We start from the raw sequence: 56,101 nt of genomic DNA, 5'->3' as shown, positions 1-56,101 counted from the left end.
GAGCGCCGGCGTTTCGGTTACGGCCGTCCATGCGCAGCAGCGGGCAGCGCAGAGGCAGTTCGATTTCAACATCCCTGCCAAGCCCGTTACCCAGGCGGTCAACGACATCGGCCGCGTAGCAGGTCTTTCCGTGGTATTCAGGGAAAACCGGCCGATTGCGGCCATGGGCCGGGCTGTGCGCGGATCGCTGACCGCCGATCAGGCACTCGCCATGCTGCTCGCCGGTACCGGCCTGACATACCGGTTCAGCAATGCCGGCACGGTCCAGATATTCGACCCGTCGGCATCGTCGGAAAATGGCGCCGCCCTGGCCGACGACGGTTCCACCGTGCTCGACACCATAGAGGTGGCGGGCGTCCGGGGCGACGGCACGCGCGGTTATGTCGCCACGCGCAGCAGCGCCGGCACCAAGACCGACACACCGCTGATCGAAACGCCGCGCTCGATATCGGTCGTCACACGCCAGGAACTCGACAACCGCGGCGTGCAGAGCGTGCCGGAAGCGGTGCGCTATACGTCGGGCGTGACCACCGGCGCCTTCGGCTATGATCCGCGCTTCGACCAGATCTACATCCGCGGCTTCGCGACCACGACGCTGGGCGACTATCGCGACGGGTTGCGCCAGATTAGCGGCGGCTATGCGACTTTCCGGACCGAGCCTTACAGCCTCGATCGCATCGACATCGTCAAGGGGCCGGTCTCCGTGCTCTACGGTCAGGGCACGCCGGGCGGGCTGATCGATCGACAGTCCAAGCTGCCCACCGAGGAAGCCCATCACGAGATCGAGGCACAGGCCGGCAGCTATGGCCGCCTGCAGGGTGCTTTCGATATCGGCGGGCCTGTCGATCCGGACAGGAAGTTTCTCTATCGCATCGTGGCGCTGGGGCGCGCGGGCGAGACCAACTACGATATCGAGGACAGGCGGCTCCTGCTCGCGCCTTCCTTCACCTGGCGGCCGACGGACGGCAGTTCGCTGACCGTCTACAGCCTCGCCCAGCAGGACGAGACGGACTCCAACGTCGCGATGATCAACCGGAACAGCCGTACATCCAGTTTGCGCGCGAGCGACCCGAACTACGATTACCAGAAACAGAAACAGTTCCAGATCGGTTACAACCTCTCGCATCGCATCAATGACGTCTGGACGCTGCGCCAGAACTTGCGGTTCGGAGTCGTGGATCTCGACAGCCGCTATCTTACCGGAGGCGTCACGGGGGGCGGCTTCGCGAACGCCTCCTCGTCGGTCTACCGGCGCGGGACCGCGGCCGTCGTCGAGCGCTTGCGGACTTTCCAGGTCGACAATCAGGCACAGGCCGATTTCGCCACCGGATCGCTGCAGCACACGTTGCTCCTCGGCCTCGACTACGCCCACATGAACTCGCGGTTCGACACCGGCACGAGTGCGGCCAATCCGGCATTTGCGCTGGACGTGCTCAATCCTTACTACGGGCTCAGCGGTGCGACGCCGGCAATCACCAGCCGCACGAACACGGACTTCGATCAGGTCGGTCTCTATGCGCAGGACCAGATCAGGCTCGGCAACTGGCGTCTGTCGCTGGGCGGGAGGCAGGACTGGACGGACAGGACACAGACGAACCTGCTGACGGGCGGCGTCAACAGCAAGCGCAACGACGACGCCTTCAGTTACAACGCGGGCCTGCTCTACCTCTTCGACAACGGCATTGCCCCCTACGTCAGCTACAGCACCTCGTTCCAGCCGACGAGCAGTCTCGACCGCGACGGCAGGGTGCTGGAACCGTCCGAAGGCGAGCAGCTCGAAGCCGGCGTCAAGTACCAGCCGGCGGATGGCCGTCTGTCCCTGACGTTGTCGGCGTATCAGCTCATTGAAAAGAACGCGGCCAAATATGCCGGATTCAACGGGGCAACCGGGCAATACTATTATGAATCGATCGGCAGGATACGGACGCAGGGCATCGAGGTCGAGGGCAGGGGAAAGATAACGGACTCACTTGAGGCCATCGCCTCCTATACCTTCGTCGATGCCGAGATCACCCGCTCCAACACGGCGGCCGAGATTGGCAAGGTGCCGGCGGTGACGCCGCGCCATGCCGCTTCGCTCTGGCTGAGCTATACTGTGCAGTCGGGTGCCCTGGCCGGGCTCGGCGGCGGCATAGGCGTGCGCTATATAGGCGAAACCTGGGGCAACAATACCAATACCATGCGCAACGACGCCTACACGTTGCTTGACGCTTCCCTCCGCTACGATCTCGGCGGGCTCGACGATCGGCTCACCGGCTTCAGCGTTGCTGTCAATGCCACGAACCTGACCGACAAGCGGGCCGAGATTTGCAATGCCGGCACCTGCTATCTCGGCCAGGGCCGCACAGTGCTCGGCACGCTCAAGTACAAGTGGTGAGGTTTTCCGTGTTGCCGCTCCGCGCGGCAGGGCGCTTTTTCGCACGACGGCATTCGGAGGGATGGATGGGAATGGCAGCCAACATGGGGGAGCGCGCTGAATCGCTCCTGCCGGCAACAGTGAAATTTCTGCTCGCGGTGGCGGCATCCTTTCTCCTCGCGATAACGGTTGCGGAAGCCTCGCCGGCGGCGCAGGCAGTGCCGGTGCCCGATACGGTCTACTTCGACCTGCCGCCGCGCGCTGGCGGCGCGCCCTACCGGATATTCCTGCGCGTGCCGGCCAGCCCCGCGCCGGCACAGGGCTGGCCTGTGCTCTATGTGCTGGACGCGAATGCCGTGATCGGCACCGCGGCGGATATCCTGCGCGTTCAGGCATCCTATCCGCTCGGGACAGGTATCGGCGATGGCGTCGTCGTCGGCATAGGCTATCCGACGGAGGGCGCGTACGACAGCGTACGGCGCTCGTGGGATATGGGGCCGCCGCCGGGGCGCACCTATCCGCCGCATACGCCCGCCGGTCCGCCTGTGCGCACCGGCGGGGCCGACGCATTTCTGGCGTTCGTCGAGGACGACCTGAAACCCGAGATCGGCCGGCGCGTGACCATCGACCCGGCAAGGCAGGCGATCTTCGGTCATTCCTTCGGCGGTTTGTTCGTTCTCCACGCCTTGTTCCGCAAGCCCGAGGCGTTCTCCGTGTGGATTTCGGCAAGTCCCGCCATCTGGTGGGAAGGGGGTGGCATCGTCGGGGAGGCACGGCGCTTCGTCGCAGACGCGAACGCCGGTCGCGCAGGCCGCCTGCTCCTGATGGCCGGCGAATACGAACAGCAGCTTGCGCCGTTTCAACAGGGGGCGCCCGATGCGGACAAGCGCCTGAAAAGATTCGCGGAAAGCCGCATCGTCGACAACGCGCGTGAAATGGCGGCCCTGCTTGCGGCCGTGCCCGGCTTCAACGCCTCGTTCCGGCTTCTGCCGGGCGAGAGCCATATGTCGGTGCTGCCCCAGGCGCTCAACCTCGCCGTGCGTTCTGCGTTCGGCCGATGAGTGCCCTTGCGGCGCTTACGCCGGCGCGGGCCGGCGATGCCCAGCCAGATCGGGAGCGGAACCCTTCCGCCGCGAGAATGCTTTTCCGCCAATTGGCATGGCTCCCGGTACGAGTTTTCGTCAAATAAAAATAAATTTATATTATAATTTACTTATTATAGATATTTTTATATTTAAAATATACATTATAATAAATATATGTTGGCGAACTCGGCATGGAGGCTGCCGGGTTTATATAAGATTTTTATGTCTTTCCCGATTTTCCCCTCTCGAACCTATATGCGGTTCCGCGCCATATTCCCGCCGAAATCCGGATCCCCCGCAATGCAAGATATTGCGAGGGGCAATGTCCGTCATCGCGCGCGGAGGATAAACCTGTTTCCCCGCGCGCGATGGATCAACAACGGTGCAGGAGCGATGAACGATGGATGTCGTGGTGCTCGCAATAGGACTTACATTCTTCGCATTGATGTTCGTCTACATCAGAACGTGCGAAAAACTCTGATAGGGGGTTGAAATGGTCGGTGAATACATTCTTGGCGCGGCGGTAACGGTGTTCGTCACCGGCTACCTGCTCTATGCGCTGGCGCGTCCCGAGCGGTTCTGATCCGGATCCGGAGCCCGGAAAGGCAAATCATGACTATGAACGGATGGATACAGATCCTGATCTTCTTCGGGATCGTCATTGCGCTGGTCAAGCCGTTGGGTGGCTACATCAATCGCGTCATGAACGGCGATCGCACCCCGTTGTCGATCGTTTTCGGTTCGGTGGAGCGGGGGCTCTATCGCCTCGCCGGCACGGACGAGAAGGAAGAGCAGCACTGGACGACTTACATGGCCGCCATGCTGTTCTTCAATCTGGCCGGTTTTCTGCTGCTCTACCTGTTGCAGCGCGCTCAGGGTTTCCTGCCCTTCAATCCCGCGGGCTTGGGCGCGGTCAGCGCGGACTCGTCGTTCAACACAGCCGTCAGCTTCATGACCAATACGAACTGGCAGGGCTACGCTGGCGAAAGCACGATGAGCTATCTGACGCAGATGGCCGGCGTTACCGTGCAGAACTTCGTTTCGGCTGCGGTCGGCGTTGCCGGGGCTATGGCGATCATCCGCGGCTTTGCGCGGGCATCCGCCAAGAGCGTCGGCAATTTCTGGGTCGATCTGACGCGCGCCACGCTCTACATCCTGCTGCCGATCTGCGTCGTGGGCAGTCTCGTGCTGGTCTGGCAGGGCGTTCCGCAAAACCTCAATCCCTATACCGTGGCGGCGACGCTCGAAGGCGGGCAGCAGACGATCGCGCAGGGGCCCGTTGCCTCGCAGATGATCATCAAGCATCTCGGCACCAACGGCGGCGGCTTCTTCAACGCCAACTCTGCACATCCGTTCGAGAACCCGACGGCACTGACGAATCTGCTGCACCTCGTTTCCATCTTCGCCATTTCCTTTGCCATGCTGAACGTGTTCGGCCGGCAGGTCGGCAACCAGAAACAGGGCTGGGCGCTGCTCGGCGTCATCGGTGCGATCGTCGTTGCCGGCGTCGTCATCGTTTACTGGGCCGAGGCGGCCGGCAACCCGCTGGCGCATGCGCTGGGGGTCGAGGGCGGCAATCTGGAGGGCAAGGAAACGCGGTTCGGCCTGGCGCTGTCGTCGCTGTTCGCCGTCGTGACGACATCGGCCTCCACGGGCGCCGTCAACGGGATGCACGACAGCCTCATGCCGCTCGGCGGTCTCGTCCCGTTGTTCAACATGCAGATCCCGCCGCTCGGCGGCATCGGCGCGGGCGTTTATGGCGTCCTGATCTTCGCCATTCTGGCGGTCTTCATCGCCGGGCTGATGGTGGGCCGCACGCCGGAATATCTCGGCAAGAAGATCGAGGCCAAGGAAGTGAAGATGAGCATTCTGGCGATGCTCGGTCCCTCTCTCGCCATCCTCGTATTCACCGCGATCGCCGTCGTGGTTCCTGTGGGGCTTTCCAGCATCCAGGACGCCGGCCCGCACGGGTTCAGCGAGGTGCTCTACGCCTATACGTCCGGCGCGAACAACAACGGCAGCGCCTTTGCGGGCCTTTCCGCGAACACGCCCTTCTATAACATCACCATCGGCCTTGCGATGCTGATGGGCCGCTTCCTGCTGATCGTGCCCGTGCTCGCCATCGCCGGTTCGCTCGCGGCCAAGAAGACCGTTCCCGCCTCCGCCGGCACGTTGCCGACGACGGGGCCGCTGTTCATCGGCCTCGTGATCGGCGTCACCCTGATCGTCGGTGGCCTGACCTTCTTCCCGGCACTGGCGCTCGGGCCGATCGTCGAGCATTTCGCGCTGCTGGCCGGCCAGACCTTCTGATCGTCGCCATGTCGCAACAGGAAAAGAGATGCTGGAGTCTCACAGATGCTGGAGTCTCACATGAGCCACTCAAAATCCGCGAGCATTCTCGACGCTCGCATCCTCGTCCCGGCTGTCGGCGGCACCTTCCGGAAGCTCGATCCGAGGAGCCTCGCCCGCAACCCGGTGATGTTCGTCGTCGCCGCCGTCTCGGCGCTGACCACAATCCTGCTCGTCAAGGACATCCTGACGGGCGGGGGCAATATCGGCTTCTCGTTCCAGATCGTGCTGTGGCTGTGGTTCACCGTGCTGTTCGCGAACTTCGCGGAAGCCGTCGCCGAGGGTCGCGGCAAGGCGCAGGCGGAATCGTTGCGCCGCACGCGCACGGAAACGCAGGCCAGGCTGCTGGCGAGCGCCGCCGGCGACGACTACAAGGTCGTGCCCGGCAACAGCCTCAAGGTGGGCGACATCGTCCTCGTCGAGGCGGGCGATATCATCCCCTCGGACGGCGAGGTTATCGAGGGCGTGGCCTCGGTCAACGAGGCCGCGATCACGGGCGAATCCGCGCCGGTCATCCGCGAGTCGGGCGGCGACCGTTCGGCGGTGACCGGCGGCACGCAGGTGCTGTCGGACCGGATCAGGGTGCGCGTCACGGCGGCGGCCGGTTCCACCTTCATCGACAGGATGATAGGCCTTGTCGAGGGCGCGGAACGGCAGAAGACGCCGAACGAGATCGCGCTCAACATCCTGCTGGCCGGCATGACGCTGATCTTCGTGCTCGCCACCGTGACGATCCCGAGCTTCGCCTCCTATGCCGGCGGCGCCATTCCGGTCATCGTGCTGGTGGCGCTGTTCGTGACGCTCATTCCGACCACGATCGGCGCGCTGCTGTCGGCCATCGGCATCGCGGGCATGGACAGGCTCGTGCGCTTCAACGTGCTCGCCATGTCCGGCCGGGCGGTGGAGGCGGCTGGCGACGTCGACACGCTGCTGCTCGACAAGACGGGCACCATCACGCTCGGCAACCGGCAGGCCGCCGAGTTCCGCCCCGTGCGCGGCGTGACCGAGCGCGAACTGGCGGATGCCGCCCAACTCGCCTCGCTGGCCGACGAGACACCGGAAGGCCGCTCCATCGTCGTGCTCGCCAAGGAGAAGTATAACATCCGCGCCCGCGACATGGCGGGCCTGCACGCGACCTTCGTGCCCTTCACCGCGCAGAGCCGCATGAGCGGCGTCGATCTTGAGGGCTCAACCATCCGCAAGGGCGCGGTGGAGGCTGTGCTGAAGCATGTCGAGCAAGGCGCGGTCGCGGCCGGAAGCGCCCACATCGGCAGCGAGACGATCCGCGAGATCAGGGCCGTCGCCGACGATATCGCCAGGCAGGGCGGCACGCCGCTCGCGGTGGTGAAGGACGGGCGGCTGCTCGGCGTCGTCTACCTCAAGGACATCGTCAAGGGCGGCATCCGCGAGCGTTTCGCCGAGCTGCGCCGCATGGGCATCCGTACGGTGATGATCACTGGCGACAACCCGATGACGGCGGCGGCAATCGCGGCGGAGGCCGGCGTCGACGATTTTCTGGCGCAGGCGACGCCGGAGAACAAGCTCGCCCTCATCCGCGAGGAGCAGGCGAAGGGCAAGCTCGTCGCCATGTGCGGCGACGGCACCAACGACGCGCCGGCACTGGCGCAGGCCGATGTCGGCGTCGCGATGAACACCGGCACCGTCGCGGCGCGCGAGGCCGGCAACATGGTTGATCTCGACAGCGACCCGACGAAGCTCATCGAGATCGTGGAGATCGGCAAGCAACTGCTGATGACGCGCGGCGCGCTGACGACCTTCTCCATCGCGAACGATATCGCCAAGTATTTCGCCATCATCCCGGCGATGTTTCTGGCCTTCTATCCCCAGCTCGGGGCGCTCAACGTCATGGGCCTGGCGACGCCGCAAAGCGCCATCCTGTCGGCGATCATCTTCAACGCGCTCATCATCGTGGCCCTCATCCCGCTGTCGCTGAAAGGCGTGAGCTACAGGGCGGTCGGCGCCGGCGCGCTGCTGTCGCGCAATCTCACCATTTACGGCCTCGGCGGCATCGTCGCGCCATTCGTCGGCATCAAGGCCATCGACATGGCGGTCACCGCCATCGGCCTCGTATAAGGACTTTCCGCCATGCTGAAACAAATCCGCCCCGCGATCCTCATGATCGTCGTCTTCACCGTCCTCACGGGTCTCGCCTATCCGCTGGGCATCACGGGCATCGCTCAGATACTGTTTCCCCGTCAGGCGAACGGCAGCCTCGTCGTGAAGGAGGACGGCACGGTGATCGGCTCGGCGCTGATCGGTCAGGCCTTCGCCGGCGACAGGTATTTCCATGGCCGCCCGTCGGCTGCCGGCAGCGGCTATGACGCGGCGGCTTCCGGCGGCTCGAACCTCGGCCCCACCAGCCCGAAGCTGATCGAGCGGATTCGCGCGGATGCCGGGGCGCTGAAGGCGACCAATGCCGGCGCGCCGGTGCCGATGGATCTGGTGACGGCCTCTGGCAGCGGCCTCGATCCGCACGTCTCGCCGGAAGCGGCCTATTTCCAGGTGCCGCGGGTCGCGAAAGCGCGCAGCATGGACGAGGCGCAGATGCGCGCTATCGTGGACGCGCATGTCGAGGACCGGCTGTTCGGCATACTGGGCGAGCCGGTTGTCAACGTGCTGGCGCTCAACCTTGCGCTGGACGACGTGACCACCCGCTGAAGCGCAGCCGCCGGTTTCCGTGTAGGGAACCCGGCGGCGCACCCGTAACGAGAAGGTCTGTGGATGACGGAAGCGTTTCAGAGAACGGAAAACAGGCCGTCACCCGATGCGTTGCTGGAAACCGCCAGCAAGGAAGGGCAGGGGCGACTGAAGATTTTTCTCGGGGCGGCGCCCGGCGTCGGCAAGACATACGAGATGCTGCTCGCCGGCCGCGCCCGGATCGCCGACGGCGTGGACGCCGTCATCGGCATTGTCGAGACCCACGGGCGCAAGGAGACGGAGGCGCTGGTCGCGGGCTTCGAGATCGTTCCGCGGATGAGGGTCGATTATCGCGGACGCACGCTTGAGGAAATGGACATCGACGCCATCCTCGCGCGCCGGCCGCAGCTCGTGCTGGTCGACGAGCTGGCTCACACCGACGCGCCGGGCAGCCGCCATCCCAAGCGCTATCTCGATGTGCAGGAAATCCTCTCGAAGGGCATCGACGTCTACACCACGCTGAACATCCAGCACGTCGAGAGCCTCAACGACGTGGTGGCGCAGATCACGCGCATCCGCGTCCGCGAGACGGTGCCGGATTCGATCATCGACCGCGCCGACGACATCGAGATCATCGACATCACCCCGGACGACCTCATCAAGCGGCTGAACGAAGGCAAGGTCTATCTGCCCAAGACCGCCCGGCGCGCCATCCGGAACTACTTTTCGCCGGGGAACCTCACGGCGTTGCGGGAACTCGCGCTGCGGCGCACGGCGCAGCGTGTCGACGACCAGCTTCTCAGCCACATGCAGGCGAACGCCATCCACGGCCCTTGGGCGGCGGGAGAGCGCGTGCTGGCGTGCGTCGACGAGCATCCGCGCAGCGCGGCGCTGGTCCGCTATGCGCGCCGGCAGGCAGACAGGATGCGAGGCAGCTGGGCAGCGCTCTATATCGAGGATGCCGCCGCCGCCGCGCTCGGGGAGGTGGATAAAGACCGCATCGCGGCGTCCCTGCGGCTTGCCGAGCGGCTCGGCGGCGAGGCCGTCACCCTCTCCGGTCAGAATGTCGTGCAGGAGATCCTGCGCTACGCGATGGCCAACAACTACAACCACATCGTCGTCGGGAAGCCGGACAAGCCGCGCTGGAGGGAGATGCTGGAGGGGTCGATCGCGCATGACCTGATCCGCGTCGCCGGCGACATCGGCGTCCACGTCATCTCGGGGGACGGGAAGGAACCGGCTCCGCCGCGCGGCGTAGCACTTGCCCAGACGCGGCGCTTCGAGCTTGCGCCCTATATCTGGAGCCTGGCCTATGTGGGTATCGCGACCGGCGTGGGCACCTTGCTGTTCCGCTTCCTCGACGTGCGCAACATCGCGCTCGTCTTCCTGATAGCGGTGCTGGCCTCGGCGGAGACATGGGGCCTGCGGCCGGCGCTGTTCAGCTCGGTCGTGTCCGCGTTCGCCTTCAACTTCTTCTTCCTGCAGCCGCTTTACACGCTCGACATCGGCGACCCGGAAAGCGTCATCGCTTTCAGCTTCTTTCTGGGCGTGGCGGTCATCGCGAGCAATCTCGCCGGGCGTGTCCAGCGGCAGATCGCGCTGGCCCGGCGGCGAGCCCGCACCACGGAAGGGCTCTACCAGTTCTCGAAGAAGCTTACCCGCGCGGGGACGCTGGAGGATGTCTTGTGGGCGTCGGCCTACCAGATCGCTTCCATGCTGCAGGTCCGTGTGGTTATCCTGCTGCCGGACGAGGGCAAGATCGCGGTGCGCGCCGGCTATCCGCCGGACGACACGCTCGTTGACGCCGATATCGCGGCGGCGCAATGGGCTTGGGAACACGATCGACCCGCCGGCCGGGGGGCCGACACGCTGCCCGGCGCCAGGCGTCTCTACATGCCCCTGAAGACGGGGCGGACGAAGGTCGGCGTGGTCGGACTCGACAATGACAGGCAGGGGCCGTTGCTGACGCCCGAGGAGCAGCGCCTGTTCGATGCCCTTGCAGATCAGACGGCGCTGGCGATCGAGCGCATCGAACTCGTCGCCGATGTCGACAAGGCTAAGCTTGCCGCGGAGGCGGACCGGCTGCGCTCTGCGCTGCTGACGTCGATCTCGCACGACCTCAAGACGCCGCTCGCCGGCATCATGGGCGCGGCCGGGACGCTCCGTGACTACTCGGCATCGCTGCCCGACACGGCCCGGGCCGAACTGCTGTCGACGGTCGTGGACGAGTCCGACCGCCTCAACCGCTTCATCGCCAATCTGCTCGACATGACGCGGCTCGAATCCGGCGCCACGGAGCCGAACGTTTCCCTGAATTTCATCGGCGATATCATCGGCACGGCCCTGCGCCGCACGGCCAAAATTCTGGTGGATCGGCAGGTCGCGGTCGACGTGCCGGCCGATCTGCCCATGCTGAAGGTCGATCCGGTATTGCTGGAGCAGGTCCTGTTCAACCTGCTCGACAACGCCGCCAAATATGCGCCGCGCGCCTCGGAAATCCGCATTCGGGGATGGCGGGACGACGGCGATATGGTGCTGCAGGTCATCGACGAGGGGCCAGGCATTCCGCAGGGGGATCTGGAGCGCGTGTTCGACACTTTCTATCGGGTCCGCAAGCAGGACCATGTCCAGGCGGGCACCGGGCTCGGCCTGTCGATCTGCCGCGGCTTCGTCGAGGCCATGGGCGGCACGATCCGGGCCGGCAACAGGACGGACCGCACCGGCGCGGTCTTCACCATCCGTCTGCCCGTCCCGGGCGCAGCCGACAATCCGGAAAGTTGAAGATGATAACGTCCGCAATCAAGATACTGATCGTCGACGACGAGCCGCCGATCCGCAAGCTGCTGCGCGTGGGGCTGGTGACGGAGGGCTATGCCGTCATCGAGGCCGCCGACGCGCGGGAAGCGATAGAGCGGGTCGTGGAGGACAGGCCGGACCTCATCGTGCTCGATCTCGGCCTGCCCGACATGCCGGGGCACGATCTTCTCGAAAAGTGGCGGAACGGGCAGCTCGGCCTGCCGATCCTGATCCTTTCCAGCCGCACCGACGAGGCCGGAATCGTCAGGGCGCTCGAACTCGGCGCCGACGATTACGTGACGAAACCCTTCGGCATGCGCGAACTCGCGGCGCGTATCCGCGTCGCCCTGCGTCACAGGCTGCAGCAGCAGGGAGAACGGCCGATCTTTCAGGCGGGCGAACTCACCGTCGATCTCGTCAAGCGTATCGTGAAGGTCGCGGACAGGGAGGTGAAGCTGTCCCCGAAGGAATACGACATCCTGCGCATACTGGTCCAGCATGCGGGCAAGGTATTGACGCACCAGCATCTTCTCAAGGAGGTCTGGGGCGGCTCGACCGACGTGCAGTATCTGCGGGTCTACGTGCGCCAGCTTCGCCAGAAAATCGAACGAAGCCCCGACCAGCCCGAATACATCCTGACCGAAACAGGGGTAGGATACCGGTTGCGGGAGGCCGAGCAGGCCGCCATTACCGGATCGTGAGCGGAACCATGAAAATCACCGATATTGTCAAGCCGGAAAACGTGATCATCGATCTCCCCGTTCCCGCGAAGGTGCAGCTCCTGCGCGAACTGGCCGGGCTGGCCGCGAAACGGCTGGGGATCGAGGAGGCGCCGGTGCTGGCCGCCCTGCAGAAGCGCGAGAGCCTCGGCTCCACCGGAATCGGCAAGGGCGTCGCCATTCCGCATGCGAACATCGAGACGATCACCGAGCCGTTCATGCTGTTCGTCCGGCTCAGGAAGCCCATCGCATTCGATTCCGTCGACGATCTTCCCGTAGGCATCGTATTCCTGATCCTCGTGCCCGCGCACAAGGCCTCGTCCCATCTCAACCTGCTGTCCCGTATCGCCCGCTGGACCACCTCTCAGGCGTGGCTGGCGGCGGTTGGTTCCGCCACCTCGCGCGAAGAGATCCATGCGCTGCTCGCCGCGGAGGAGGCGTGACAGCGTGCGATGCCGCGCCGCTCAGCCGCGGGCGCGTGCGTCCGAGATGACTTGCCGGAAGCCCGCCTCGTCGAGAGCGGCGGGAATGAGGAACGGATCGATCAGGAAGGCCGGCGTTCCCCGCAGGCCGAGTTCCTCCGCCTGCGTATTGTTGCGTTGAAGCAGTGCCGTGATGGCGCCGCTGTCGGCCTGGGCATCCGCTCCCATGCGCTTCATGTTGACACCCGCCTTGGCAACGGCGTCGTGCATGTCGTCTTCCGATGGCCGTCCCTTGAGGTTCATCAGGGCGTGATGGGCTTCGAGGTATTTGCCCTGACGCTTCGCCGCGAGCGCCAGTTTCGCGCCGTAGACGGACGACACCGCCAGGATCGGCCAGTCCTTGTAGACGACGCGGACCTTGCCGTCCGCGCGCACGACCGTATTCATCGGTCCGACAGAGCGTTTGCAGAACGGGCAATTGTAGTCGAAGAAGGTCACGATCGTGACATTGCCATCCGGATTGCCGCCCACGGGCGCCTCAGGATCGTGCAGGATCAGGTCCCGCTGCGCATCCTGACCGCTCGCCCTCGCGGAAAGGCCGGTCACGCCCAGCAGCACGAAACCGGAGAGCAGGGCGCGCCGGCCGACGTTCGAGCCCTGCAGGAGGGCGGCGCTGGTTTCACGGTTGTGTCGCATGGTGTTTCCCTGGTTGGCGCTTCCTTGCGCTCGTCGGCTGCGGCGATGACATTTTCCCGACCTTAAGGCAACCTTAAGGGCACCCGCGTGGGCTCCGGTAACCGGGGCGGCGGCTTTGAGACCGGCGATGCGTCCGGCTTCCCGAAACCCCTGACGAGGGTGGCAGGCACCGCGATTCCGGCGACGAGCCCGCCCGCTGCCGCGTTGCGCAGTAACAGCGAACAGCCGGCCTGTTCAAGGGCCAGCTCCGCGATCGCGAGGCCGAGGCCGCTGCCGACCGGCGCGCGGTTGCGCCCCCGGAAGAAGCGCTCCTTGACCTGGTCCAGCTCATCCGTCGGGATGCCCGGCCCTGCGTCCTCGATGACGATGATGGTGTCTGCGCCGTTCATCGCGAGGCCGCAGGCGATGGTTCCGCCGGGCGGCGAATGGTTGATGGCGTTCTCCAGCAGGTTGCGGGCGGCAAGGCGGAACAGGTCCGGGTCCATCGCGACGCGCATCTTTTCCAGTTCCGGTGCGACCGCGATCGACAGGGCTTTTCCCGCGTGCGGCAGTTCGTTCGCGAGCGCCTTCAGCTCCGCACCCGGATTGGTCGGGCCGTTCGTCCAGCCTCGTTCGCCCGCTTCTATCGCGGAGATGTCGAGCAATTGGCGGACCAGCCGTCCCGTGCGGTCGACACCGACCGCGATCTGGCGCAGCGCCCGATCCCGGATGGCGGGATCGCCGCTCGCGAGGGCGACCTGCGCCTGTGTCTTGAGACCGGCGAGCGGCGTGCGCAACTCATGCGCCGCGAAGGCGGTGAAATGCCGCTCGCGTTCGCGCTGGCCGGCGACACGGGCGAACAGGCCGTTGAGGGATTGCACGACCGGCGCGATCTCACGGGCCGTGTCCGCGCTGTCGAGCGGGCTCAGGTCCGAGGCCGGCCGCGCGGAGAGGTTTCGCGCGATCCTGTCCAGCGGTGCGAGCCCCTGCCGGATACTGAACCAGATCAGGCCGGCGAGGGCCGGCAGGATCAGCAGGGTCGGGAGCAGCAGGCCCCGGATGACGTCGTTGACCAGCCGGTCGCGGATCCTGAGGTTGTCGCCCACCAGCACCCGCACGCCGAGCGCGGCGTTCTCGACCGCGAACACGCGCCACGTCTCACCGTCGATGACGGTCTGCGAAAAGCCGTCGCGGTGCTCCGACAGCTTCTTTTCGGGAGCGCCTTCCGAGCGGCCGATCAGAACCCCCTGCAACGACCAAATCTGACACGACAACTGCCGGTCATAGCCCGCCGGCACCCGTGCCGGAAACGGCGGTTTCAGCCCCTGCGCCCGCGCGACGTCGATCTCCTGGCTGACGATAAGGGAATTGACCATGCGGCCCGCTTCCATGAGGCGGGCGTCCAGCACGTGCTCGATCTCCGCGCGCGTGCTCACGAAGATCCACGCCACCGCCGAGAGCCAGACGAGGCCGGTGGTAATGCCGAGGATGACGAAAAGGCGCGTGCCGATGGAGCGCATCAGGGCTCTCCTCCCAGCCGGTAGCCGACGCCGCGCACCGTCTGGATCAGCTCCGTGCCGAGCTTGCTGCGCAGATGATGGATGTGGACCTCGATGGCGTTGCTCTCGACCTCCTCCTGCCAGCCGTAAAGCTGGTCCTCCAGCCGGTTCTTGGACAGGATGGCACCGGGATGGCTCATGAGGGCGCGCAGGATCGAGAATTCCCGTCGCGACAGGCGGATCGGCACGCCGTCCTTTTCGACGGTCCGGGAGGAGGGGTCGAGCTTCAGTCGCTCCCATTCGAGAACGGCCCGGGAGCGTCCCTCCGCGCGGCGGATCAGGGCGCGCAGCCGGGCCGCCAGCTCGTCGAGATCGAAGGGCTTGCCAAGATAATCGTCGGCGCCGGTGTCGAGTCCGGCAACACGGTCGGCAACGCTGTCGCGCGCCGTCAGCAGCAGCACAGGCGTGTCGTCGCGGCGCTCGCGCAGCGCCTTCAGAATGGCGAGCCCGGAACCATCCGGCAGCATGAGATCGAGGACAAGGGCATCGAAGCCATGGCCGACGAGCGCGGCATCGGCTTCCTCGCAGCTTTCGACCGCATCGGCTGTGAAGCCGGCCAGCGACAGGCCGACCTTCAGCCCGTCCCTCAGCAATGCATCGTCCTCCACGATCAGTATCCGCATCCCGCGCTCCCGCCTTGCCGGATCGTCATTCTTCCGGCGCCTTAAGGCAGCCTTAAGGTTGGACGAACGTGCGCGAAACCTGTTTCGTCAGCAACCGCGCAGTGCGCAGACGGCCTCGTGTTGGCTGAGGAAAACGCGGCCGGTCAGTTCGGTGAGGAAGTCTGTCCGCTTGAGGCGGTCCATGACCGGGCCCTTCACCTCGGACAGGTGGAAGGCGATGCCCGCATCCCGCAGCCGGCGATTGATCTCCTTCAGGCTGTCCAGCGCGCTGGCATCGATCGCATTCACGGCGGAGCACATCAGGATAACGTGCCGGATGTCCGGCCGCCCGGCCACGAGCGCCGCGATCCTGTCCTCCAGATAGCGGCTGTTGGCGAAATAGAGGCTCTCGTCCACGCGGATCGACAGGAGGTGCGGCTCCGTCGCGACGTGGTGGCGTTCGACATTGCGGAAGTGCTCGGTGCCCGGCACCTGCCCGACCACCGCCATGTGCGGCCTGCTCGTGCGATAGAGGTGAAGGGCGAGCGACAGGCCGACACCGGCGGCGACGCCGGCCTCGACGCCCCGCAGCAGTGTGACGAGGATCGTTGCCGCCATCGCCGCGAAATCGGCCTTCGAATAGGCGAGGACGTCGCGCACGGCCCTGAAATCCACGAGCGAGAGCACGGCGATGATGATCGTGGCGGCCAGGGTCGCCTGCGGCAGGCTGGCGAGCAGCGGCGTCAGGAATAGGGCGGCGAGCGCGATGCCGATCGCCGTGAAGACGCCGGCGGCGGGTGTTTCGGCGCCTGCGTCGAAGTTCACGACGGAACGGGCGAAGCCGCCCGTGACGGGATAGCCCGAGGACAGGCCGGCGGCGATGTTGGCGGCGCCGAGCCCTATGAGTTCCTGATCCGGCACGATGCGCTGGCGCCGTTTCGCCGCCAGCGTCTGTGCGACCGAGACGGACTCGACGAAGCCGATAACGCTGATGAGGAAGGCTGGCATCGCCAGTGCGGCGAGCGTGTCGACGGACACTTGCGGGAAGGACGGCGCGGGCATTCCCTGCGGAATTGCCCCCACGAGCGCCACGCCTCTTGCGCCGAGGTCGAGGCTATATGCGAGCAGGATCGTCGCGGCGACCGCGAGAATCGGCGCCGCTTTCGTGACCAGGTCCGCCGGGCGCCCCGCCAGTCCCGCGCCAACGAGCAATGGCCGGAGCCGGGTGCGCGCGAACTGGAGGAACGCCAGCACGGTGAGCCCGATGGCCAGGGTGGGGAGACTGGTCTCCGCGATGTTTCCGGCGAGCGATACCGCGATGGCGGACAGCGTGTCGCCGCTGGCCTGAACGCCGAGGATATGCTTGAGTTGGCTTGCCGCGATCAGCAGGCCCGATGCGGTGATGAAGCCGGAAATGACCGGGTGGCTGAGAAAACTGGCGAGAAAGCCCAGCCGGAAAAATCCCATCAGCACCAGCATCGCGCCGGACAGCAACGCCAGCGCGACCGCCGCCGCCGCGTAGTCCACCGTGCCTTGTGCGGCGACCTCGCCGACGGCGGAGGCCGTCATCAGCGAGACGACGGCGACCGGCCCGACCGCCAGTGTCCGGCTGGTGCCGAACAGCGCATAGGCGATGAGCGGCAGGATCGAGGCATAGAGGCCGACTTCCGGCGGCAGGCCGGCCAGCATCGCATAGGCCAGCGATTGCGGGATCAGCATGATCGTGACGATGACGGCGGCCACGAGGTCGCTCGTCAGCGTCGCTCGGTCATAGGTCCTGCCCCATTCGAGAATGGGCAAGAAGCATCCGGGTCCGGCAGCCATGCCTGCGCTATCCTTCCTCGTCTCGGCGCTCAGGCGGCGCGCGATTGCGCCGCGCCGGCGAAGGCGCTGCGCGTGAAGCGGGAGAGGGCGATCCCGGCCAGCATCGACGCGACGAAGATGAAGGCGCTCGCTTCGCCGAGGCCCAGCGCCGGGATGGAGCCGCCCGGGCAGAACCCGGCGATGCCCCAGCCCACGCCGAACAGGGCGGCGCCGGACAGCAGCGGCCAATCGAGCTTGCGGTTCGTCGGCAGGTGGAAGCCGTCGTCGAGCAGCGGCCGCGGACGCTTCAGCACGAGACGGTAGCCGAGCGCCGTGACAGCCAGCGCACCGCCCATCACGAACGCCAGTGACGGGTCCCAGGTGCCGGCGAAATCAAAGAAGTTCAGCACCTTCGCAGGATTGATCATGCCCGAGACGGCAATCCCAGTTCCGAAAACGAGGCCGGCGGCGAGCGCGGCGAGAAGGCGGGCCATCAAAAGCCTCCCAGGACGTGGCGGATGACGAAGACGGTGGCGGCGGTCGTCGCCATGAAGATGAGCGTGGCCGCAATCGAACGCCGCGATAGCCGCGCGAGGCCGCAGACGCCGTGCCCGGAACTGCACCCCGATCCAAGCTGCACGCCGATCCCCACGATCAGCCCGCCGACGACGAGCCACGGTGCGGGAACGGTGCTGTCGAACGAAACGGCGGCATCGCCTGCATAGGCCACGATCAGCGCCGGCGCGGCGATCGCGCCTGCGAGGAAACCGGCGCGCCAGCCCCAGCCGCCTGCCCACGGCGGCAGGAGGCCGGCCAGAATACCTGAAAGCCCGGCGATGCGGCCATGAAAGGCCATGAGAAGCACGGCGGCAAGGCCGATCAGCGCGCCGCCGGCAAGGGAGGCGAGGGGAGTGAATTGGGTCATCGTTCAGTCTCGCAAGTTACCTGCGTGGGCCTGTCCGGCATCATTCCCACGCGGCGCCGGTCAGCAGGTCGAGCGGAATTTTCAGGTAGCGCCGTCCGTTTGCTTCCGGCGCGGGCAGGCGCCCGCCGTTGGTGTTGATCTGCAGCGAATGCAGGATCAGCTTCGGCATCGGCAACGTCCTGTCGCGCGCCTCGCGTGCGGTGGCGAATTCCTGCTCCGTCCTGTATCGCGCCATGTGGATGTTCTTCGCCTTCTGCTCGGCCACCGTCGATTCCCATTGCGGTTCGCGACCGCCCGGCTGGTAGTCGTGGCCGGTGAAGATGCGCGTGGCGTCCGGCAGCGAGAGGATCGCCTGAATGGACTTCCACAGCACCTTTGCATCGCCGCCGGGAAAGTCGGCCCGCGCGGTGCCGCTGTCGGGCATGAACAGCGTGTCGTGAACGAAGGCGGCGTCGCCGATGACATAGGTGATCGACGCAAGCGTGTGGCCGGGCGAGAACATCACCCGTGCCTCGATGTTGCCGACCCGGAAGGTGTCACCGTCGGCGAAGAGCCTGTCCCACTGCGAACCGTCGGCCGGGAAGTCCGGCCAGTTGTAGAAGCCCTTCCAGAGCTTCTGCACCTGCGTGACCCTCTCGCCGATGGCGGTCGGCGCGCCGGTCTTTTCCTTGAGGTAGGCGGCGGCCGAGAAGTGGTCGGCGTGCGGGTGGGTGTCGAGAATCCACTCGACCGCATAGCCCTTCTCCCGGACGAAGGCGAGGATGCGGTCGGCGTTCATCGAGGCAGTCTGGCCGGAGCTTTCGTCGAAATCGTAGACGGGATCGACGATGGCGCATTTCTTCGTTTCCGGATCGGCGACGACATACTGGATCGACCACGTGCGGGGGTCGAAAAAGCCGGTGACTTCAGGTTTCATGAGCATCTCCTTTTCGTCAGTCTGTTGTCGGTGCGCGCTGAGTTCAAAGAACCGCGGAGCGCTCCCCGGAGCTAACGACCGTGAGCCGTGAGCCAGTCGACCGCGCGGGAAAGGTCGAAGCCGCGTTCGGCGCCGAAGGGGATGAGGTCCTCCTTGCGCATGCGGCCGTCGAGAACCTCGCCGATGGCCCACAGAATCAAGGAGCGCGCGCCGGTGCGGCAAAAGGCGAGGACCGGCCCGCTGCTCGCGGCAAGCGCCTGCTGGAAGGCGCGAACCGTCTCCTCGGTGATGTCGGGCCCGGTCACCGGCAGGTGGATGCAGGCGAGCCCTTCCCGGGAGGCGGCTGCGGCGATGGCATCCGCGCCGGGCTGGAGGAGAGCCTCGCGGTCCGGCCGGTTGTTGATGATCGCCGTGTAGCCGGCGCGCGCCAGCGGCGCGATATTCCGGGGGCTGATCTGCTCGCTGACGGCGAGCCGTTCGTTGATCCTGACAAGTCTCATCGGCGTTTTCTCAAAGCATCGGGGGCTTGCCCCGCTGAACGCCATCTAATAATAATTGCGATAAATTGCAATTAAAAATTCGAAATAATTTTAATGCACTGTTTGGACTGCCGCTTCCGGCGTTCCCGGAGCGAGCGCTTCGTCAGGCCGTGCGCTCGACCGGGAAGGTGACGACGATCCGGGTGCCGCCGTCATCCGGCGTTTCGAGGCGTACGCTCGCGCCGTGGCGGTCGGCGATCTTGCGCACGAGAGCGAGCCCGATTCCCCAGCCGCCCGCTGCCTCGCCATGGCCGGCGGGCCGGTAGAAGGGCTCGAATATCCTCTCGCGTTCGGCTTCCGGTATGCCGGGTCCGTGGTCGCGCACACCCAGCTCGACCATCCCTTTGCGGCGCCGCACCTCGACGATGACGGGCGGTCCACCGTGGCGGATGGCGTTCTGGACGAGATTGCGCACGAGGCGCGACAGCAGGCGGTGATCGCCGGTGACCGTGGCGGGCTCGCCCGAAACAGCCACGTTCTGGCGCGCGCCTTCTTCCGCCGCCAGCGCCAGCAGGTCGACGCTCTCCGACAACAGGCCGGAGGGATCGCCATGGTCCAGGCGGCTCGCCAGCAATATCTCGTCGACCAGCGCATCGAGTTCTGAGAGATTGCGAACGATTTCGCGCTTGCGCTCGCTGCTTGGCGCGGCCTCGTAGAGGTCGAGCGCCATTCTCAGGCGCGCGAGCGGCGAACGCAGCTCATGGCTGGCGTTGGCGAGCAGGATGCGGTGCGCCTCGACCAGCTTCTCGATCTTCTCGGCGGCGAGGTTGAAGCTTCCGGCCAGTGCGGCCACCTCGTCGCGGCCTTGTACGGGCACGCGGCGTGTCAGGTCCCCTTCGCCCCATTCCTCGACGCCACGGCGCAAGCGCTCCAGCCGGCGGGTGAGCCCCCGCACGGCGGGCCAGGCCGCAAGCCCTGTGGCCCCGGCCACCAGCGCCAGCAGGATGAGTGGGCTGCTCGGCAGGAAGCCCGGAGGCGCGCCGAAATGTCCTGCAACCACGCGGCCGTCGGGCAGGCGGACGGAAAAATTGCGCCACGGGTTGCCGTGCTGATGCCGGCGCGCGTCGCCGGGCGGCGCGGGCGGAAGCGGATTGCCGGCCGCCATGCTCAACCGCCCGTCCGGCTCGTAAACGGCGATGTCGGCATCGAATGCCTCGGCCAGCCGCTCCAGAACGAAGCGCGTTTTGGCCGGGTCGGCATCGGCCGGCAGCAAGGCGGACAGCATGGCGTCGCGCCGGCCGTAGAAGCCGCGATCCTCGTCGTCGCGGCTCGCCTGCAGGAAGGCGGCGCCCGCGAGCGCCACGACGACGAGGCTGGCCAGAAGGGTGAGGTATATCTTGAGAAACAGACTGCCGCGCATGGAATTTCGCCTCACACATCCTCATCCTGCCGGCGCGCGAACACATAGCCCGCCCCGCGTACAGTGACGATGCGGCGCGGGTGGCGGGGATCGTCCTCGATCGCGGCGCGGATACGCGATATGTGGACGTCGATGGAGCGGTCGAAAGCATCGGCCTCCACGCCCTTGACCAGATCCATCAGCTGCTCGCGCGACAATATCCGGCCGGCGTGTTGTGCAAGCGCGACCAGCAGATCGAACTGGTGCCCCGTCATCGCGCAATCCCGCCCGTCGAGCCGGGCGATCCGTGAGCCGGGGTCGATCTCCAGCCGGCCGAAGCGCATCACGTCATCGACGGCCCGCGGGCTGCCCCTGCGGCGCAGGATCGCCCTGAGACGCGCGAGCAGTTCGCGCGGGTTGAACGGCTTGGGAAGATAATCGTCGGCACCGATCTCCAGCCCGACGATGCGGTCTGTCTCGTCGCCCCTCGCGGTCAGCATCAGCACCGGCACGTCGGAGACGGCGCGCAGGCGCCGGCAGGTCTCGAACCCGTCGAGATCGGGCAGCATCACGTCGAGGATCACCGCATCGGGCGCCCGACGGGCGAGTTCGGCAAGCCCGGCCCGCGCGGTTGCGGCTTCGCGCACGGAGAAGCCGCTGGCGGAAAGGTAGTCGGAAAGCATGGCGGAAAGCCGCGTGTCATCATCGATGATCAGCACCTCTTCCGCCATGCTCCGGATACCCTGTTGCGCCGCGCTGCTTTGTACATTGTGGAACTGCGGATATAAAACACGAATTGCGCCGCAGCTCTATCCATTTGTCAACGCATCGAATTCATGCGGAAACCGGTGCCCGTTTTCCGGTTCAACGCATCAGCGGCGCGGTCCGCGATCCCCGAAACCGCGCTCACCGAAGCCGCTTTCCTGGAAGCGTTTCGTCAGCGTGGCCCGCTGTTCCGGCGTCAGTACCTCGGCGGCGTCGAGAACGGCGGCGGTCAGCTTCTTCGATGCTTCGTCGATGGCCTTGATACGCTCGGCGCGCAGCGTCTCGACAGCCGCGCGGTCGATCGTGCCGCTGCCGAGCAGCTCCGCAACCGTCCCGCGCGTGTCCCGGAACTCGCGCGCCAGCGGCCGCAATTCGGCGCGGGTCGCATCGACGATCGCCCAGATCCGCTTTTCCTGCTCGGCCGTGGCGTCGACGGTGTCGAGCGCCCGCTCGATGCCGCCCCCGCCAAAGGGGCCGCCCGGGTGACCGCCGGCCCTTCCGAAGCAGCCGGGGCCGCCGGCGGTCACCGTCGTGGCCGCGCCGATCGCGAGCACCGCCAGGCCGCCGGCGGCAATCCAGCCGCGCCGCCGCGACTTGCTGCGTGTGTCCGCGCCGGTGGCGGCGGCGTCCTGCTTGTCCTGTTCCATATCGAAGCTCCTTCCTCACTGCGGCCCGATTGCCGCGACGGGAAGAGGCTAGGCGAGGAGTGTTTCCGCCGTTGCCGGCCGATGTGAAGAAATGTAAAGACGGTGCGCAGCAGCGCCGCCGCTACCCGTCATTTTCCATGGATATCGCCGCCGCGACGGCCTTTTTCCAGCGCCGGTACTGCTCGTCCCGCACCTCGGCGGCCAGCCGCGGAAGGAAGCTGCGGTCCAGCGCCCAGTGTTTCGCGAAGGTCTCCGCGTCCGGATAAAGGCCGGTACGCATGCCCGCGAGCCAGGCGACGCCCAGGGCTGTCGTCTCCTGAAACTGTGGCCTGTCCACGACAGCGCCGGTGATGTCGGCGAGAAACTGCATGGCCCAGTCGGAGGCGCTCATGCCGCCGTCCACGCGCAGCACGGGTGTCGTTGCGGTTCCTGTCTCCTCGGTCCAGTCGGCCACCATCGCTTCCAGCAGGTCGCGCGTCTGGAAGCCGACACTGGCGAGCGCCGCCCTCGCCAGCTCCGCCGGCCCGGTGCTGCGTGTCAGGCCGAAGACCGCGCCCCGGCAATCGGGCCGCCAGTAGGGGGCGCCGAGCCCGGTGAAGGCCGGCACCAACACCACCTCCTGCGTCGTGTCGGCGGACTCGGCCAGCCCCTGCACCTCGCCCGCGCTCGCGATCACGCCGAGGCCGTCGCGCAGCCATTGCACCACCGCGCCGGCCACGAAGATCGATCCTTCGAGCGCATAGGTCCGCCGGCCGTCGATCTGCGCGGCGATGGTGGTCAGCAGGCGGTGACGGCTTTCCACGACGCGCTCGCCGGTGTTGAGAAGCGCGAAACAACCCGTGCCGTAGGTCGACTTCATCATGCCGGGCGTGAAGCACGCCTGCCCCAGGGCCGCCGCCTGCTGGTCTCCCGCGACGCCCGCAATCGGGATGGCCCGCCCCAGCAGGTCCGCCGTGGTCTCGCCGAAGTCGGCGGCGCAGTCGTACACCTGCGGCAGCAGCGAGGGATGGATGTCCAGCAGGTTGCAGATGTCATGGTCCCACGCGCCCCGGCGGATGTCGAACAGCATGGTGCGGGCGGCGTTGGTGGCGTCCGTCGCATGCACGCGCCCGCCTGTGAGACGCCAGATCAGGAAGCTGTCGACGGTGCCGAAGGCGAGTTCGCCGCGTGCCGCTTTCGCCTTGGCCCCGTCGACATGATCGAGGATCCACCGCAGCTTGGTCGCGGAGAAATAGGGGTCGAGCAGCAGGCCGGTAGTCCTGCTGATCAGCGGCTCGTGGCCCGCGTCGCGCAGCGCGGCGCAGAGGGGCGCGGTGCGGCGGTCCTGCCAGACGATGGCATTATGGATGGGCTTGCCGGTGGCGCGATCCCAGACGAGGGTGGTTTCCCGCTGATTGGTGATGCCGATGGCGGCGATGTCCGCCACATCGATCCCCGTCCGTGAAACGGCCTCGCGCGCCGACTGGACGACCGTGCGCCAGAGGTCCTCGGGATCGTGCTCCACGAGGCCAGACGCCGGGTAGATCTGCGGAAATTCCTGCCGGGCCGTGCCAACGACGCTGGCCTGCGCATCGAAAACGATGGCCCGCGACGACGTGGTGCCCTGATCTATCGCCAGAATATATTGCATGAGCCTCCCCGATGCCGCTTCCGCCGCCGCTTCTCGCGACAGGCGCCCGGCCTGCTTGCCGCCTTATTTATACGCGATCTTTGCAGATGATCTATCTCTTTGATATTGATTGAATTCTTGGCGATCAAATGACTCCGTTTGATCGGAACGCGCTTGGGACCATTGCCTTCGGCGGCAGTTCGAACAGGGCCAGGAAGCGTTCGGCGATCTCGCGCGAGCCTTCTATGCGTAGCGCTCCTTGCGCCTCCATGGCCCCCAGCCCCGGCCCGTAGGCGGCGGCGCCCAACGCCTCTGGCGGGCCGATGAACACGACGTCGGCATCGTCGAGCGTTTCCACGCGCCGCACCGTCAGCCTGTCGGGCGCAACTGCGATGCGGAACCGTTGCTCGCCCGTCCGGTAGCCGATCGCCGCGTCGAAGCCCGGCCGCACGCCCGGAGCGAACATGGTGCGGAACGACAGCATGATCGAGACCGCGCTGATCGGCTGGTTCGGATCGTGGCCGGGCGAGCGCACAGCCCAGCGGCCGAGCGTCTGGATGACGGGCTCGGCCTCGTAGCCCCAGTCGGTCAGCTCGTAGACCTGCACCGAGGCCGGCGGGGGCAGCGTCCGCCGCCGCACCACGCCGTTTGCCTCCAGCGTCTCCAGCCGCTGGGTCAGCACGTTGGCGCTCAGGCCCGGCAAATCGCGCCTCAGATCGCTGAATCGTCTCGGCCCGAGCATCAGCTCGCGAACAATCAGCAGCGTCCAGCGTTCTCCCAGCAGCTCCAGTCCGTGGGCCGTTCCGCAGGCATCGTCATAGCGCCGGGATCGTTCAGTTATTTTTTCTAACTTCATAGTTGTTATTTTTAACATATCGCTCTATGGTTTGCAAATCCACGAGGAGGAAACCACGATGACCGCTACACCCAAGATGATCTTCGTCAACCTGCCGGTAACGGATCTTGCCCGGTCGACCGCTTTTTACGAGGCTGTCGGCGGGACCCTGAATCCGAAGTTCTCGGACGATACCGCTGTCTGCATGGTGTTTTCGGAAACCATCCATGCCATGCTGTTGACCCACGAGAAGTGGGCGACGTTCACCGACCGGGCGATTCCCGACGCGCACAAGAGCGCCCAGGTGCTGATCTGCGTCTCGGAGAGCAGCCGCGACGCGGTGGATGCGACCGTCGACGCTGCCGCGAGGGCAGGCGGCAAGGCCGACCCGAACGCCGTGCAGGACTACGGCTTCATGTACGGCCGCAGCTATGCCGATCCGGATGGGCACATCTGGGAAGTGATGTGGATGGACCCGGCCGCCGCCGAACAGGGACCGGAAGCCTTCGTCCAGTCGCAGGGAGGCTGACATGCGCAGGCTCACCGTTGCCGCTTTCCTCAGTCTGGACGGCGTCATGCAGGCGCCGGGCGGGCCGGAGGAGGACACGTCGGGCGGCTTCGCCCACGGTGGCTGGATCGTGCCGCACTTCGATGCGGTGACGGGCGAAGTCATGGGTCGCCTGTTCGAGGGGCCGATTGCCCTGCTGCTCGGCCGCAAGACCTACGACATCTTCGCCGCTCATTGGCCCCGCGTTCAGGACGACCCCTTCGCCGACAGCCTGAACGTCATGACGAAGTACGTGGCGACCCGCAGCCTCGGCCCGCTCGCATGGAGCAACAGTCACGCCATCGGTCCCGATGGCGCGGACGCGGTGCGGCGGCTCAAGGCGGAGGACGGTCCCGATCTGCTGACGCAGGGCAGCTCCGATCTGATCCAGTCGCTGCTGGCGGCCGATCTCGTCGATCGCTTCACGCTCCTGACCTTTCCCGTGCTGCTGGGGGCGGGAAAGCGCCTGTTTCATGAGGGCACGAAGGATATCGGCCTGAAACTGACCGGCAGCAGGAACTCCACCACCGGTGTCGTCATTTCAACTTATGAGCGTGCAGGGCCCGTGCGTACCGGCTCTTTCGCCCTTGATCCCGCGTGACCGCCGGGGAACGTGGCACTGTCATGAAGATCACGCCCGGCATCATCTTCGAGACCAACGCCCGCGAGGAGACCACACGATGAGCGACAAGATCGTTCCCTGTATCTGGTATGACGGCGCCGCCGAGGAGGCTGCGACCCTCTATACCTCGCTGCTGCCCAACAGCCGCATCGATGCGGTCATGCGCAGCCCTGTCGACACCCCGTCCGGGCCTGCGGGCATGGTGCTGACCGTGGAGTTCACTCTGGCCGGCCATTCCTATCTCGGCCTCAACGGCGGCCCACAGTTTCCGCACACCGAGGCGGTCAGCTTCCAGATCATGACCGACGATCAGACCGAGACCGACCGCCTCTGGTATGCCCTGATCGCCGACGGTGGCAGGGAAAGCGACTGCGGCTGGCTCAAGGACCGTTGGGGACTGTCCTGGCAGATCGTGCCCCGCCGCCTCATGGCGCTGGTCAAGGATCCCGATGCCGCCCGCGCGAAACGCGCCATGGCGGCCATGATGACGATGAGGAAGATTGATATCGCCGCGCTCGACCGGGCTGTAGATGGGGCTTGATCCTGCCTTGCCACCTCGGATGCTGGGCTGTTCGCCCAGCCGCTTCGAGCATGGTGGCGGAAAGCTGACGGTAGCGGACTCGGCCTGGCCATCGCCGGCGCGCCCGTTTGGCGCTTAAGGCGGCTAGGCAAGTAATCCAGCTTCGAGGCAGCCGTCAGACTGCCCGTCTCGGGTTAAGATACCGGCCAGGCATACATACGGCGCCATTGCCGCCTATGCGTGACGGCTCTCGCGAGCCGTCCGTGCCGATATGAGGTGTCTCAAGAACGCTTGAGTATCTCGCAGAAGTCCGCTTCGTCGATGCCGAGAGTCTGTAGCGCCTTAGACGACGGGCGGCGGTGCGCATTGACTGCCACGGCGCATTCGCGTGCCGCGCTGAACAGCTTGACGCCTTCCCACAACGTGGCAAGGATGCCCTGAAGCCACTGCCTGTCTGCGTGGTGGGCCGTAAGTATTGCCATTTTCATTCCTCCTTCGCTGTTGCAGTATTTAAGATGTTGCAGTGCAAAATGGAAGGGAGGCGCAGGCATGTCCGCCATGTGGTGACCGCATGAGAAGCCGGCACGATGGCGGCGGGGGGCGCGGGCTGCGGCCGCGGACGGCGAGAGCGCGGGAAAGTGTGTGTGCTGCCGACAAGGCGTTTGACCCCGCATCTTGTTGATGCAATCTTCCCGCAGCGGAAGGGCGCCATGGGACGGATTCTGCATGGGCGTGCCCGAACGGCGGAGGCGGTTCGTCAAGCGATGCAGCATCTTAATGAGAGCCTGAAGCAACCTGCGGTTGTCTTTATTCACGGGGCATGGGTCACGCCGTCCTGCTGGGATGCGTTCCGCCGCCCGTTCGAGGACGCGGGTTTTCAAACGCTTGCGCCGGCCTGGCCCGGGTTGGACAAGTCGGAGGCGGAACTGCGCGCTGCACCTGACCCGCAGCTTGGCGCACTCTCGGTGGGTGAGATCACCGAGCATTACGCGCAAATTGTCGCGGGGCTCGACACACCACCGCTGCTGGTCGGCCATTCCTTCGGCGGGCTTGTCGTCCAGTTGTTGCTGGCGCGCGGTCTCGGCGCGGCCGGGGCGGTGCTTTCACCCGCGCCCTTCGCCGGGCTCTGGCCCGACCCCGTTTCCTTCGGATCGGCGTTGCTCGTGGGGGCGGGTTGGCGGGGCTGGAGCCAGACCTATGACGTCGCGCGCGACGTGTTCGATACGCGCGTCGCCAACACCCTGCCGCCCGACACACGCAGGGAGATCTATGACCGCCTCGTGCCGAGCCCAGGACGAATCTACGGCGAGGCGGCGGTGGGTCTCGGTACCTTCCTCTGGCCGCCGGCCCGGCAGGCGCCGCTTCTTCTGATAGCCGCCAGCGAGGACAGGCTGGTGGCTCCGGCCCTGGTGTACAGCGCGTGGCTATGGCAGAAACTGGCGCCGGCACGCACGGATTACGATCTGGCCGAGGGCCTTTGCCATCTCCTGATCTACGAGCAGAAGGGGAAGGAGGTCGCCGCCCGCGTGATCGCCTGGGCGGGCGAGAACGGCGTGATCCCGCCTGCCGCCTCCTTCCGGAATACCGCCGAGCCTTCCTGAACCGCTGGCGACGGCGCGCGCTCGTTCATGAACGTGCAACTGCCACGATGGAGCGGCGAACAGAAAATCTGATGCCACCGCTCCTTTTTACTCGGGGGTTCTTAATCAGAGGCGACGTTTCTCACGCGCGATATTTCTCGACGGCGCCGGTTTGCCTGCTCCACCCAGCATACCAGCTCTCGAACAACTTCAGTTGCGCTTCGGCAAAGCCGCGCTGGCTTGCCGAAAGCTCATCGCTCGCGTTGAAATGGAGAGTGTACTCCCGCTTGCCCTTCAGGACCATCAGGTGCTTGTAAAAGAGGACAAGGTCCGCGCCTTCGTCGAAGGATGAAAGAACGGCCAGCGCCTGTTCGAGTTCCTTAGCCCGCACCCGCGCGTCCACATCGCCATTGGCGGCCGCGTGGGACAGCGCGCAAAGGTGCAGGACCTCGCGCGGCAGCACATTGCCTATGCCGGTGATCGTGCCCGCGGCGCCGCAATTGACGATGCCGTGGACCACCGCCGTGTCCACGCCCACCATCAGCGTCACCCCGTCGCCCTGGCTCGTGATGTGTTCGGCCGCGTAGGTCAGCGCTTCCCGGCCGCCGAATTCCTTGAAGCCGACGAGGTTCGGATGCTCGGCCCGCAGGGCGAAGAACAGCTCGGCGCGGGTCGCGAAGCCGTAGTAGGGGCTGTTGTAGATGACGGCCGGGATGGACGGCGCCGCCGACAGGATCGCCTTGAAATGGTTGCGCTGCGCGGCCGCTGACGAACCGCGGGAAAGCACGCGGGGAATGACCATCAGGCCCTTCGCGCCAACTTGCTGCGCATGGGCGGCATGGGCCACGGCGGAAGCCGTGTTGACCGCGCCGGTGCCGACAACGACCGGCACGCCCGCTTTCACCAGACGTTCTACCCCTTCCATGCGCTGCTGGTCGGTCAGGAGGGGCCAGTCGCCCATGGAACCGCAATAGATCACGGCGGACATACCCGCCGAGATAAGTTCCTGCCCGTCCCGAACCAGCGTGTCGAAATCGGGGCTGCGGTCTTCCTTGCACGGCGTCATCAACGCGGGCATGCAGCCGGAAAAAATACTTGTCGTCATGCAAGGTCTCCTTATCGGGTATACGAGCAAAGGCTTGGAAGGCGTGTTTCGGAAAACCCCGGCGCCCGCCCGGATCATTGCTCCCGCCGCCCTTCGCCGTCGCTTCCGTACGGGCGGCATGTGCGTGGGCCAGATGCGGCTGGGCCAGATGCAGCGTTGCAATGACGGGTAGCCGGTAACATATTACATATAACAACGCAAGCTGCACGAAGCTTCGCGGACGTCAGTGGATGCTGAAAAGCGGCGCGTCGAGACTCCGGGCATCGACCTCGATGCCAAGTCCGGGGCCAGTTGGCGCGGAGCCGCGTCCCGCCGAGGAGCGCGGCAGGTAGCCGGCGACGTGCTCGTTCGTCCAGTCGTTGAAGAAGGATGCGTGAAGCAGCGCCTCCGGCGCCGTGCTGGCGGCCATATGGGAAATGGCCGCGGTCGCCACGTCGCCGCCCCAGACGTCCTCGATGCACATCGTCATGCCGAGATCCTGCGCCGCCGCCCGTATCCGCGCCGCGCCCGTGATGCCGCCCAGCCGGCCGAGCTTGACGTTGACCGAGCCGGCGCCGGCCTCGTATTTCGCGCGGAACAGTTCCGCGGTGTTCACGACGGACTCGTCCAGAACGAGCGGCAGCGTGCTTGAACGCTGCACGATCGCGCAGTCCGCCGTGTCGCGGCAGGGCTGCTCGATGTAGATGTTGAGGTCCGCGAGGTTGCGTACCGCGATGAGCGCCGCCTGCAGGTTCCAGCCGCCGTTCGCGTCCGCGATGACGACGGCGTCGCCGCCGGCATGCGCCGCGACGCTGCGGGTCCGCGCGATGTCGTCATAGGGATCGTTGCCGACCTTGACCTGGAATCTGCGGATGCCCGCGGCGGATCTTTTCTGGACGAAATCCGCCATTTCCTCGGGGGAGGCGAGCGGTACGGCCTCGTAAAGCGGAAAGGACTCCTGCAGAACGCCGCCGAGCAGCGCCGAAACCGGCATGTTGCAAGACTTGCCCAGAATGTCCCAGCACGCGATATCGATGGCGCTCTTGGCGCTCTGCTGCCCGAGCAGGACGCCGTCCATGGCGCGATTGACCAGCGAGATGTTGGCCGGATCGAGTCCGATCAGCGTGGGCGCGATTTCCCGGATCGCGGTCCGCGTTCCCCCGGCGAATGCGGGGAGGTAGGTTCCGCCCAGTGTCGACGCTTCGCCCCAGCCTTCAAGGCCGGTATTCGTTCGCAGCCTGACAAGTGTCGAGGGCTGGGATACGGCGGCCCGGCCATTCGACATCACATACTCGCCGTGGGCATAGGTCAGGACGTAACCAAAGACATCAATCGCCTCGATTTTCATTCGTTATCCCTCTGGTTGCGGAAACCTACCCGATACAGGCGCGCCCCGCTTATTGCTTCAATGAAGTGGAAACACCCCATGTATCGGAAAGCACATAACCTTCCGGGTAAGGATCCGTCGGATCGAGATAGTAGGAATGCTCGCCGGTGATCCAGGCACGCCCGGTGATTTCCGGTATGATTGCTTTCCGTCCGGCGATCTCGGTCAATGCTTCGATGCGTCCCGTGAAATGCGAGCCGATGATCGACTCGTGAATCAGCACGTCTCCCGTCTTCATAAGGCCGCGCGCCTGCAGAACCGCCATTCGGGCGGACGTGCCCGTGCCCGTCGGACTGCGGTCGGACCGTCCCGGCGAAACGATGCAGGTATTGCGCGTGACCTTTCCCGGCCCCTGGAATGGCATGGCGAACTGGACGATGGACACGCCGCGCACATGGCTGAACAGCGGGTGGACCACCTCGAACTGTTCGCGCGCGGCGACGCGGATCTTCTCGCCGAGGATCCCGAGGTCCCGGGCCTCGTCCGGCGTGACGGAAAAACCCAGCGCCCTGGCGTCGACGATGCCGTAAAACATGCCGCCATAGGCGATGTCGATGCCGATGGTGCCGTAGCCTGCGAGTTCGAGCGGCGCATCCAGCCGTTCCGCGAAAGCGGGTGCGTTGCGGAAGGTCACGGAGACGCATTTGCCGTCGCGGCATAGCGCCCGAACCTCGATGACACCGCCGGGCATGTCGAGCCTGAAGCGCGTCTCGGGTTCGTGCATCGGCACCATGCCCGTCTCCAGCAGCACGGTGGCGACGCAGATCGTGTTGGAGCCGGACATTGGCACGTATTCCGTAGGCTCCATGATGATCGCACCCGCTACGCAATCCTCCCGGGTTGGGGGCACGATCAGGTTGACATGCCGCGCGACGCTGCCGCGCGGCTCGCAAATCAGCATGCGGCGGATGTTGTCGTGATCGCGCTCCATCGCGATCATCTTGTCCATCATCGTGGCGCCCGCCGGCGGCAGCACGCCCCCGACGATGACATCGCCGACCTCTCCCTCAGCGTGGCAACCGATAACGTGGATGGAAACTCTGGAACGCATGAGCGTTTCCTTCTCGCCGAAGGGAAGGGCGGCCCTGAAGGCCGTGAATGCGCATTCTTGCCGATAGGATGTTATCGGTTACCGATTTTTGTCAATGGCCTCCCTTGCCCTGTCAGGAAAGGAGAAGGGGGACGCCGGCGTGCGCAGCGCGTGAGCTTGACTTGAGGCCGGGATGGTAGCATGTAACATATAAGCAGCAAGTTACCTGATGGCGGCGTGATTATCGTGGCAGTAAACCAGCTTCAGCAAACGAACCTGAGAGAGCAGGCTCTTGCAGTCTTGAAGCTTCGGCTTATTTCGGGTGACCTGGTTCCGGGCGAGATTTACTCTGCCGCTGCATTGGCGGCGGAACTTGGCGTATCGAACAGCCCGGTGCGCGAGGCGATGCTCACGCTCGTCAATCAGGGCCTGATGGAAACGGTGCGCAACCGCGGTTTCCGGGTCGTTCCTCTCAGCGACCGCGAGCGCCGCAATATCTATGATCTGCGCATGATGCTCGAAGTGCCGTCGATGGCGAAGCTCGCGAGGATAAAAGAGAAGATCGCGCCGCGCTTTGCCGAGTTTTCCCGCATCGCCGCCGAGATTACCGCCTCCGCCGAAGCTGGCGATATCGTCGGATATCTTGATGCCGACCGCAGATTTCACCTCGGCTTGCTTGACGTGCTGGACAACGAGCAACTGGTCTCGATCATCGACAACCTTCGCGACCAGAGCCGGCAGTATGGCCTGAGGCAGCTTTCGAGCAACGGCAAACTGGTCGATTCAGCTCTCGAACATCAGAAAATACTCGACGCTATCGTCGATGGTGACGAGGCCAAGGTCGCAGAGTTGATGGAGCTGCATCTCGGGCACTTCGTCGGCGACTGGGCCGGCTGACGGACGGCGGTAACCCCCGGCAGCGCGATCCGTCATCCCCCGACTCGTCATCCCCTTCGCGGCGCCGCCGCCTGATTGTGCCTGCCGCAGAACGGGTTGGCGCACATGGCGCGCTGATGCTTCCAATTTGAATTGTATCATGTCCGAGCTTGATTACCGACAAGCAGTCTCGCGCCGCACCCTGCTATGAAAAGACGAGCTGCACGATGCTCCCGGCACAAGTCCGGCGCTAGAGCAGTTGCATTCAAGTCCATCCGTCGAATTGAATGCAAGTTGCGGTAAAATATTGGATTTAGAGCGCAATCTGATCCCGTCGGATCGCGCGCTCTCTAGCGATGTTCCGATGGGGGCCCATGTCCAACGTTCTTCAGGAAGCGTCCGTGACCGTGCTGTTTTTCGGCCGCCTGTCGGACCGGTGCGGCAGAAGCGCCGTGGTCGCGATTCCGGCTTCGGGGACGCGGATCGGTGAGTTGCGCGGCCTGCTGGAGGCGGCATTCGGCTCTCCGGATGCGCCGTCCCCGTTCGGGGCAGGCACCCGCGCGGCGGTCGACAAGGTGGCGGCGACCGACGACACGCCGGTGCTGCCCGGGCAGGAGATCGCGTTCTTTTCCGCCGTGTCCGGGGGCTGACGGATGGAGCCGTTTCGTCTCTCGGAACAGGCCATCGACCCGGCCGCTGAACTCGCCCGCTTCGCGACAGCGGCGGCGGAGGCCGGGGCGGTCGTTTCCTTCACCGGCGTGGCCCGGGCGCGGGGAGCGGCGGGCGCGGCGCTCGACTATCTCGAACTCGACTGGTATCCGGGCATGACCGAGCGCTCGATCTGCGACATCGGCGTGGATGCGCTGGGCCGGTTCGGCATCGTCGCGGCGACCATCGTGCACCGGTGCGGCATCGTGCCCGTGCGCGCGCCGATCGTCTTCGTCGCGGCGGCGGCGGCACACCGCCGCGAGGCCTTTCAGGCCGCCGACTACATGATGGACCGCCTCAAGACCGAGGCTGTCTTCTGGAAAAGGGAAGTGGGCCCGGACGGCGCGCGGTGGATCGAACCGACGGACAGGGACCACGACGACCGGTCCCGCTGGAGCGAATGAATGGCTGGCATCGACGAATCTCTACCGTTCCATCCCCTGAATATCGCCGTGCTGACGGTGTCGGACACCCGCTCCGTGGAGAATGACACGTCGGGCGGCCTGCTGACGGCGCGGCTGCAGGCGGCGGGGCATGTGCTGGCGGATCGCCGGATCGTGACCGACGATATCGACGCCATCCGTGCCGTTGTCGGCGCATGGGCCGGCGATCCGGGGATCGACATCATCCTCACCACGGGGGGCACCGGCTTCTCGCCGCGCGACGTCACGCCGGAGGCTGTCACGCCGCTGCTGCGGCGGAACATGGAGGGCTTCGCCGTCGTGTTCCATCAGTTCAGCCTCGGCACGGTCGGGGTATCCACCTTGCAGTCGCGGGCGCTGGCGGGGCAGATCGGCGACGCCTTCATCTTCTGCATTCCCGGCTCCACCGGCGCCTGCCGCGATGCGTGGGACGGTGTGCTGGCGCAGGAACTCGACAGCCGTTTCCGTCCGTGTTCTCTGGTGGGGCAGGTTCCGCGCTACAGGGGAATATGCCCATGACCGGCGGACCTATCACCGGCGGACCCATGACCGGCGTGGCGGGAGAGGCGGGCCTGACCCATCTCGACGAGGCGGGCCGCGCGCGGATGGTCGACGTTTCCGACAAGCCGCAGACCGACAGGACCGCCGTTGCCGAGGGGGTGCTGCGCTGCCAGCCGGAGACCGTCGAGGCCGTGCTTGCCGGGCGCGCACCCAAGGGCGCGGTCCTCACCACGGCCGAGATTGCCGGCATCATGGGCGCCAAGCGCACCGCGGAGCTGATCCCGCTATGCCACCCTCTCTTTCTGACCAAGGCGAAGGTCACCATCGAGCCGGACGAGACGGCGCCGGGGTTCCGTGTGCGCGCCGAAACCCGCACCAACGGCCCCACGGGCGTGGAAATGGAGGCGCTCACCGCCGTCAGCGTCGCCTGCCTGACGCTCTATGACATGCTCAAGGCGCTCGACCGCGAAATGACGATAGACGGGATACGTCTTGTCTCGAAATCCGGCGGACGCTCCGGGGACTGGCGGGCGGGATCATGATTTCCTTCGACGAAGCCGTGGCCCTGGTCCGGCAGTTGTCGCAACCGCTTGCCACGGAACAGGTGCCGCTCGACCGGGCGGCGGGCCGCGTGCTTGCCCGGCCGGTCGTCGCGCCGCGCACCGCGCCGGCGTTCCCGACCTCAGCCATGGACGGCTATGCCGTCCGTGACAGCGATCTGGCGCAGGCGCCGGTCAAGCTGCGCGTGGCCGGGGAATCCTATGCCGGCCGGCCCTTCGGCAAGCGGGCGGGACCGGGAACCTGCGTCAGGATATTCACCGGCGCCGTCGTGCCGCCCGGCTTCGACCGCGTCGTCATCCAGGAGCAGGTCGGCCAGTCGAACGGGCTGGCCTTCTTTGACCGGACGCCGTCGGGCGGCAGGCATATCCGTCCCGTCGGGTCGGACTTCTTCGCCGGCGAGGCGATATTGCCGGCCGGTATCGTGCTCACGCCGCAGGCGCTGATCGCCGCTGCGGGCGCGGACGTTGGCGAGGTGTGTGCGGTACGCCAGCCCCGCATTGCCATTCTCGCGACGGGAGACGAACTGGCGGTGCCCGGCACCGCGCATCTGCGGGCGGGGGCGGTGCCCGACAGCGTGTCCGTCGGGATCGCGGCGCTGGCGGAAGCGTTCGGCGGTGCCGTCGTTCTGCGCCTTCGCATTCCCGATACGCTCGAAGCGCTGGAGTCGGGTGCGGACGAGGCGCTGGCATGCAGCGACATCGTTGTCGTGACCGGCGGCGCCTCGGTGGGAGAGCGTGACTACGCGCGCGACATGTTTCGCGGACATGCGATGCAGCCGGTGTTCTCGAAAGTCGCCATGAAGCCCGGCAAGCCGGTGTGGATGAGCCGCGCGGGCGCGCGCCTCGTCGTGGGACTGCCCGGCAATCCGGGATCGGCGCTGGTGACGGCGCGGCTCTTCCTCGCGCCGCTGGTGGCGGGCCTGTCCGGGCGCGGGGCCGGCCTGGCGTGGCAGTGGCAGAGCGCCCGCCTCGGCGAGAACGCGCCGGAAGTGGGCGACCGCGAGACGTTCTATCGCGGGCAATTGCACGAAGGCAGGGCCGTTTTCGTCGGTAATCAGGATTCCAGCGCGCAGGCCGCGCTGGGCGTCAGCCGCATTCTCATCCGGCGCGCCGCCGGGGCGGGTGTGCTGCCCGAGGGGCGGGAAGTATCCTTTCTCCCGCTGTAGAGCCGGGGAGGGTGCTCCGCGCTCCCGACTGTCATAAGCCATGGGTGGCATTGATGACAGTCAACCGCCGGAACGCGAACCGTCAAAGCCTTCGTCTTCGCTGTCGACTAGAGTGATTTCAGCATCTGCTCCGAGCCCCCCGTCCTAAAGCGCGAGCCACGGATACGGGGCCGGGCCCTGCCGGGCCAAAGGGTGCGTGGGGAAACCCGTGCGCCTCCCGCGATTGGAAAGGAGCTTCCATGAATTTTCAGCCGCCAGCCTTGCTGGACGGTCACAGGCGCCGGTTTCACTATCTTCGCCTGTCCATCACCGAGGTGTGCAATTTCCGTTGCACATATTGCCTGCCGAACGGCTGGCGCAAGGCCGACGAGGCACACCCGGCGTCATATCTGACGGTGGCGGAAATCACCCGGCTCGTGCGCGCCTTTGCCGGCCTCGGCATGTCCAAGATCAGGCTGACGGGCGGAGAGCCCGCCGTGCGCAAGGATCTGGCCGACATCATCGCGGCCGTCGCCGCCACACCCGGCATCGACAAGGTCGCGCTGACCACGAACGGCTGGAACCTTCGCCACAGGCTGCCTGAGTGGCGCGCGGCCGGGCTCACCAATCTCAACGTCAGCATCGACTCCCTCGTCGCGGACGATTTCCACGCGATAACCGGGCACGACCGTCTGGCGGACGTGCTCGCGGGGGTCGATCTGGCTATCGGTATGCAGTTGCCGTCGGTCAAGGTCAACGCAGTGCTGCTGCGGGAAACGGCGGCCAGGGGCTTTGACGACTGGGTGCGTTTCGTCCGGCGTCGTCCTGTCTCCGTGCGCTTCATCGAGCTGATGCGCACCGGCGACAACGCGGACTACTTCACCGCCCACCACGTGGGCGGCTCCGTGCTGCGCGAATGGCTTGAGGCGAACGGCTGGTGCCGGGCGGAACGGCGGTTCGATGACGGGCCGGCCGTCGAATATACCCGGCCCGACCATGCCGGGCGCATCGGCCTTATCGCGCCCTATGCCCCCGGCTTCTGCGATACCTGCAACAGGCTGCGCGTGACGGCGCGCGGCAAACTGCGCCTCTGCCTGTTCGGCGACGGCGGCCTCGACCTGCGCGATCTTCTTCAGGACGACGCCGACATTCCGGAACTGCGCGCGAGGGTGAAAAGTGGGCTGCTCGACAAGGCGGCAGCCCACTTTCTGCACCGGAACGATCCGGGCGCGACCCGCAATCTCGCGCAGGTCGGCGGCTGACGCAGCTCAATCCGTTCCGACGATCACGTCGGAGGCCTTGATGATCGCGTATGCGGTCTGGCCGACTTCCAGTTGCAAGTCGTCGACGGCTTCGTTGGTGATGGAGGAGGTGATGACATTGCCGCCCACGTCGATGCGGACATGCGCGGTGGTCGCGCCCTTGACGATGTCGACGATCTTGCCTTCGAGAACGTTGCGCGCGCTGATTTTCATGATTGTCTCTCCTGATCCGGCCGCAGCCTTCGCGTCACCATACATGCATCGGCATCCGCGGGCAGCGACGGATCCCTGATCCCCATAATGAATTCTTCGCTCACCCGCTTGATAAAAGTAAAGCGTAACCGGAAACCGCTTATAGCGCCCTTGCCCTGTCTGTAAAATGCTTCTGATCCATAGCGATGTCTCAGTTCTGGAGATATATTCTTGAGGTAATATATCTTTTTCAACAGAGGTGAGTAAGTTAGTTATTATTATTTCGCTATCGTGTTCATATACGTATATGCAGCGTATTTTACGTTTTTCTCTGAAGGAGAAGCATGAAATGGTATCGCGGTTTATTGCTGTCGCCTTGTTTCTCATGTCGGCGCTGCTGCCGGGGTTGGCGCTCGCCCAGTCACAGCAGACCGTTTTCGCGGCGGCGAGCCTGACGGATGCTATCCGCCAGGTGAACGATCTGTGGGTCGGCAAGGGCAATGCGCCGTTCGGGTTCAGCTTCGCCGCGTCCTCCACGCTGGTGCGTCAGATCGAGCAGGGGGCCGACGCGAGCATCTTCATTTCCGCGGATGAGCGGTGGATGGACTGGGCGCAGGAGCGCAACCTGATCGTGGCGGAAACGCGCGTGTCGCCCATCGGCAACCGGCTGGTGCTGGTCGCGCCGAAAGACAGCACGCTCAACGTCGAGCTGACGAAGACCACCGATCTCGCCGCGCTGCTGGGCGAGGGCAACCGTCTGGCGACGGGCGATCCGCAACACGTGCCGGTGGGGCGATACGCGCAGCTGGCGCTCACCTGGCTCGGCCAGTGGGAGGCGATCTCGCCGCGTCTGGCGCGGGCGGACAACGTACGCTCCGCGCTGCTGCTGGTGGAGCGCGGCGAGGCGCCGCTCGGCATCGTCTATGAGACGGACGCCGCCGTTTCGAAGGGCGTGCGCATCGTCGGCGTTTTCCCGAAGGAATCGCATGAGCCGGTGACCTATCCCTTCGCCGTCGTCACGAAGGCGGATGGCCCGGAAGCGCGCAGGCTGCTCGGCTTCCTCACCGGGCCGGAGGCGCAGGAAGTCTACGGCCGCCTCGGCTTCACGAAGCCCTGAGGACGGTCCGGACGATATGTTCGCACTCACCCATGAGGAGTGGCAGGCGGTGCGGCTGAGCCTTGCCGTGGCGGCGAATGCCGTCGCCATAGGCCTGCCCGCCGCGATCGTCACATCGCTGCTGCTGCGCTGGCGGAGCATGCCGGGACGCACGATCCTCAACATCATCGTGCACTTGCCGCTGGTATTGCCGCCCGTGGTGGTGGGTTGGATGCTGCTCGTCGTGTTCGGCATTCGCGGCCACGTCGGGCAGTTCCTGCATGAATGGTTCGGTATCCGCCTCGTCTTCACCGCGGCGGGCGCGGCGCTGGCCTGCGCGGTGATGACCTTTCCGCTGATGGTGCGCGCCATCCGCCTCTCGCTCGAAGCGGTGGATGCCGGTCTTGAGGAGGCCGCGGGCACGTTGGGCGCGGGCGCCGTCGACCGCTTTTTCACGGTGACGCTGCCGCTGATGACGCCCGGCGTGATCAGCGGGGCGATCATGGGCTATGCGGCGAGCCTCGGCGAGTTCGGCGCGGTCATCACCTTCGCCTCCAACGTGCCGGGGCAGACGCAGACCCTGCCGCTCGCCATCTTCGCGGCCTTGCAGACACCGGGTGGCGAAGCGGCCGCGGCGCGGCTCGCGCTGATCTCGATTGTGCTCGCGGTTGCTGGGCTGCTTGCCGGCGAGTGGTTCAGCCGGTGGTCCGGGAAGCGCCTGAAATCATGAGTCTGGACGTCTTTCTCCGGCATCGTTTTCCGGATTTTTCCGCCGATGTCTCCTTTTCCGCGCCCGCTCCCGGCGTGACGGCGCTGTTCGGCCCGTCGGGCTGCGGCAAGTCGACGGTGCTGTCGGCGGTTTCCGGCCTGCTGCGGGCCGACGAGGTCCGGGTCGTGCTGGACGGCATCGTACTGTCGGACCTGCCGCCGGAACGGCGGCGGATTGGCGTCGTCTTTCAGGAGGGGCGGCTGTTCCCGCACCTGTCGGTCCGGGACAACCTGCGTTACGGTCTGCGGCGGGCGCCGCCCGGGCCGATCGATCCTGACGAGACCGTGGAACTGCTCGGCATCGGCCATCTGCTGAAACGCTACCCTGCGACGCTCTCCGGCGGCGAGCGGCAGCGGGTGGCGATCGGCCGCGCCTTGCTGTCGCAGCCGCGCCTGCTCGTCATGGACGAGCCGCTGGCGGCGCTGGACGCGGCGCGGAAGGCGGAAATCCTGCCCTACCTCGCCCGCCTGCGCGACAGTCTGCGAACGCCCGTGCTCTACGTTTCCCATGCGATGGAAGAAGTCGCGCGGCTCGCGGATACGCTGGTGTTGATGGAAGCGGGGCGGGTGATCGGCTGCGGGCCGGTGGGCGAGATCGCCGCGCGCGCCGACCTGCCGCTGGCCCTCGGCAACGACGCCGGCGCCATCATTCCGGCTGAGATCGCCGCCCACGACGACGCGCGGGCGCTGACTGTCCTGCGGGCCACCGGCGGCGCGGCGGGCGCATCTTCGGAAGGCGCGCGCTTCCTTGTGCCGAGGATAGGGCTTCCTCCCGGCAGCAGGCTGCGTATCCGGATTCCGGCGAGCGACGTGGTGCTGGCGCTGGAGCGGCCTGCGCGCATCAGCGCCAACAACGTCATTCCCGGCACGGTGCGCGCCGTCCGCGAGGCGCCGGGCGGCAGGCTCGCGCTGGTGGAGATCGCGGTGGGCGACAGCCTGTTGCTCTCGCAACTGACGCCGGACTCGGTCGCTCAACTGGAGATCGAGGCCGGAAAGCCGGTACTGGCGCTGTTCAAGTCGATCGCTGTGCAGGTTCTGTGAGCAGGGCTGCGGCGAGATCGAGGTCTTCCGGTGTGTTGATGTTGAAGAACGGATCGATGGCCGTCACCGGCCAATCCACGATCCGCCGGTCGAGCCTTTCGGTGAGGTTGGTCAGCGACAGCCTGCCCGCGTCCGCCTCCCGCAGCAGGACAGCCTCCGCGTCCGGCGTCCACAGGGCACAGACGGGATGGAGCCGTCCGGCGCTCGATGCCACGGCGACCGCCGGTCCGGCGGTGCCGGCCAGCGCGGCGGATAGCCGCCCGGCGAGGTCCGGCGGCAGGAACGGCATGTCGCACGGGATCGTCAACACCGCGTTGCAACCCAGTCGCCGCCCGTGGCGCAGGCTGGCGAGCAGGCCGGACAGCGGGCCGTCGATAGCCGGATCGTCGATCACGACTTCTGCAGCGCCCCGGGCATCTTCCGATTTCGCAGGATCGGAAGACGCGCTGCTACTATTCCAGCCGGGCGAGTTCTGATTGCTCACCTGATGCCATTGGATCGGAAAGCGCTCTGGTGCCTGTCCGGGATGGCGGACGGCGATCGCGACATGAGCCGACCAGGACCCGGCGAGCGCGAGGGCGCGGGCGAGAAGCGTCTGCCCGGCGAGCCGGCGCTGCGGCTTGCCGCCGCCGATGCGCCGCCCCTCGCCGCCGGCGAGGACGACGACACACAGGCCGCCTGCCGGTGCGGATGCGGCGCCGGTCATGCCGGTCATACGGTGCGGATCAGCGTGCGGGTGCGTCTCGGCGGCACCAGCTTGCTGCGCAGCATGAAGCGTAGCGCGGCAAGCACCGGGTCCGGGCCGTTCTGCGCGGCGGAGATCAGTGACGTCCACGCCTCGTCGTCCGCCTCCGTGACGAAGGCGCGCGCCTCACGCTGCACGAAACCGGCGACATCGCCGCCATCGGCTTCCGCCACGGCACGCACGCGCGCGAGCAGATCGGGATCGGCGGTGGCAAGCCAGACCTCCAACCCCGCCAGCGTGGCGGCGTCCGCGCCGAGCACCTGCCCGAGCGTGAGCGTCGGCCTGCCGACGGTGCCCTCGGCGGTGAGCGACACGACGACGCCGCTGCCGCGCGCATCGTCCGCGAGGCTGCGCACGTAGCGGCCGGCGGCCTGCACCCACGCGCGGCTGTCCAGATGCAGACGGATCGCTTCCTCTACATGGGCGAAGGGCAGCACCGCGCCGTCGATGCGCCGGTCGAGCCGCAGGATATGCCAACCGTAGCGCGAGCGCACCGGGGCCGGGGACGTTTCGCCCGGTTCGAGCGCGGCGAGCGCCGCTTCCACGGCAGGATCGAGGTCGCCGGTCTGCATTTGCCCCAGATGCCCGCCCGCCTTGCCGCTGGGGCAGTCGGAAACGTCGCGGGCAATGTCGGCGAAGGCCTGCGGCGCGTCGGCGAGGCGGCGCAGCACCTCCTCGGCGCGCACGTGGGCCTCGTGCAGGGCGGCACCGGCGTCATCCGCGTTCCTGTCCGGCGTGAACAGGATGTGCGCGGCGTCGTAGAGATCCGGAGCGCGGAAGCGGTCCTGGTTGACCTCGTAGAAACGCAGGCGTGCGTCGCGATCGGCGAGCTTCGCCTCCACCTCGCGGCTGAGCACCTCGCGGATGAGCGCTTCCTCCGCGGTTTCCTCGCGGCCCGCGTCATCCCGTTCCGGTGCCGGCACGAGGGCGAGTTCCCGCGCCCGCGCCAGCAGCAGGGCGCGGGCAGCGAGCGCCCTGCCGGCAGCCTCCCGCGCCGCCTTCGCGGAAGACGCGGGATGGTGCTGCGCTTCTTCGGCGATCAGCGCCTCGGGAATCTCGACGCCGTCCACGACGATGGCGGGCATGGTCATTTCGCGGGCTCCGGCTGTCTTTTCGCCCCGATATCCCGCCGGGTGCGCACGAGCTGCCAGCCGCGCCGGTTGAGATACCAGACGGGCGCGGAAAGCATGTGCACGAGGCGGGTGTAGGGGAACACCAGCAGAATCGTGAGACCGAGGAAGAGATGCGCCTTGAAGATCCAGTGCGCATCGGCGACGTAGGCGGCGGCGCCCGGACGGAAGCTGAAGATGCCCTGAGCCCATTGCATGAACTTCACCATCTCGCCGCCGTCGAGATGCTGCAGCGACACGGGAATTGTCAGCAGCCCCAGCGCCAATTGCAGGGTCAGCATGATCAGGATGGCGATGTCGGAGAAGGACGACGTCTGGCGGATGCGCGGATCGTAGAGCCGCCGGTGCAGCAGCATCAGTGCGCCGGCCATGCAGAAAATGCCCGCGACGCCGCCGGCGACGATGGCCAGCACCTGCTTCTGGCCATGGGTGATGCCGATGAAGTCGAACACCGCGATGGGTGTCAGCAGGCCGACGAAATGGCCGAGGAAAATGACGAGAACGCCGAGATGAAACAGCGTCGATCCCCAGAACAGCTGCTTGCGTCGCAGGAGCTGGGACGAGCCGGAGCGCCAGGTGTACTGCTCGCGGTCGAAACGGATGATCGAGCCGAGCGCGAGCGACGTCAGCGCGACATAAGGATAGTAGCCGAACACGGCTTGCGTGATCCAGCCGATGTCGCCGGCGGTGACGGGTTCCGTGGCCATGGTCTCACACTCCCTTGTTCATCTGGCGAATGAAGCTTTCGGCCTTGGGACAGCCGGCCTCGCCGGGACCGAAGTTCACCGGCTCGTCCATCCAGGCCCTGTCGATCCGTTCGAGGTCGTCGGGGTCCTCGTCGGGCTCGGCGAGCAGCGCGCGCAGCGCCTCGCGGTCGGCGCGCTCGCCGGCGAGCTGCACGAGCGCGCCGAACACGGCGCGGTAGTTGCTCGCGCGCTTCTTCAGCCGCTCGGCCAGCGCTTCCAGCACATGGGCGGCCTCGGCCAGCAGCGAGGCGGCCTCGTTCGCGGGCTGGGTGGCGAGAAAGTCGAGGAACACCGGCAGGTGGTCCGGCAGCTCCCGCGACGAGAGTTCGAGCCCGCGCGAGCGGTAGAGGGCGAGGAGCGCCGCCATCGCCTGCCCGCGCTCGCGGCTTTCGCCATGCACGTGCTCATAGAGGTTCAGCGACAGCGAGCGGGTGCGGTCGAACAGCCTGACGTAGCGCTCCTGAAGGGTGAGGAGATCGCCGCCGGCAAGTTCGCCGGCAAGCTTTTCGAGCGCCGAGACAAGATGCGCGGGCAGGCCGCTTTCCGCGCGGATGACGGCCATCGCCGCCGGCGCTGCGGCCTGGACGTCCGCGTCAGGATAGCACAGGAAGGCGGCGAGCGCGCGGTAGGTGACGGGAGAGGGCAGGGGCTTCGCCATGTTCAGGCCTCCGCAGGCGTGTTGGCGGGCGTATGCCCGTGCGTGTGTCTGGGCTTGCCGAACAGCCCCACGTCGGAATTGCCGCCGCCGCAGCCATTGCCGAAGGTGAAGCCGCAGTCGCCGCGCAGGTCGAAGGCATCCTCGCCGGTTTCGCGATGCGCGGTGGGGATGACGAAGCGGTCCTCATAGTTGGCGATGGCGAGATAGCGGTACATTTCCTCGATCTGCGGCGCTGTCAGGCCCACCCGCTCCGCCGCCGGATGGTCGATGACGCCGTCGACGGTCTTCGCGCGCATGAAGGCGCGCATGGCGAGCATGCGCCGCAGGGCGAGTTCGACGGGCGCCTCCTTGCCGGCGGTCAGCATGTTGGCGAGGTAACGCAGGGGAATGCGCAGGCTCTTCACGTCCGGCATGTCGCCGTCCATCTCCAGCACGCCTGCGGCCGCCGCCGACTGGATGGGCGAGAGCGGCGGCACGTACCACACCATCGGCAGCGTGCGGTACTCGGGATGCAGCGGGAAGGCGATCTTCCAGTCGATCGCCATCTTGTAGACGGGGCTGTGGCGCGCGGCCTCCAGCCATGCCTCCGGCACGCCGTCCGCCCGCGCCTGCGCGATCACCGCCGGATCGGCGGGATCGAGGAAGATGCCGAGCTGTGCCTCGTAGAGATCCTGCTCGTTCTCGGTCGAGGCGGCTTCCTCGATGCGGTCCGCATCGTAGAGCACCACGCCGAGATAGCGGATGCGCCCGACGCAGGTTTCCGAACAGACGGTGGGCTGGCCCACCTCAAGGCGGGGATAGCACAGGACGCACTTCTCCGATTTGCCGGAGTCCCAGTTGTAGTAGATCTTCTTGTAGGGACAGGCGGAAACGCACATGCGCCAGCCCCTGCATTTGTCCTGATCGATGAGGACGATACCGTCCTCCTCCCGCTTGTAGATCGCGCCCGACGGGCAGGCGGCGACGCAGGCGGGGTTGAGGCAGTGCTCGCACAGGCGCGGCAGGTACATCATGAAAGTGTTTTCATAGGCGCCGTAGATCTCGGTTTCGACGCCCTCGAAGTTGTAGTCCTTCGCCCGGTGCTCGAACTCGCCGCCGAGGATTTCCTCCCAGTTCGGCCCCCACTCGATCTTTTCCATGCGCTCGCCGGTGATCTTCGAGCGCGGGCGCGCGGTGGGGAACGCCTTCAGTTCCGGCGCCGTCTGCAGATGGGCGTAGTCGAAATCGAACGGCTCGTAATAGTCGTCGATCTCGGGCAGATCGGGGTTGGCGAATATCTTGGAGAGAATCCGCCATTTCGCGCCCATGCGCGGCTCTATGCGGCCGTTCTTGCGCCGCCGCCAGCCGCCGTTCCAGCGCTTCTGGTTCTCCCAGTCCTTGGGATAGCCGATACCGGGCTTGGTCTCTACGTTGTTGAACCAGGCGTACTCGACGCCGTCGCGGTTGGTCCACACGTTCTTGCAGGTAACGGAACAGGTGTGACAGCCGATGCACTTGTCCAGATTGAGGACCATGGCAATTTGCGCGCGCACTTTCATCAGGCAAGCTCCTTCCCGGTGTTTGAAGATGCGGCGAGGGGCTCTTCCAGCCAGTCCACCTTTCTCATCTTGCGAAGGACGACGAATTCGTCGCGGTTCGAGCCGACGGTGCCGTAATAGTTGAAGCCGTAGGCGAGCTGGGCGTAGCCGCCGATCATGTGTGTCGGCTTCAGGATGGTGCGGGTGACGGAGTTATGGATGCCGCCGCGCTGGCCGGTGATCTCGGAGCCGGGCGTGTTGATGATCTTCTCCTGCGCGTGGTACATGAACATCGTTCCCTCCCGGATGCGCTGCGACACCACCGCGCGCGCGGTGATCGCGCCGTTGGCGTTGAATACCTCCACCCAGTCGTTGTCGCGGATGCCTGCCTTGCCGGCGTCGGTCTCCGCAATCCACACCACCGGCCCGCCGCGATTCAGGGTGAGCATCAAGAGGTTGTCGGTGTAGGTGGAGTGGATGCCCCATTTCTGGTGCGGCGTGATGAAGTTGAGTACGATCTCCGTCTCGCCGTTGGGCTTCAGGCCCTTGACGTGCGTCGTCTTCAGGTCGACCGGCGGCCGGTAGACGACGAGCGCCTCGCCGAAGGCGCGCATCCAGGGATGATCCTGATAAAGCTGCTGGCGGCCGCTGATGGTGCGCCACGGGATCAGTTCATGCACGTTGGTGTAGCCCGCCGTGTAGCAGACGTGCTCGCTCTCGATGCCCGACCACGTCGGCGAGGTGATGATTTTACGCGGTTGGGCGACGATGTCGCGAAAGCGGATCTTCTCGTCCTCCTTCGGCTCCGCGAGATGCGTGTGGTCGCGCCCCGTGAGCTTGCCGAGGGCCTGCCACGCCTTAACGGCCACCTCGCCGTTGGTCTCGGGCGCCAGCATCAGCACCACCTCGCAGGCGTCGATGTCGGTATCGATCTTGGCAAGGCCCTTCGTCGGCCCCTCCTCCGGCACCTCGCCGTTGAGCGCTTTCAGCAGGTCCACCTCGTGGCCGGTCTGCCACGCGATGCCCTTGCCGCCATTGCCGACCTTGGCCATCAGCGGGCCGACGGAGGTGAAGCGCGCATGGACATTGGGGTAGTCGCGCTCCACCACGGCGACCGCCGGCATCGTCTTGCCGGGGACGGGCTCGCACTCGCCCCTGTACCAGTCGCGCACGTCGAAGGCTTGCGCGAGCTCGCCGGGGCTGTCGTGCTGGATGGGTGTGAGCACCACATCCTGCTCCCTGCCCAGCACTTCGGGCGCGACCGCCGAGAACGCCTTGGCGATGGCCTTGAAGATCTCCCAGTCCGATTTCGACTCCCATGCCGGGTCCACCGCCGCGCCGAGCGGATGGATGAAGGGATGCATGTCGGAGGTGTTGAGGTCGTTCTTCTCGTACCAGGTCGCGGTGGGCAGCACTATGTCGGAATAGACGGCGGTGGTCGACATGCGGAAGTCGAGTGTGACCAGCAGGTCCAGCTTGCCTTGCGGCGCTTCGTCATGCCACTTCACGTCGCGCGGCTTCTCGCGGCCGGCTTCGCCGAGATCTTTGCCCTGCACGCCGTGGGATGCGCCGAGCAGGTGCTTGAGGAAGTATTCATGGCCCTTGCCGGAGGAGCCGAGCAGGTTCGAGCGCCACACGAACATGTTGCGCGGCCAGTTGTGCGGATCGTCCGGATCCATGCAGGACATTTCCAGCCGCCCGGCCTTGAGTTCGCGCGCGACATACTCGCCCGCCGGGACGCCCTCGGCGGCGGCGGCCTTCGCGATGTCGAGCGGGTTGGCTTTCAGCGCCGGCGCGGAGGGCAGCCAGCCGAGACGTTCGGATTTGGCGTTGTAGTCGATGAACGAGCCGGCCCAGTCGCCCTCGGGCGCGGTTGGCGACAGGATTTCGTCGGTTGCGACCGTCTCGTAGCGCCATTGGTCCGTGTGGGCGTAGAAGAACGAGGTCGAGTTCTGCTGGCGGGGCGGGCGGGCCCAGTCCAGTGCAAAGGCGAGGGGAGCCCAGCCGGTCTGCGGGCGCAGCTTCTCCTGCCCCACATAATGCGACCAGCCGCCGCCCGACTGGCCGACGCAGCCGCACATCACCAGCATGTTGATGGCCGCGCGGTAGGTCATATCCATATGGTACCAGTGGTTGACCGCCGCGCCGATGATGATCATCGACTTGCCGTTCGTCTTTTCGGCGTTGGTGGCGAAGCCGCGCGCCGTGGCGACGATCTGCGCGCGCGGCACGGAGGTGACAGCCTCCGCCCAGGCGGGCGAGTAGGGCTCGGCGTCGTCGTAGGTGGCAGGCATGTGATCGCCGCCGAAGCCCTGGTCTACACCGTAGTTGGCGAGCAGCAGGTCCCAGGCGCTCGCCACCAGCGTCTCGCCGTCCTGCAGCGCAAGGCGCTTCACCGGCACGTTGCGGGTGAGCACGTCCGGGTGCGCGGTGGCGGCGAAGCCGTTGCTGGTTTTGCCGCCGAAATAGGGAAAGCGCACACCCGCCACGTCGTCGTGGATGCCCTTGAGCCCCAGGCGCAGCGAGACGGGCTCGCCGCCGGCCTTTTCCTCAAGGTTCCATTTGCCGCTCTCGCCCCAGCGGAAGCCGATGGAGCCGTTCGGCACGACGATGCGGCCCGTCGCCTCGTCGACGGCGACGGTCTTCCAGTCCGGATTGTTCGTTTCGCCGAGCGTATCCGAGAAATCGGAAGCGCGCACGAGCCGGTCCGGCACGTAGCCGCCGTCCTTCGGCACGAGGCGCACAAGCATGGGCATATCGCTGTAGCGGCGCAGATAGTCGCGGAAATAGGGCACCTGCCGGTCGACGTGGAACTCCTTCAGGATGACGTGGCCGAAGGCCATGCCGAGCGCGGCGTCCGTGCCCTGCTTCACCGCCATCCACAGGTCGGCGAATTTCGACGCTTCCGAATAGTCGGGGCAGATGACGACCGATTTAGCGCCCCGGTAGCGGGCCTCGGTGTAGAAATGCGCGTCCGGCGTGCGGGTCTGCGGCACGTTCGATCCCCAGAGGATGAGGAAGCTCGAATTGTACCAGTCCGCGCTCTCGGCCACGTCCGTCTGCTCGCCCCAGGTCTGGGGGGAGGCGGGCGGCAGGTCGCAGTACCAGTCGTAGAACGAACCGCAGACGCCGCCGATCAGTTGCAGGTAGCGCGCCCCCGCGGCATACGAGATCATCGACATCGCCGGAATGGGCGAGAAGCCGAATACGCGGTCGGGGCCGTACTTCCTGATAGTGTAGGCGTTGGCGGCGCCGATGATCTCGGTCAGTTCCTCCCAATGCGCGCGCACGAAGCCGCCGGAGCCGCGCACGCCGATGTAGTCCCCGCGCTTCGCGGCGTCCTCCTGGATGGAGGCCCATGCGGCGACCGGCGTCAGCGTGGCGCGGGCCTCGCGCCACAGCTTCAGCAGACGGGAGCGGATCAGCGGGTACTTCACCCGGTTGGCGGAATAGAGATACCAGCTGTAGCTCGCCCCGCGCGAACAGCCACGCGGCTCGTGGTTGGGAAGGTCCGGGCGCGTGCGCGGGTAGTCCGTCTGCTGCGTCTCCCACGTCACGATGCCGCCCTTGACGTAGATCTTCCACGAGCAGGAACCCGTGCAGTTCACGCCGTGGGTGGAGCGCACGATCTTGTCGTGCCGCCAGCGGTTGCGGTAGGCCTCCTCCCAGGAACGGTCGTCGTCGGTCAGCACCCCGTGCCGGTTGGCGAACGTCTCCGTCTTGCGGGTGAAGAACAGCAGGCGATCGAGTGTATGGCTCATCGTGGGCTCCTGTCAGTGTGCCGTCAGCGGGCCGGAACTGGGCGTGGTTGCGCCGGGCTTCTTGCGGTTCTCCTCGTCGTGCAGCAGACCGCCCGGGCGTGCGTAGACGAACCACGTGATGGCGAGGCATGAAACGTAGAACACGAGGAAGACGACCAGCGCCGGTACGGCGTTGCCCGCCGTCGAGATCGACAGGCCGAAGCCCATCGGGATGAAGAACGCGCCATAGGCGGCAATCGCGGAGGTGAAGCCGGTGATGGCGGCGCTCTCGCGGTCCGCCTCGCGCAAAGCTTCCTCGCGCGACAGATGCGGTTCTAGGCGCGCCACTTCCTTGCGCATGATCGGCGGGATCATCTGGAAGGTGGAGGCGTTGCCGACGCCGCTGGCGATGAACAGCAGGATGAAGCTGGCGAAGAAGCCGGCGAACGATCCCGCGCCAGCGAACCAGATGACGCCGACGATGCCGATCGACATGGCGACGAACACACCGAGCGTCACCTTCGCGCCGCCGACCCTGTCTGCGAGCCCGCCGCTGAACGAACGGGCGAGGGCGCCGACGAGCGGGCCGAGAAAGGCGAGCTGCAGGGCGTTCACTTCCGGAAACTGAATGCGCGCCAGCAGCGGGAAGGCAGCGGAAAAGCCGATGAAGGAACCGAAGGTGCCGGTGTAGAGCCAGCACATGATCCAGTTGTGCGTGCGCCGGAAGATCACCGCCTGTTCGGCGAAAGAGGCCTTGGCCGCGGCCAGATCGTTCATGCCGAACCACGACGCGAAGGCGGATGCTATGATGAAAGGCACCCAGATGAAGCCTGCATTCTGCAGGTAGAGTGCCGTGGTGACGCCGTTGCTGACGGCGGTCTGCGGCTCGCCGCCGAGGCTGCCGAACACGGCGATGTTGATGGCGAGCGGCACCAGAAACTGCATGGCGCTGACGCCGAGGTTGCCCAGCCCGGCGTTGAGCGCGAGCGCGCTGCCCTTCTGCGAGCGCGGGAAGAAGAAGCCGATATTGGCCATCGACGAGGCGAAGTTGCCACCGCCGAAGCCGCACAGCAGCGCGAGCAGCAGCAGGATCCAATAGGGCGTTTCCGGGTTCTGCACGGCAAAGCCGATGCCGAGCGCCGGCAGGATCAGCGACCACGTGGAGAGCGTCGTCCACAGCCGCCCGCCGAAGATCGGCACCATGAAGCTGTAGAAGATGCGCAGCGTCGCGCCCGAGAGGCCAGGCACCGCCGCAAGCCAGAAGAGCTGGTTCGTGGAGAGGTTGAAGCCGATGCGCGGCAGTTGCGAAACGACGACCGACCACACCATCCACACAGCAAAGGACAGGAACAGCGCCGGGATCGAAATCCACAGATTGCGACTGGCGATCCGCTTGCCCTTCTCTTCCCAGAAGGCGGCGTCGTCCGGCCGCCAGTCCTCGATGACCGCACCCTTGAGGGCGCCAGCCGTCGCGGGCGTGTGGACGGGCTGCATCTCCGGCAGGGCTGGCAGGTCGCGGGTGGCGGCGCCGGTGGCCTCGGCCTCCATCTGGCGGATGGCGACATGCATCCACACCAGCGAGACGGCCGCGATGAGGAACAGCAGCATGAAGCAGCTCTGCGCGACGCCGGTGAGGTCGTTCAGCATGCCGAACACGATGGGCAGGATGAAGCCGCCGAGGCCGCCGATCATGCCGACGAGCCCGCCGACGGCGCCGATATCCTTCGGGTAGTAGATCGGGATGTGCTTGTAGACGGCGGCCTTGCCGAGGCTCATGAAGAAGCCCAGCACGAAGATGATGACCACGAAGGCCAGAGGGCCGGTCTCGACACGGAAGCTGATCGGGCCGTGGATGCCGTCCACCACGTAGCTCGTCGGCGGATAGGACAGCAGGAAGGTCGTGATGACGGAGACGGTGAACGTCCAGTACATGATCTTGCGCGCACCCACCTTGTCGGCGAGATAGCCGCCGTAGATGCGAAACAGCGAGGCCGGCACTGAATAGGCGGCGGCGACCATGCCGGCCGTCTTCACGTCAAAATGGTAGTTGGCGACGAGATAGCGCGGCAGCCACAGCGACAGCGCCACGAAAGCGCCGAAGACGAAGAAGTAATAGAGCGAGAAACGCCAGACCTGCAGATTCTTCAGCGGCGCGAACTGTTCGGCGAAGGGGCGCGGCTTCGTGCCGGTACGGCGGCGTTCGGCCAGATCCGGGTCGTCGCGGGTGATGAGAAAGGTGACGACGGCGATGACGGCGAGCACCGCCGCCCAGACCTGCGCGACGGTATTCCAGCCGAAGGCGACCATGACCATCGGCGCGAGGAACTTGGTGACGGCCGCACCCACATTGCCCGCGCCGACGATGCCGAGCGCGGTGCCCTGCAGGCGCGCGGGGAAGAATTTCGACACATAGGTTGTAGAAACGGTGAACGAGCCGCCCGCGATGCCGACGCCGAGCGCCGCGATCAGAAATTGCCAGTAAGTATGGGCATATGCCAGCAGGAAGGTCGCGACCGCCGCCGACAGCATCACGATGAGCTGCATGACACGGCCGCCGAACTGGTCTGTCCACACGCCGAGAACGAGACGGATCAACGAACCGGTCAGGATGGGGGTGCCGATCAGCAGGCCGAACTCTGTCTCGCTGAGGCCGAGCTGGCGCTGGATATCGATGCCGATGATGGAAAAAATCGTCCACACGGCGAAGCACGCCGTAAAAGCCGTAGTGCTCATCCACAGGGCGGAACGGGCACCTTGAGCCGGCTGGTCTGATGTGGTCATGATGGCTCCTGGGTGGACATGTTCGCGGCGCGGCTGCTACGCAATATGTCCTTCTTCGAGACCATCACCCGGGTTTGCCGGATCAGACTTGACCGCAATCAAGCGCGTTCGTGACGGGAATCCAGAATCAGTCCAGACTTGACAGCGATCTTGCCGAGGGCGTCTTTTGTTAACTGCCAGCCTTATTGATGCTAATTGGGGGCATCTATTTTGACAGATTCCAGAAAGGCAGATATAGTTATCTGGTTTGATGCAGATCAAGCCGGCATGAACGATCCGGCCAGACGCGAAGCACCGATTCAAAGCCATGCGCACCACCGATCTTGACCGTATCAGGGCACTGCCGCTTTTTGCCGGGGCGGAGGATGATACCTTCAACGAAGTCACCGGCGGCGCATTCCTGCAGCGGTTTCCGGCGGGGACGACACTGCTCCTCGAAGGCGATCCCGTCGATTTCCTCTATATACTGCTCGACGGGCAGGTCGAGTTGCAGGGCACCTGGAAGGAAAAGGAAACGACGTTGGCCGTGCTGCGGCCCGTTTCCACCTTCATCCTCGCTGCCGTGGTGCTGGACGCGACGTCGCTGATGGGCGCGGTGACGCTCGACCGGTCCGAAATCCTGATGATATCCGGCAATGCCTTGCGCCGGGGCATGAAGCGCGATGCCGCCTTCTGTTTCGAGGTGTCGCAGGAGCTGGCCGGGTGCTATCGCGGGCTGGTGCGCTCGGTGAAAAATCTCAAGCTGCGCAGCGCTGTGGAGCGGCTGGCCAATTATCTGGTCACGCTGCAGGTGCGGCAGGGCGGGGGCATCGATGTCACCATTCCACACGAGAAGCGCGTACTGGCCTCGCTGCTCGGCATGACGCCGGAAAACCTGTCGCGCGCCTTTGCCAAGCTCGATGCTTACGGCGTCGTCGTCGACGGTAACCGCGTGCGCCTCGGCAATCCCGACAAGCTTTCGCGCCTCGCGCGGCCTTCCGCCTGGATCGACAACCACACGCCGCCGATCGAGGAGCCGCTGGGCAAGGCCGAAAGGGAACGCTGGCCGCTGAGCGGCGCGCAGCGTTCCTGCGCCTGAGGCAGATCGGCGGGCGGGAACGGCCGTCGATCAGGCGGAGCCGGCGGCGCCCTGCGGTTCTTCCGGTTTGGCGGCTTGCGCGGTCAATTGCGGCTGCCATGCGCGGGCGAGGGGGCCGAAAGGCAGGCCGAGCTGATCGATGGCACGGGCGGCGATCTGGTCGACGAGTTCTTCCACGCTTTGCGGCCGGTGGTAGAACGCGGGCACCGGCGGCATGACGATGGCGCCCATTTCGGTGACGGCGCACATGTTGCGCAGGTGCCCGAGATGCAACGGCGTCTCCCGCGTCACGAGAACGAGCCTGCGCCGCTCCTTCAGATGCACGTCCGCCGCCCTGACGATGAGATTGTCGGCGATGCCGTGGGCGATGGCGCCGAGCGTGCGCATGGAGCAGGGCGCTACGATCATGCCCGCTGTCGGCAGCGAGCCGCTGGCGATCGCGGCGCCGATGTCGTCCGGCGCGTGGTTCACATCGGCCAGCCGGGCGGCTCTCTCCGGCGCGGTGTCGCCCGCTTCATGCGTCAATGTCCGCCGCGCGGCTTGTGAAACCACGAGGTGCGTTTCCACCTGCCGTGTGTGCGCCAGAAGTTCGAGGATGCGCACTGCAATCGGCGCGCCGGAGGCGCCGGTCACGCCCACGACAACGCGCGCCGCACTCACGGCCTGTCCCCCAGTCCTAGTTCGCTCCAGATTGCATCAATCCGTTGCGACACTTCCGGTGTCATGGCGAGCACGCGCCCCCATTCCCGCTCCGTTTCCGGCGCGAGCTTGCGGGTGGCGTCCAGCCCCATCTTGCCGCCGATCCCCGGCCGGGGAGAGGCGAAGTCGAGGTAATCGATGGGCGTGTCGTTGACGATCATGACATCCCGCGAGGCATCGAAGCGTGTGGACAGCGCCCAGATGACGTCCTCCCACTTGCGGACGTCGATATCCGGGTCGACCGCGATGATCAGCTTCGTGTAGCTGAACTGCGGCAGCATGGACCACAGCCCCATCATGACCCGCCGCGCCTGGCCGGGATAGTGCTTGTCGATGGACACCACGATGGCGCGGTAGGAGCAGGCCTCCGGCGGCATCCAGAGGTCGGCGATTTCCGGAAACTGGCGCTTCACCAGCGGCAGAAACAACTCCAGCATCGCCTCGCCCAGCCGGGAGGGCTCGTCGGGCGGGCGGCCCGTATAAGTGGAGAGATACACCGGCTTGCGCCGCATGGTGAGCGCCGACAGCGCCATGACCGGAAACCGCTCGACCGCATTGTAGTAGCCGGTATGGTCGCCATAAGGGCCCTCCGCCGCCGTTTCGGTCGCCGAAACGGTTCCTTCCAGAACGATTTCCGCGTTGGCGGGCACGGGCAGCGGCACGGTCACGGCGGGAGCGATGCGCGTGCGTGCCTTTCGCAGCAGGCCGGCGAAGGCAAGTTCGCCAATGTTCTCCGGCAGCGGCATGACGGCGGCGAGGATCGTTGCCGGATCGGCGCCGATAGCCACCACGACGGGCATGTCGCATCCGCGCCGCTGCCACAGGCGATGATGGCGTGCGCCGCCGCGATGCGCCAGCCAGCGCATGATCAGCCTGTCCCGACCCAGCACCTGCATGCGGTAGACGCCGACATTGATATCTGACGGGTCGTCCGGTGCACGGGTGATTACGAGCGGCCAGGTGACGAGCGGCGCGGGCTCGCCCGGCCAGCACCATTGCACCGGCAGGCTGCCCAGGTCGATGTCCGTGCCGCGTAGCACCACCTGCTGCGCCGGCGCGGCGCCTACCTGCCGCAGCCGCATGGCGAGGGCCGCACGCAGCAACGGCATTTTGCCGCAGGCGTCTTCCACGGAGCGCGGTGGACGCGGGTCGCGCAGGTCGGCGAGCATCCCGGCCAGCGCGGCGAGGCCGCCGCTTTCGACGCCGAAGCCCCATTCGATCCGTTCCCGCGTGCCGAACAGGTTCGCCAGCAGCGGGATGCGATGCACGGTGCCCGAAGCGTCCACTGGCCTTTCAAACAACAGCGCCGGCCCGCCGGCTTCCAGGACCCGGCGGTGAATTTCGGTGACCTCATGAACGAGCGAAACGGGGCGCGCGATGCGCGCGAGTCGGCCGCGCCGTTCGAGCACGTCGATGAAACCTTGCAGGTCAATGGTGTGAGTCGCCGTCGTACGGTCGCGCATGGTCCGTGAGATGTGGCCTTCGCAAGTGTCTCCGTCTTTGCGCTGGATCAAACACGGCTACGCGGCCGGGGGGTAGGTTCCCTTGACCTCTTCTGGACAGATCGATCATGATGCGCCTGCCGACCTTCTTCTCCATGCTCGCGAAACATGTCCCGCTGCCGGTGATCCAGCAGGCAGCGGCAGCCATGCTGACCCAGATCGTGCGCCGGCACGGAGGCCTGTTCGAGCGGCTTGGCGAACACCGCGAGAAACGCTATGCGTTCCTGCCATCTGACCTTCCGCTGGCATTCCTCGTCGAGCCCGCCATCCCTGCCGTGTCCGTCAGTCGCGCGCAGCGGCCTCCCGCGGCGGACGCTGCCGTCGAGGGGCCGCTTTTCATGTTGCTGGCGCTGATGGAGGGGCGGCAGGACGCGGACGCGCTGTTCTTCTCGCGCGATCTGACCGTTACCGGCGACATGGAGGCGATGCTGGCGCTCCGCAACGCACTCGACGACAGCGGCATCGACCTGCCCGGCGATCTCGGCGCGATGGCGGGGCCGCTTGCGCCGTTCGTCAGCCGGGCCGCCAGCGGCGTTCGCAGCCGCGTTCTCGCCGAAGGAAATCCGTCATGGAACTGATCTGTCCCGCGGGCACGCCCGCCGCCTTCCGTGAAGCGGTCGATGCGGGTGCGGACGCCGTCTACTGCGGTTTTCGCGACGAGACCAACGCCCGCAACTTCCCGGGCCTCAACTTCACGCGCGACGAACTGACCGAGGCTATCGGCTACGCCCGCAGGCGCGGCGTCAAGACGCTGGTGGCGCTCAACACCTTCATGCGTGCCGGTCAGGAAGACATCTGGTACCGGGCCGCGGCAGACGCGGTGAAGGCCGGGGCCGATGCGCTGATCCTCGCGGATTTCGGATTGATGGCGCACGTGGCGGAAACCTGGCCCGAGCAGCGCATCCACGTCTCTGTCCAGGCGTCGGCCTCCAATGCCGAGGCCGTCAACTTTCTGGTCGATGCCTTCGGCGCACGGCGGGTCGTGCTGCCGCGCACGCTGACCATCGATGACATCGCCCGCCTCGCACGCCAGATCCGTTGCGAGATCGAGATTTTCGTCTTCGGCGGGCTGTGCGTCATGGCAGAGGGGCGCTGTTCGCTTTCCTCCTATGCCACCGGCCGGTCGCCCAACATGAACGGCGTCTGCTCACCGGCAAGCCACGTGCAATACCGGCGCGAAGGCGATGCCCTGGTATCGGTGCTCGGCGACTACACGATAAACCGGTTTCCGGCCGGCGAGGCGGCCGGCTATCCGACCCTGTGCAAGGGCCGCTTCCATGTCGGGGACAAGGACGGCTACGCCTTCGAGGACCCGGTCTCGCTCGACGTCATGGACCAGATCGACAGGCTGCGCGACGCCGGCGTGAGCGCGCTGAAGATCGAGGGCCGCCAGCGCGGCAAGGCCTATGTGGCGGAAGTCGTCGCCACCCTGCGGCGGGCGCTCGACGCCTCCGCGGAGGAGCGCGGCAGGATACTCGCCCGGCTGCGCCTGCTCAGCGAGGGCAACCGCACCACCGCCGGCGCCTATGAAAAACGCTGGAGGTAACACTGTGGAAACCCGGCAG

Annotated in this window: 54 protein-coding genes and 1 riboswitch (2 of these 55 cut by a window edge); of the genes, 27 read left to right on the top strand and 27 right to left on the bottom strand. The window is 66.1% G+C overall.

What is annotated here, in order from left to right; all coding sequences use genetic code 11:
- From FHS82_RS18275 to FHS82_RS18235, 9 genes are all read left to right on the top strand, one after another.
- Positions 1-2,377: the 3' portion of a TonB-dependent siderophore receptor gene (locus FHS82_RS18275; RefSeq protein ID WP_246225424.1), read on the top strand. Its footprint begins 59 nt before the window's first position; the window shows 2,377 of its 2,436 coding nt (coding positions 60-2,436); its start codon lies beyond the left edge, outside the window; it ends in the stop codon at positions 2,375-2,377.
- A 71-nt stretch (positions 2,378-2,448) separates the two neighbouring features.
- Positions 2,449-3,417, top strand: coding sequence for an alpha/beta hydrolase (locus FHS82_RS18270; protein ID WP_246225423.1), 969 nt, complete (start codon positions 2,449-2,451; stop codon positions 3,415-3,417).
- A 517-nt stretch (positions 3,418-3,934) separates the two neighbouring features.
- Entirely contained in the window at positions 3,935-4,024 is a 90-nt protein-coding gene (gene kdpF, locus FHS82_RS18265; protein WP_166955568.1) for a K(+)-transporting ATPase subunit F, read from the top strand.
- A 29-nt stretch (positions 4,025-4,053) separates the two neighbouring features.
- Positions 4,054-5,751, top strand: a complete 1,698-nt coding sequence (gene kdpA / locus FHS82_RS18260) for a potassium-transporting ATPase subunit KdpA (protein WP_166955567.1) — start codon at positions 4,054-4,056, stop codon at positions 5,749-5,751.
- A 60-nt stretch (positions 5,752-5,811) separates the two neighbouring features.
- Positions 5,812-7,884, top strand: coding sequence for a potassium-transporting ATPase subunit KdpB (gene kdpB / locus FHS82_RS18255; protein WP_166955566.1), 2,073 nt, complete (start codon positions 5,812-5,814; stop codon positions 7,882-7,884).
- A 12-nt stretch (positions 7,885-7,896) separates the two neighbouring features.
- Entirely contained in the window at positions 7,897-8,469 is a 573-nt protein-coding gene (kdpC, locus tag FHS82_RS18250; RefSeq protein ID WP_166955565.1) for a potassium-transporting ATPase subunit KdpC, read from the top strand.
- 63 nt (positions 8,470-8,532) lie between these two features.
- On the top strand, positions 8,533-11,229 hold the full coding sequence (locus tag FHS82_RS18245; protein WP_208394321.1) for a sensor histidine kinase: 2,697 nt from the start codon (positions 8,533-8,535) through the stop codon (positions 11,227-11,229).
- Between the two features lie 2 nt (positions 11,230-11,231).
- Positions 11,232-11,945, top strand: coding sequence for a response regulator transcription factor (locus FHS82_RS18240; RefSeq protein ID WP_166955564.1), 714 nt, complete (start codon positions 11,232-11,234; stop codon positions 11,943-11,945).
- Between the two features lie 8 nt (positions 11,946-11,953).
- Entirely contained in the window at positions 11,954-12,406 is a 453-nt protein-coding gene (locus FHS82_RS18235; RefSeq protein WP_166955563.1) for a PTS sugar transporter subunit IIA, read from the top strand.
- Between the two features lie 21 nt (positions 12,407-12,427).
- Here FHS82_RS18235 and FHS82_RS18230 read toward each other — a convergent pair whose 3' ends face one another.
- From FHS82_RS18230 to FHS82_RS18170, 13 genes are all read right to left on the bottom strand, one after another.
- Entirely contained in the window at positions 12,428-13,081 is a 654-nt protein-coding gene (locus FHS82_RS18230) for a DsbA family protein (protein ID WP_166955562.1), read from the bottom strand.
- Positions 13,082-13,143: 62 nt separating this feature from the next.
- The gene (locus FHS82_RS18225; protein WP_166955561.1) at positions 13,144-14,580 is read right to left on the bottom strand and encodes an ATP-binding protein; all 1,437 of its coding nucleotides are present in this window, start codon (positions 14,578-14,580) and stop codon (positions 13,144-13,146) included.
- The gene (locus tag FHS82_RS18220; RefSeq protein ID WP_166955560.1) at positions 14,580-15,242 is read right to left on the bottom strand and encodes a response regulator; all 663 of its coding nucleotides are present in this window, start codon (positions 15,240-15,242) and stop codon (positions 14,580-14,582) included. Before FHS82_RS18220 ends, FHS82_RS18225 begins: the two co-directional genes overlap by 1 nt.
- An 87-nt stretch (positions 15,243-15,329) precedes the next feature.
- Entirely contained in the window at positions 15,330-17,045 is a 1,716-nt protein-coding gene (locus tag FHS82_RS18215; protein WP_166955559.1) for a SulP family inorganic anion transporter, read from the bottom strand.
- A gap of 29 nt (positions 17,046-17,074) precedes the next feature.
- On the bottom strand, positions 17,075-17,518 hold the full coding sequence (locus tag FHS82_RS18210; RefSeq protein ID WP_166955558.1) for a DUF6691 family protein: 444 nt from the start codon (positions 17,516-17,518) through the stop codon (positions 17,075-17,077).
- Complete coding sequence (locus FHS82_RS18205; protein WP_166955557.1) at positions 17,518-17,949, bottom strand: YeeE/YedE family protein; 432 nt, start codon at positions 17,947-17,949, stop codon at positions 17,518-17,520. The genes FHS82_RS18210 and FHS82_RS18205 overlap by 1 nt, the downstream gene beginning before the upstream one ends.
- A 40-nt stretch (positions 17,950-17,989) precedes the next feature.
- Entirely contained in the window at positions 17,990-18,871 is an 882-nt protein-coding gene (locus FHS82_RS21465) for an MBL fold metallo-hydrolase (RefSeq protein WP_166955556.1), read from the bottom strand.
- Positions 18,872-18,936: 65 nt separating this feature from the next.
- The gene (locus tag FHS82_RS21460) at positions 18,937-19,365 is read right to left on the bottom strand and encodes a protein tyrosine phosphatase family protein (RefSeq protein ID WP_166955553.1); all 429 of its coding nucleotides are present in this window, start codon (positions 19,363-19,365) and stop codon (positions 18,937-18,939) included.
- A 142-nt stretch (positions 19,366-19,507) separates the two neighbouring features.
- The gene (locus FHS82_RS18190) at positions 19,508-20,764 is read right to left on the bottom strand and encodes a HAMP domain-containing sensor histidine kinase (protein WP_166955551.1); all 1,257 of its coding nucleotides are present in this window, start codon (positions 20,762-20,764) and stop codon (positions 19,508-19,510) included.
- 11 nt (positions 20,765-20,775) lie between these two features.
- Entirely contained in the window at positions 20,776-21,474 is a 699-nt protein-coding gene (locus tag FHS82_RS18185) for a response regulator (RefSeq protein ID WP_166955549.1), read from the bottom strand.
- Positions 21,475-21,615: 141 nt separating this feature from the next.
- Positions 21,616-22,155 (bottom strand): Spy/CpxP family protein refolding chaperone, encoded by a 540-nt coding sequence (locus FHS82_RS18180; RefSeq protein WP_166955547.1) that lies wholly within the window; start codon positions 22,153-22,155, stop codon positions 21,616-21,618.
- Positions 22,156-22,276: 121 nt separating this feature from the next.
- Positions 22,277-23,785 (bottom strand): glycerol kinase GlpK, encoded by a 1,509-nt coding sequence (glpK, locus tag FHS82_RS18175; RefSeq protein WP_166955545.1) that lies wholly within the window; start codon positions 23,783-23,785, stop codon positions 22,277-22,279.
- Positions 23,786-23,909: 124 nt separating this feature from the next.
- The gene (locus tag FHS82_RS18170) at positions 23,910-24,620 is read right to left on the bottom strand and encodes a winged helix-turn-helix transcriptional regulator (protein ID WP_166955543.1); all 711 of its coding nucleotides are present in this window, start codon (positions 24,618-24,620) and stop codon (positions 23,910-23,912) included.
- A 58-nt stretch (positions 24,621-24,678) separates the two neighbouring features.
- Between FHS82_RS18170 and FHS82_RS18165 the strand changes: the two genes are divergently transcribed.
- From FHS82_RS18165 to FHS82_RS18155, 3 genes are all read left to right on the top strand, one after another.
- Positions 24,679-25,128, top strand: coding sequence for a VOC family protein (locus FHS82_RS18165; RefSeq protein WP_166955541.1), 450 nt, complete (start codon positions 24,679-24,681; stop codon positions 25,126-25,128).
- 1 nt (position 25,129) lies between these two features.
- On the top strand, positions 25,130-25,747 hold the full coding sequence (locus FHS82_RS18160; protein WP_166955539.1) for a dihydrofolate reductase family protein: 618 nt from the start codon (positions 25,130-25,132) through the stop codon (positions 25,745-25,747).
- A gap of 79 nt (positions 25,748-25,826) precedes the next feature.
- Positions 25,827-26,309: a VOC family protein gene (locus FHS82_RS18155; protein WP_166955537.1), complete on the top strand. Its 483-nt coding sequence runs from the start codon at positions 25,827-25,829 to the stop codon at positions 26,307-26,309.
- Positions 26,310-26,569: 260 nt separating this feature from the next.
- Here FHS82_RS18155 and FHS82_RS18150 read toward each other — a convergent pair whose 3' ends face one another.
- Complete coding sequence (locus tag FHS82_RS18150; protein ID WP_166955265.1) at positions 26,570-26,770, bottom strand: hypothetical protein; 201 nt, start codon at positions 26,768-26,770, stop codon at positions 26,570-26,572.
- Between the two features lie 282 nt (positions 26,771-27,052).
- Between FHS82_RS18150 and FHS82_RS18145 the strand changes: the two genes are divergently transcribed.
- The gene (locus FHS82_RS18145; protein WP_166955534.1) at positions 27,053-27,889 is read left to right on the top strand and encodes an alpha/beta hydrolase; all 837 of its coding nucleotides are present in this window, start codon (positions 27,053-27,055) and stop codon (positions 27,887-27,889) included.
- A gap of 121 nt (positions 27,890-28,010) precedes the next feature.
- Here the strand turns inward: FHS82_RS18145 and FHS82_RS18140 are convergent, their stop codons facing one another.
- The 3 genes from FHS82_RS18140 to FHS82_RS18130 form a co-directional block, all read right to left on the bottom strand.
- Entirely contained in the window at positions 28,011-28,973 is a 963-nt protein-coding gene (locus tag FHS82_RS18140; protein WP_166955532.1) for a dihydrodipicolinate synthase family protein, read from the bottom strand.
- Between the two features lie 223 nt (positions 28,974-29,196).
- The gene (locus FHS82_RS18135; RefSeq protein ID WP_166955530.1) at positions 29,197-30,300 is read right to left on the bottom strand and encodes a mandelate racemase/muconate lactonizing enzyme family protein; all 1,104 of its coding nucleotides are present in this window, start codon (positions 30,298-30,300) and stop codon (positions 29,197-29,199) included.
- A 49-nt stretch (positions 30,301-30,349) separates the two neighbouring features.
- On the bottom strand, positions 30,350-31,390 hold the full coding sequence (locus tag FHS82_RS18130) for a proline racemase family protein (RefSeq protein ID WP_166955528.1): 1,041 nt from the start codon (positions 31,388-31,390) through the stop codon (positions 30,350-30,352).
- A gap of 216 nt (positions 31,391-31,606) precedes the next feature.
- Between FHS82_RS18130 and FHS82_RS18125 the strand changes: the two genes are divergently transcribed.
- From FHS82_RS18125 to moaA, 7 genes are all read left to right on the top strand, one after another.
- On the top strand, positions 31,607-32,266 hold the full coding sequence (locus tag FHS82_RS18125) for an FCD domain-containing protein (protein WP_208394320.1): 660 nt from the start codon (positions 31,607-31,609) through the stop codon (positions 32,264-32,266).
- A 353-nt stretch (positions 32,267-32,619) separates the two neighbouring features.
- On the top strand, positions 32,620-32,895 hold the full coding sequence (locus FHS82_RS18120; RefSeq protein ID WP_208394319.1) for a MoaD/ThiS family protein: 276 nt from the start codon (positions 32,620-32,622) through the stop codon (positions 32,893-32,895).
- Between the two features lie 3 nt (positions 32,896-32,898).
- Positions 32,899-33,357, top strand: a complete 459-nt coding sequence (locus tag FHS82_RS18115) for a molybdenum cofactor biosynthesis protein MoaE (RefSeq protein WP_166955525.1) — start codon at positions 32,899-32,901, stop codon at positions 33,355-33,357.
- Entirely contained in the window at positions 33,358-33,894 is a 537-nt protein-coding gene (moaB, locus tag FHS82_RS18110; protein WP_166955523.1) for a molybdenum cofactor biosynthesis protein B, read from the top strand.
- The gene (gene moaC, locus FHS82_RS18105) at positions 33,891-34,418 is read left to right on the top strand and encodes a cyclic pyranopterin monophosphate synthase MoaC (protein ID WP_377700035.1); all 528 of its coding nucleotides are present in this window, start codon (positions 33,891-33,893) and stop codon (positions 34,416-34,418) included. The genes moaB and moaC overlap by 4 nt, the downstream gene beginning before the upstream one ends.
- Positions 34,415-35,602, top strand: coding sequence for a molybdopterin molybdotransferase MoeA (locus tag FHS82_RS18100; RefSeq protein ID WP_166955521.1), 1,188 nt, complete (start codon positions 34,415-34,417; stop codon positions 35,600-35,602). Before moaC ends, FHS82_RS18100 begins: the two co-directional genes overlap by 4 nt.
- Positions 35,603-35,718: 116 nt before the next feature.
- Positions 35,719-35,852, top strand: a riboswitch (molybdenum cofactor riboswitch).
- Entirely contained in the window at positions 35,842-36,843 is a 1,002-nt protein-coding gene (gene moaA / locus FHS82_RS18095; RefSeq protein WP_166955519.1) for a GTP 3',8-cyclase MoaA, read from the top strand. It overlaps the preceding riboswitch by 11 nt.
- Positions 36,844-36,849: 6 nt before the next feature.
- Here the strand turns inward: moaA and FHS82_RS18090 are convergent, their stop codons facing one another.
- Complete coding sequence (locus FHS82_RS18090; protein ID WP_166955517.1) at positions 36,850-37,056, bottom strand: TOBE domain-containing protein; 207 nt, start codon at positions 37,054-37,056, stop codon at positions 36,850-36,852.
- Between the two features lie 328 nt (positions 37,057-37,384).
- Between FHS82_RS18090 and modA the strand changes: the two genes are divergently transcribed.
- From modA to modC, 3 genes are read left to right on the top strand one after another with little or no spacing between them, the layout of a single operon-like run.
- Positions 37,385-38,152, top strand: coding sequence for a molybdate ABC transporter substrate-binding protein (gene modA / locus FHS82_RS18085; protein ID WP_166955515.1), 768 nt, complete (start codon positions 37,385-37,387; stop codon positions 38,150-38,152).
- 16 nt (positions 38,153-38,168) lie between these two features.
- Entirely contained in the window at positions 38,169-38,861 is a 693-nt protein-coding gene (gene modB / locus FHS82_RS18080; protein WP_166955513.1) for a molybdate ABC transporter permease subunit, read from the top strand.
- Positions 38,858-39,940, top strand: a complete 1,083-nt coding sequence (modC, locus tag FHS82_RS18075) for a molybdenum ABC transporter ATP-binding protein (protein ID WP_166955511.1) — start codon at positions 38,858-38,860, stop codon at positions 39,938-39,940. Before modB ends, modC begins: the two co-directional genes overlap by 4 nt.
- Here the strand turns inward: modC and FHS82_RS18070 are convergent.
- The 7 genes from FHS82_RS18070 to FHS82_RS18040 are packed head-to-tail and all read right to left on the bottom strand — an operon-like array spanning position 39,912 to position 51,260.
- Positions 39,912-40,655: a molybdenum cofactor guanylyltransferase gene (locus tag FHS82_RS18070; protein WP_166955509.1), complete on the bottom strand. Its 744-nt coding sequence runs from the start codon at positions 40,653-40,655 to the stop codon at positions 39,912-39,914. The two genes, modC and FHS82_RS18070, sit on opposite strands and share 29 nt — an antisense overlap.
- Positions 40,652-41,776, bottom strand: coding sequence for a peptidylprolyl isomerase (locus tag FHS82_RS18065; RefSeq protein ID WP_166955507.1), 1,125 nt, complete (start codon positions 41,774-41,776; stop codon positions 40,652-40,654). The genes FHS82_RS18070 and FHS82_RS18065 overlap by 4 nt, the downstream gene beginning before the upstream one ends.
- The gene (narI, locus tag FHS82_RS18060; protein ID WP_166955505.1) at positions 41,773-42,522 is read right to left on the bottom strand and encodes a respiratory nitrate reductase subunit gamma; all 750 of its coding nucleotides are present in this window, start codon (positions 42,520-42,522) and stop codon (positions 41,773-41,775) included. Before narI ends, FHS82_RS18065 begins: the two co-directional genes overlap by 4 nt.
- A gap of 4 nt (positions 42,523-42,526) precedes the next feature.
- Complete coding sequence (gene narJ, locus FHS82_RS18055) at positions 42,527-43,219, bottom strand: nitrate reductase molybdenum cofactor assembly chaperone (protein WP_166955503.1); 693 nt, start codon at positions 43,217-43,219, stop codon at positions 42,527-42,529.
- 2 nt (positions 43,220-43,221) lie between these two features.
- Positions 43,222-44,757 carry a nitrate reductase subunit beta gene (gene narH / locus FHS82_RS18050; RefSeq protein ID WP_166955501.1) on the bottom strand — a complete coding sequence of 512 codons (1,536 nt, stop codon included), beginning with the start codon at positions 44,755-44,757 and terminating at the stop codon, positions 43,222-43,224.
- Entirely contained in the window at positions 44,757-48,497 is a 3,741-nt protein-coding gene (locus FHS82_RS18045) for a nitrate reductase subunit alpha (protein WP_166955499.1), read from the bottom strand. Before FHS82_RS18045 ends, narH begins: the two co-directional genes overlap by 1 nt.
- A gap of 12 nt (positions 48,498-48,509) precedes the next feature.
- Positions 48,510-51,260, bottom strand: coding sequence for a nitrate/nitrite transporter (locus FHS82_RS18040; protein ID WP_377700053.1), 2,751 nt, complete (start codon positions 51,258-51,260; stop codon positions 48,510-48,512).
- Between the two features lie 304 nt (positions 51,261-51,564).
- On the opposite strand from FHS82_RS18040, the gene ftrB reads away from it, so the two are divergent.
- Entirely contained in the window at positions 51,565-52,335 is a 771-nt protein-coding gene (gene ftrB, locus FHS82_RS18035; RefSeq protein ID WP_166955495.1) for a transcriptional activator FtrB, read from the top strand.
- 30 nt (positions 52,336-52,365) lie between these two features.
- On the opposite strand, the gene FHS82_RS18030 is transcribed toward ftrB, so the two are convergent.
- Both FHS82_RS18030 and FHS82_RS18025 read right to left on the bottom strand, forming a co-directional pair.
- Entirely contained in the window at positions 52,366-52,995 is a 630-nt protein-coding gene (locus FHS82_RS18030) for a UbiX family flavin prenyltransferase (RefSeq protein ID WP_166955493.1), read from the bottom strand.
- Entirely contained in the window at positions 52,992-54,497 is a 1,506-nt protein-coding gene (locus FHS82_RS18025) for a UbiD family decarboxylase (protein WP_166955491.1), read from the bottom strand. The genes FHS82_RS18030 and FHS82_RS18025 overlap by 4 nt, the downstream gene beginning before the upstream one ends.
- A 107-nt stretch (positions 54,498-54,604) precedes the next feature.
- Between FHS82_RS18025 and ubiT the strand changes: the two genes are divergently transcribed.
- The 3 genes in view from ubiT to ubiV are tightly spaced (at most 4 nt apart) and all read left to right on the top strand, a layout consistent with a single transcriptional unit that may run on beyond the window.
- A complete protein-coding gene (gene ubiT / locus FHS82_RS18020; RefSeq protein ID WP_166955489.1) occupies positions 54,605-55,114 on the top strand; it encodes a ubiquinone anaerobic biosynthesis accessory factor UbiT in 510 nt (169 codons plus the stop codon).
- The gene (gene ubiU, locus FHS82_RS18015; protein ID WP_166955487.1) at positions 55,105-56,082 is read left to right on the top strand and encodes a ubiquinone anaerobic biosynthesis protein UbiU; all 978 of its coding nucleotides are present in this window, start codon (positions 55,105-55,107) and stop codon (positions 56,080-56,082) included. Before ubiT ends, ubiU begins: the two co-directional genes overlap by 10 nt.
- 4 nt (positions 56,083-56,086) lie before the next feature.
- A protein-coding gene (gene ubiV, locus FHS82_RS18010; protein WP_343042620.1) for a ubiquinone anaerobic biosynthesis protein UbiV crosses the window boundary here: on the top strand, positions 56,087-56,101 show its beginning. It continues 921 nt past the right edge of the window; 15 of the gene's 936 nt are visible here — the first part of the coding sequence; the start codon lies at positions 56,087-56,089; its stop codon lies beyond the right edge, outside the window.

Origin of the sequence: Pseudochelatococcus lubricantis (genome assembly GCF_011762225.1) — a bacterium.
GTDB classification, from domain to species: domain Bacteria; phylum Pseudomonadota; class Alphaproteobacteria; order Rhizobiales; family Beijerinckiaceae; genus Pseudochelatococcus; species Pseudochelatococcus lubricantis.
The sequence above is the reverse complement of the archived record's forward strand: the minus strand, read 5'-3'. Positions and strand labels throughout refer to the sequence as shown.

Excerpts from the sequence above, each read along its gene's own strand:
- FHS82_RS18205 (WP_166955557.1), bottom strand. The coding sequence starts at position 17,949 with ATGACCCAATTCACTCCCCTCGCCTCCCTTGCCGGCGGCGCGCTGATC.
- FHS82_RS18220 (WP_166955560.1), bottom strand. The coding sequence starts at position 15,242 with ATGCGGATACTGATCGTGGAGGACGATGCATTGCTGAGGGACGGGCTG.
- moaA (WP_166955519.1), top strand. The coding sequence starts at position 35,842 with ATGAATTTTCAGCCGCCAGCCTTGCTGGACGGTCACAGGCGCCGGTTT.
- FHS82_RS18270 (WP_246225423.1), top strand. The coding sequence starts at position 2,449 with ATGGCAGCCAACATGGGGGAGCGCGCTGAATCGCTCCTGCCGGCAACA.
- FHS82_RS18150 (WP_166955265.1), bottom strand. The coding sequence starts at position 26,770 with ATGGCAATACTTACGGCCCACCACGCAGACAGGCAGTGGCTTCAGGGC.
- kdpA (WP_166955567.1), top strand. The coding sequence starts at position 4,054 with ATGACTATGAACGGATGGATACAGATCCTGATCTTCTTCGGGATCGTC.
- kdpC (WP_166955565.1), top strand. The coding sequence starts at position 7,897 with ATGCTGAAACAAATCCGCCCCGCGATCCTCATGATCGTCGTCTTCACC.
- kdpF (WP_166955568.1), top strand. The coding sequence starts at position 3,935 with ATGGTCGGTGAATACATTCTTGGCGCGGCGGTAACGGTGTTCGTCACC.
- FHS82_RS18230 (WP_166955562.1), bottom strand. The coding sequence starts at position 13,081 with ATGCGACACAACCGTGAAACCAGCGCCGCCCTCCTGCAGGGCTCGAAC.
- moaB (WP_166955523.1), top strand. The coding sequence starts at position 33,358 with ATGGCTGGCATCGACGAATCTCTACCGTTCCATCCCCTGAATATCGCC.
- FHS82_RS18120 (WP_208394319.1), top strand. The coding sequence starts at position 32,620 with ATGTCCAACGTTCTTCAGGAAGCGTCCGTGACCGTGCTGTTTTTCGGC.
- ftrB (WP_166955495.1), top strand. The coding sequence starts at position 51,565 with ATGCGCACCACCGATCTTGACCGTATCAGGGCACTGCCGCTTTTTGCC.
- FHS82_RS18155 (WP_166955537.1), top strand. The coding sequence starts at position 25,827 with ATGAGCGACAAGATCGTTCCCTGTATCTGGTATGACGGCGCCGCCGAG.
- FHS82_RS18140 (WP_166955532.1), bottom strand. The coding sequence starts at position 28,973 with ATGACGACAAGTATTTTTTCCGGCTGCATGCCCGCGTTGATGACGCCG.
- FHS82_RS18190 (WP_166955551.1), bottom strand. The coding sequence starts at position 20,764 with ATGCGCGGCAGTCTGTTTCTCAAGATATACCTCACCCTTCTGGCCAGC.
- FHS82_RS18090 (WP_166955517.1), bottom strand. The coding sequence starts at position 37,056 with ATGAAAATCAGCGCGCGCAACGTTCTCGAAGGCAAGATCGTCGACATC.
- FHS82_RS18235 (WP_166955563.1), top strand. The coding sequence starts at position 11,954 with ATGAAAATCACCGATATTGTCAAGCCGGAAAACGTGATCATCGATCTC.
- FHS82_RS18145 (WP_166955534.1), top strand. The coding sequence starts at position 27,053 with ATGCAGCATCTTAATGAGAGCCTGAAGCAACCTGCGGTTGTCTTTATT.
- FHS82_RS18070 (WP_166955509.1), bottom strand. The coding sequence starts at position 40,655 with ATGACCGGCATGACCGGCGCCGCATCCGCACCGGCAGGCGGCCTGTGT.
- FHS82_RS18245 (WP_208394321.1), top strand. The coding sequence starts at position 8,533 with ATGACGGAAGCGTTTCAGAGAACGGAAAACAGGCCGTCACCCGATGCG.
- ubiU (WP_166955487.1), top strand. The coding sequence starts at position 55,105 with ATGGAACTGATCTGTCCCGCGGGCACGCCCGCCGCCTTCCGTGAAGCG.
- FHS82_RS18225 (WP_166955561.1), bottom strand. The coding sequence starts at position 14,580 with ATGCGCTCCATCGGCACGCGCCTTTTCGTCATCCTCGGCATTACCACC.
- modC (WP_166955511.1), top strand. The coding sequence starts at position 38,858 with ATGAGTCTGGACGTCTTTCTCCGGCATCGTTTTCCGGATTTTTCCGCC.
- FHS82_RS18025 (WP_166955491.1), bottom strand. The coding sequence starts at position 54,497 with ATGCGCGACCGTACGACGGCGACTCACACCATTGACCTGCAAGGTTTC.
- glpK (WP_166955545.1), bottom strand. The coding sequence starts at position 23,785 with ATGCAATATATTCTGGCGATAGATCAGGGCACCACGTCGTCGCGGGCC.
- FHS82_RS18065 (WP_166955507.1), bottom strand. The coding sequence starts at position 41,776 with ATGACCATGCCCGCCATCGTCGTGGACGGCGTCGAGATTCCCGAGGCG.
- FHS82_RS18170 (WP_166955543.1), bottom strand. The coding sequence starts at position 24,620 with ATGAAGTTAGAAAAAATAACTGAACGATCCCGGCGCTATGACGATGCC.
- moaC (WP_377700035.1), top strand. The coding sequence starts at position 33,891 with ATGACCGGCGGACCTATCACCGGCGGACCCATGACCGGCGTGGCGGGA.
- FHS82_RS18135 (WP_166955530.1), bottom strand. The coding sequence starts at position 30,300 with ATGAAAATCGAGGCGATTGATGTCTTTGGTTACGTCCTGACCTATGCC.
- FHS82_RS18045 (WP_166955499.1), bottom strand. The coding sequence starts at position 48,497 with ATGAGCCATACACTCGATCGCCTGCTGTTCTTCACCCGCAAGACGGAG.
- ubiT (WP_166955489.1), top strand. The coding sequence starts at position 54,605 with ATGATGCGCCTGCCGACCTTCTTCTCCATGCTCGCGAAACATGTCCCG.
- FHS82_RS18160 (WP_166955539.1), top strand. The coding sequence starts at position 25,130 with ATGCGCAGGCTCACCGTTGCCGCTTTCCTCAGTCTGGACGGCGTCATG.
- FHS82_RS18240 (WP_166955564.1), top strand. The coding sequence starts at position 11,232 with ATGATAACGTCCGCAATCAAGATACTGATCGTCGACGACGAGCCGCCG.
- FHS82_RS21465 (WP_166955556.1), bottom strand. The coding sequence starts at position 18,871 with ATGCTCATGAAACCTGAAGTCACCGGCTTTTTCGACCCCCGCACGTGG.
- FHS82_RS18130 (WP_166955528.1), bottom strand. The coding sequence starts at position 31,390 with ATGCGTTCCAGAGTTTCCATCCACGTTATCGGTTGCCACGCTGAGGGA.
- modB (WP_166955513.1), top strand. The coding sequence starts at position 38,169 with ATGTTCGCACTCACCCATGAGGAGTGGCAGGCGGTGCGGCTGAGCCTT.
- FHS82_RS18115 (WP_166955525.1), top strand. The coding sequence starts at position 32,899 with ATGGAGCCGTTTCGTCTCTCGGAACAGGCCATCGACCCGGCCGCTGAA.
- narI (WP_166955505.1), bottom strand. The coding sequence starts at position 42,522 with ATGGCCACGGAACCCGTCACCGCCGGCGACATCGGCTGGATCACGCAA.
- FHS82_RS18100 (WP_166955521.1), top strand. The coding sequence starts at position 34,415 with ATGATTTCCTTCGACGAAGCCGTGGCCCTGGTCCGGCAGTTGTCGCAA.
- FHS82_RS21460 (WP_166955553.1), bottom strand. The coding sequence starts at position 19,365 with ATGAGACTTGTCAGGATCAACGAACGGCTCGCCGTCAGCGAGCAGATC.
- narH (WP_166955501.1), bottom strand. The coding sequence starts at position 44,757 with ATGAAAGTGCGCGCGCAAATTGCCATGGTCCTCAATCTGGACAAGTGC.
- FHS82_RS18180 (WP_166955547.1), bottom strand. The coding sequence starts at position 22,155 with ATGGAACAGGACAAGCAGGACGCCGCCGCCACCGGCGCGGACACACGC.
- narJ (WP_166955503.1), bottom strand. The coding sequence starts at position 43,219 with ATGGCGAAGCCCCTGCCCTCTCCCGTCACCTACCGCGCGCTCGCCGCC.
- modA (WP_166955515.1), top strand. The coding sequence starts at position 37,385 with ATGGTATCGCGGTTTATTGCTGTCGCCTTGTTTCTCATGTCGGCGCTG.
- kdpB (WP_166955566.1), top strand. The coding sequence starts at position 5,812 with ATGAGCCACTCAAAATCCGCGAGCATTCTCGACGCTCGCATCCTCGTC.
- FHS82_RS18215 (WP_166955559.1), bottom strand. The coding sequence starts at position 17,045 with ATGGCTGCCGGACCCGGATGCTTCTTGCCCATTCTCGAATGGGGCAGG.
- FHS82_RS18185 (WP_166955549.1), bottom strand. The coding sequence starts at position 21,474 with ATGGCGGAAGAGGTGCTGATCATCGATGATGACACGCGGCTTTCCGCC.
- FHS82_RS18210 (WP_166955558.1), bottom strand. The coding sequence starts at position 17,518 with ATGGCCCGCCTTCTCGCCGCGCTCGCCGCCGGCCTCGTTTTCGGAACT.
- FHS82_RS18165 (WP_166955541.1), top strand. The coding sequence starts at position 24,679 with ATGACCGCTACACCCAAGATGATCTTCGTCAACCTGCCGGTAACGGAT.